Origin of the sequence: Lentilactobacillus hilgardii DSM 20176 = ATCC 8290 (genome assembly GCF_000159315.1) — a bacterium.
Lineage (GTDB): Bacteria > Bacillota > Bacilli > Lactobacillales > Lactobacillaceae > Lentilactobacillus > Lentilactobacillus hilgardii.
Window position 1 is genome coordinate 240,368 of record NZ_GG669992.1, and the last position, 43,489, is coordinate 283,856.

At 38.1% G+C, this 43,489-nt stretch carries 43 protein-coding genes, 1 tRNA gene, 1 pseudogene and 3 riboswitches; of the genes and pseudogenes, 39 read left to right on the forward strand and 6 right to left on the reverse strand.

Annotation, left to right across the window (positions count from 1 at the left end; genetic code table 11):
• The first annotated feature begins 286 nt into the window (after positions 1 to 286).
• From yaaA to dnaB, 11 genes are all read left to right on the forward strand, one after another.
• Positions 287 to 517 (forward strand): S4 domain-containing protein YaaA, encoded by a 231-nt coding sequence (gene yaaA / locus HMPREF0519_RS01130; RefSeq protein ID WP_035444180.1) that lies wholly within the window; start codon positions 287 to 289, stop codon positions 515 to 517.
• Complete coding sequence (gene recF / locus HMPREF0519_RS01135) at positions 514 to 1,635, forward strand: DNA replication/repair protein RecF (protein WP_003633913.1); 1,122 nt, start codon at positions 514 to 516, stop codon at positions 1,633 to 1,635. The genes yaaA and recF overlap by 4 nt, the downstream gene beginning before the upstream one ends.
• A 12-nt stretch (positions 1,636 to 1,647) precedes the next feature.
• Positions 1,648 to 3,591: a DNA topoisomerase (ATP-hydrolyzing) subunit B gene (gyrB, locus tag HMPREF0519_RS01140; protein WP_003550997.1), complete on the forward strand. Its 1,944-nt coding sequence runs from the start codon at positions 1,648 to 1,650 to the stop codon at positions 3,589 to 3,591.
• A 90-nt stretch (positions 3,592 to 3,681) separates the two neighbouring features.
• Positions 3,682 to 6,234, forward strand: coding sequence for a DNA gyrase subunit A (gyrA, locus tag HMPREF0519_RS01145; RefSeq protein WP_003633915.1), 2,553 nt, complete (start codon positions 3,682 to 3,684; stop codon positions 6,232 to 6,234).
• 146 nt (positions 6,235 to 6,380) lie between these two features.
• A complete protein-coding gene (locus tag HMPREF0519_RS01150) occupies positions 6,381 to 7,490 on the forward strand; it encodes a lactate oxidase (protein WP_003556662.1) in 1,110 nt (369 codons plus the stop codon).
• Between the two features lie 232 nt (positions 7,491 to 7,722).
• The gene (gene rpsF / locus HMPREF0519_RS01155; protein WP_003551004.1) at positions 7,723 to 8,019 is read left to right on the forward strand and encodes a 30S ribosomal protein S6; all 297 of its coding nucleotides are present in this window, start codon (positions 7,723 to 7,725) and stop codon (positions 8,017 to 8,019) included.
• 35 nt (positions 8,020 to 8,054) lie between these two features.
• Positions 8,055 to 8,576: a single-stranded DNA-binding protein gene (gene ssb / locus HMPREF0519_RS01160; protein WP_003551006.1), complete on the forward strand. Its 522-nt coding sequence runs from the start codon at positions 8,055 to 8,057 to the stop codon at positions 8,574 to 8,576.
• A gap of 40 nt (positions 8,577 to 8,616) precedes the next feature.
• Positions 8,617 to 8,853 carry a 30S ribosomal protein S18 gene (gene rpsR / locus HMPREF0519_RS01165; RefSeq protein WP_003551009.1) on the forward strand — a complete coding sequence of 79 codons (237 nt, stop codon included), beginning with the start codon at positions 8,617 to 8,619 and terminating at the stop codon, positions 8,851 to 8,853.
• A gap of 197 nt (positions 8,854 to 9,050) precedes the next feature.
• Entirely contained in the window at positions 9,051 to 11,063 is a 2,013-nt protein-coding gene (locus HMPREF0519_RS01170) for a DHH family phosphoesterase (protein ID WP_190870477.1), read from the forward strand.
• Between the two features lie 37 nt (positions 11,064 to 11,100).
• The gene (gene rplI / locus HMPREF0519_RS01175) at positions 11,101 to 11,553 is read left to right on the forward strand and encodes a 50S ribosomal protein L9 (RefSeq protein ID WP_003551013.1); all 453 of its coding nucleotides are present in this window, start codon (positions 11,101 to 11,103) and stop codon (positions 11,551 to 11,553) included.
• 160 nt (positions 11,554 to 11,713) lie between these two features.
• A complete protein-coding gene (gene dnaB, locus HMPREF0519_RS01180) occupies positions 11,714 to 13,093 on the forward strand; it encodes a replicative DNA helicase (protein ID WP_003556669.1) in 1,380 nt (459 codons plus the stop codon).
• A 247-nt stretch (positions 13,094 to 13,340) separates the two neighbouring features.
• Here the strand turns inward: dnaB and HMPREF0519_RS01190 are convergent, their stop codons facing one another.
• Together HMPREF0519_RS01190 and HMPREF0519_RS01195 are read right to left on the reverse strand one after the other, a co-directional pair.
• Positions 13,341 to 14,492: a site-specific integrase gene (locus tag HMPREF0519_RS01190; protein ID WP_003633923.1), complete on the reverse strand. Its 1,152-nt coding sequence runs from the start codon at positions 14,490 to 14,492 to the stop codon at positions 13,341 to 13,343.
• Between the two features lie 50 nt (positions 14,493 to 14,542).
• Positions 14,543 to 15,403: a helix-turn-helix domain-containing protein gene (locus HMPREF0519_RS01195; protein WP_040472603.1), complete on the reverse strand. Its 861-nt coding sequence runs from the start codon at positions 15,401 to 15,403 to the stop codon at positions 14,543 to 14,545.
• 152 nt (positions 15,404 to 15,555) lie between these two features.
• On the opposite strand from HMPREF0519_RS01195, the gene HMPREF0519_RS01200 reads away from it, so the two are divergent.
• From HMPREF0519_RS01200 to HMPREF0519_RS13610, 12 genes are all read left to right on the forward strand, one after another.
• The gene (locus HMPREF0519_RS01200) at positions 15,556 to 15,738 is read left to right on the forward strand and encodes a helix-turn-helix domain-containing protein (protein ID WP_003633927.1); all 183 of its coding nucleotides are present in this window, start codon (positions 15,556 to 15,558) and stop codon (positions 15,736 to 15,738) included.
• Positions 15,739 to 15,742: 4 nt separating this feature from the next.
• The gene (locus HMPREF0519_RS01205) at positions 15,743 to 16,039 is read left to right on the forward strand and encodes a hypothetical protein (RefSeq protein ID WP_003633930.1); all 297 of its coding nucleotides are present in this window, start codon (positions 15,743 to 15,745) and stop codon (positions 16,037 to 16,039) included.
• Positions 16,040 to 16,238: 199 nt separating this feature from the next.
• Entirely contained in the window at positions 16,239 to 16,937 is a 699-nt protein-coding gene (locus HMPREF0519_RS01210; RefSeq protein WP_003633932.1) for a Rha family transcriptional regulator, read from the forward strand.
• Positions 16,938 to 17,184: 247 nt separating this feature from the next.
• Positions 17,185 to 17,343, forward strand: coding sequence for a hypothetical protein (locus HMPREF0519_RS13800; protein ID WP_003633937.1), 159 nt, complete (start codon positions 17,185 to 17,187; stop codon positions 17,341 to 17,343).
• A 39-nt stretch (positions 17,344 to 17,382) separates the two neighbouring features.
• Positions 17,383 to 17,622 carry a hypothetical protein gene (locus tag HMPREF0519_RS01215; protein WP_003633939.1) on the forward strand — a complete coding sequence of 80 codons (240 nt, stop codon included), beginning with the start codon at positions 17,383 to 17,385 and terminating at the stop codon, positions 17,620 to 17,622.
• A 15-nt stretch (positions 17,623 to 17,637) separates the two neighbouring features.
• Complete coding sequence (locus HMPREF0519_RS01220; protein ID WP_003633941.1) at positions 17,638 to 18,045, forward strand: hypothetical protein; 408 nt, start codon at positions 17,638 to 17,640, stop codon at positions 18,043 to 18,045.
• 75 nt (positions 18,046 to 18,120) lie between these two features.
• A complete protein-coding gene (locus HMPREF0519_RS01225; protein WP_003633943.1) occupies positions 18,121 to 18,801 on the forward strand; it encodes a bifunctional DNA primase/polymerase in 681 nt (226 codons plus the stop codon).
• A gap of 15 nt (positions 18,802 to 18,816) precedes the next feature.
• Positions 18,817 to 20,289, forward strand: coding sequence for a DNA primase family protein (locus tag HMPREF0519_RS01230; protein ID WP_225429082.1), 1,473 nt, complete (start codon positions 18,817 to 18,819; stop codon positions 20,287 to 20,289).
• A gap of 445 nt (positions 20,290 to 20,734) precedes the next feature.
• Complete coding sequence (locus HMPREF0519_RS01235; RefSeq protein WP_003633947.1) at positions 20,735 to 21,154, forward strand: hypothetical protein; 420 nt, start codon at positions 20,735 to 20,737, stop codon at positions 21,152 to 21,154.
• A 1-nt stretch (position 21,155) separates the two neighbouring features.
• A complete protein-coding gene (locus tag HMPREF0519_RS01240) occupies positions 21,156 to 21,575 on the forward strand; it encodes an HTH domain-containing protein (protein ID WP_003633949.1) in 420 nt (139 codons plus the stop codon).
• An 11-nt stretch (positions 21,576 to 21,586) separates the two neighbouring features.
• Positions 21,587 to 21,946: a hypothetical protein gene (locus HMPREF0519_RS01245; protein ID WP_003633952.1), complete on the forward strand. Its 360-nt coding sequence runs from the start codon at positions 21,587 to 21,589 to the stop codon at positions 21,944 to 21,946.
• A gap of 1,616 nt (positions 21,947 to 23,562) precedes the next feature.
• On the forward strand, positions 23,563 to 23,733 hold the full coding sequence (locus tag HMPREF0519_RS13610; RefSeq protein ID WP_003633953.1) for a hypothetical protein: 171 nt from the start codon (positions 23,563 to 23,565) through the stop codon (positions 23,731 to 23,733).
• 830 nt (positions 23,734 to 24,563) lie between these two features.
• Here the strand turns inward: HMPREF0519_RS13610 and HMPREF0519_RS01250 are convergent.
• The gene (locus tag HMPREF0519_RS01250; RefSeq protein WP_003633956.1) at positions 24,564 to 24,845 is read right to left on the reverse strand and encodes a BRCT domain-containing protein; all 282 of its coding nucleotides are present in this window, start codon (positions 24,843 to 24,845) and stop codon (positions 24,564 to 24,566) included.
• Positions 24,846 to 25,236: 391 nt separating this feature from the next.
• Positions 25,237 to 25,309 (reverse strand) — tRNA-Lys (locus HMPREF0519_RS01255).
• Between the two features lie 225 nt (positions 25,310 to 25,534).
• Here HMPREF0519_RS01255 and yycF point away from each other — a divergent pair.
• The 11 genes from yycF (at position 25,535) to HMPREF0519_RS01310 (ending at position 38,007) form a co-directional block, all read left to right on the forward strand.
• Positions 25,535 to 26,251 carry a response regulator YycF gene (gene yycF / locus HMPREF0519_RS01260; RefSeq protein WP_003551019.1) on the forward strand — a complete coding sequence of 239 codons (717 nt, stop codon included), beginning with the start codon at positions 25,535 to 25,537 and terminating at the stop codon, positions 26,249 to 26,251.
• Positions 26,252 to 26,291: 40 nt separating this feature from the next.
• Positions 26,292 to 28,145 (forward strand): cell wall metabolism sensor histidine kinase WalK, encoded by a 1,854-nt coding sequence (gene walK, locus HMPREF0519_RS01265; protein ID WP_003633960.1) that lies wholly within the window; start codon positions 26,292 to 26,294, stop codon positions 28,143 to 28,145.
• On the forward strand, positions 28,135 to 29,436 hold the full coding sequence (locus HMPREF0519_RS01270) for a YycH family regulatory protein (protein WP_003633962.1): 1,302 nt from the start codon (positions 28,135 to 28,137) through the stop codon (positions 29,434 to 29,436). The genes walK and HMPREF0519_RS01270 overlap by 11 nt, the downstream gene beginning before the upstream one ends.
• Before the next feature lie 22 nt (positions 29,437 to 29,458).
• Positions 29,459 to 30,295, forward strand: coding sequence for a two-component system regulatory protein YycI (locus HMPREF0519_RS01275; RefSeq protein WP_035462140.1), 837 nt, complete (start codon positions 29,459 to 29,461; stop codon positions 30,293 to 30,295).
• Positions 30,296 to 30,315: 20 nt separating this feature from the next.
• Positions 30,316 to 31,119, forward strand: coding sequence for an MBL fold metallo-hydrolase (locus tag HMPREF0519_RS01280; protein ID WP_375711402.1), 804 nt, complete (start codon positions 30,316 to 30,318; stop codon positions 31,117 to 31,119).
• Positions 31,120 to 31,206: 87 nt separating this feature from the next.
• On the forward strand, positions 31,207 to 32,472 hold the full coding sequence (locus HMPREF0519_RS01285) for a S1C family serine protease (protein WP_003633964.1): 1,266 nt from the start codon (positions 31,207 to 31,209) through the stop codon (positions 32,470 to 32,472).
• 649 nt (positions 32,473 to 33,121) lie between these two features.
• Positions 33,122 to 33,601: a 23S rRNA (pseudouridine(1915)-N(3))-methyltransferase RlmH gene (gene rlmH, locus HMPREF0519_RS01290; protein WP_035444182.1), complete on the forward strand. Its 480-nt coding sequence runs from the start codon at positions 33,122 to 33,124 to the stop codon at positions 33,599 to 33,601.
• Positions 33,602 to 33,625: 24 nt separating this feature from the next.
• Positions 33,626 to 34,207 (forward strand): uracil-DNA glycosylase family protein, encoded by a 582-nt coding sequence (locus HMPREF0519_RS01295; RefSeq protein ID WP_003556682.1) that lies wholly within the window; start codon positions 33,626 to 33,628, stop codon positions 34,205 to 34,207.
• 157 nt (positions 34,208 to 34,364) lie between these two features.
• Positions 34,365 to 34,454, forward strand: a riboswitch (TPP riboswitch).
• A 106-nt stretch (positions 34,455 to 34,560) separates the two neighbouring features.
• Entirely contained in the window at positions 34,561 to 35,148 is a 588-nt protein-coding gene (locus HMPREF0519_RS01300; protein ID WP_003551035.1) for an ECF transporter S component, read from the forward strand.
• Positions 35,149 to 35,156: 8 nt separating this feature from the next.
• A riboswitch (TPP riboswitch) is annotated at positions 35,157 to 35,247 on the forward strand.
• A 55-nt stretch (positions 35,248 to 35,302) separates the two neighbouring features.
• The gene (allB, locus tag HMPREF0519_RS01305) at positions 35,303 to 36,688 is read left to right on the forward strand and encodes an allantoinase AllB (protein ID WP_003633967.1); all 1,386 of its coding nucleotides are present in this window, start codon (positions 35,303 to 35,305) and stop codon (positions 36,686 to 36,688) included.
• A complete protein-coding gene (locus tag HMPREF0519_RS01310) occupies positions 36,685 to 38,007 on the forward strand; it encodes an NCS1 family transporter (RefSeq protein WP_003633971.1) in 1,323 nt (440 codons plus the stop codon). The genes allB and HMPREF0519_RS01310 overlap by 4 nt, the downstream gene beginning before the upstream one ends.
• Before the next feature lie 82 nt (positions 38,008 to 38,089).
• On the opposite strand, the gene HMPREF0519_RS01315 is transcribed toward HMPREF0519_RS01310, so the two are convergent.
• A complete protein-coding gene (locus tag HMPREF0519_RS01315) occupies positions 38,090 to 38,743 on the reverse strand; it encodes a DUF6198 family protein (RefSeq protein WP_003633973.1) in 654 nt (217 codons plus the stop codon).
• A 136-nt stretch (positions 38,744 to 38,879) separates the two neighbouring features.
• Positions 38,880 to 38,945: riboswitch (Fluoride riboswitch) on the forward strand.
• A gap of 41 nt (positions 38,946 to 38,986) precedes the next feature.
• Between HMPREF0519_RS01315 and HMPREF0519_RS01320 the strand changes: the two genes are divergently transcribed.
• Genes HMPREF0519_RS01320 through HMPREF0519_RS01330 form a run of 3 tightly spaced genes read left to right on the forward strand, consistent with a single transcriptional unit; the run spans position 38,987 to position 40,659 of the window.
• The gene (locus HMPREF0519_RS01320; RefSeq protein WP_003633975.1) at positions 38,987 to 39,388 is read left to right on the forward strand and encodes a fluoride efflux transporter FluC; all 402 of its coding nucleotides are present in this window, start codon (positions 38,987 to 38,989) and stop codon (positions 39,386 to 39,388) included.
• Complete coding sequence (gene crcB / locus HMPREF0519_RS01325; protein WP_003633978.1) at positions 39,382 to 39,741, forward strand: fluoride efflux transporter CrcB; 360 nt, start codon at positions 39,382 to 39,384, stop codon at positions 39,739 to 39,741. Before HMPREF0519_RS01320 ends, crcB begins: the two co-directional genes overlap by 7 nt.
• Before the next feature lie 54 nt (positions 39,742 to 39,795).
• Positions 39,796 to 40,659 (forward strand): YitT family protein, encoded by an 864-nt coding sequence (locus HMPREF0519_RS01330; protein ID WP_003633980.1) that lies wholly within the window; start codon positions 39,796 to 39,798, stop codon positions 40,657 to 40,659.
• Between the two features lie 159 nt (positions 40,660 to 40,818).
• Here HMPREF0519_RS01330 and HMPREF0519_RS01335 read toward each other — a convergent pair.
• Positions 40,819 to 41,555: pseudogene (locus HMPREF0519_RS01335) on the reverse strand (glucose 1-dehydrogenase).
• Positions 41,556 to 41,768: 213 nt separating this feature from the next.
• Between HMPREF0519_RS01335 and HMPREF0519_RS01340 the strand changes: the two are divergent.
• A complete protein-coding gene (locus HMPREF0519_RS01340) occupies positions 41,769 to 42,755 on the forward strand; it encodes an aldo/keto reductase (protein ID WP_003633985.1) in 987 nt (328 codons plus the stop codon).
• Positions 42,756 to 42,864: 109 nt separating this feature from the next.
• Positions 42,865 to 43,489, forward strand: a 625-nt coding sequence (locus tag HMPREF0519_RS01345; RefSeq protein ID WP_003556704.1) for an NADPH-dependent F420 reductase, incomplete at its 3' end; no start/stop codon positions are given.

A 43,489-nucleotide genomic window follows, 5' to 3' on the forward strand; every position in this document is an offset into this window, starting at 1 on the left:
TTTTTTTTCTTCTAAAACAAGTTGAAACGTGCTTTAGAAATACATTATCAACTAATAAATTCAATCTTTATTTAATGCTCATAATCACTTTATCTCGGTCAAAATAAAAAAACACATAATTTCAACATATTTGCTCATATACGTGTTTTTTAGAAGCTTTTACGCTTTTTTGACAAAAGTGCCTAAAAATCAAAAAAACAGCTCAGAGTGCGTATAAACAGCCGCAGTCGTATACTTTTACGTAAAAATGGCGTATAATATGTATGTGTAAAAGGTGGGTGAAATTGTGAAAAAAGAAATTTTCATTGATAGACCTTATATTACTCTGGGCCAATTACTTAAAGAGGAATCGATTATCAGTAGTGGTGGTCAAGCCAAGTGGTATTTAAGGGAACATACTGTAAATATCAATGACGAGCCTGATAATCGCCGTGGTCGCAAGCTATACGCTGGAGATAACGTTGAGGTTCCAGATGTTGGCTTATTTTTTATTCGCTCAAAGCAGGATTCTGAATGAGGTTGAAAGATATTGCGCTGCATAATTTTCGGAATTACATTGATCAAACACTGCAATTTTCAGACGGAATTAATGTATTTCTTGGCGAAAATGCACAGGGGAAAACAAATTTACTTGAGGCCATTTACGTTTTAGCACTTACAAGGAGTCATAGAACGTCAAATGAGAAAGAATTAATTAATTGGCAAAGCCAAACTGCTCAATTAAAAGGTACAATTCAGAAACAATTAGGAAAAGTTCCAATAGAACTGGATTTAGGAACAAAGGGCAAACGTGCCAAGATTAATCACTTAGAACAAGCAAAATTATCAAGCTATGTTGGTCAATTGAACGTTATTTTGTTTGCTCCTGAAGATCTTTCAATAGTAAAGGGTGCACCACAAGTGCGACGTAAGTTTATGGATATGGAATTTGGCCAGATGAGTAATCGTTATCTATACAATTCCACCCAATATAAAAAAATTTTAAGACAACGAAATCGATATCTACGGGATCTTCAACATAAAATTCAGTCAGATAGGGTATATTTAGATGTTTTGTCGGATCAATTATCAGCATATGGTGCTGAAATTATTTATCAGCGGATACAGCTATTAAAAAAACTTGAAGGATTTGCAAAAAATGTTCATACAGAGATCTCTCAAGGAAAAGAAGCACTGACGTTTCTTTACCAGACTGTCGTACCTGACGAACAATTAACATCTATTGAAAATATTTATCAAAATCTACTAAAACAATTTGCAGATATCAAAGAAAAGGAAATTCAGCGCGGTACCACTCTCTTGGGGCCACATCGAGATGACCTTAAGTTTGCTATCAATAAAAAAGAAGTTCAGTCATTTGGCTCACAGGGGCAACAGAGGACAACCGCACTTTCAGTTAAACTTGCAGAAATTGATCTTATGAAAGAACAAACAAATGAATATCCAATTTTGCTATTGGATGATGTTTTGTCTGAATTAGACGATTATCGACAAACACATTTATTAACAGCAATCCAAGACAAGGTACAAACATTTTTGACAACGACAAGTTTAAGTGGTGTTCAACAGGAACTTCTTAGCAACCCAAAGATATTTAGAATTGCAAACGGCAAAGTAAATTTAGAAGAATCGTAAAGGAGACAGAACATGGCTGATCAAAAAGAAACAAAAAAAGAACTTGCAAATGAATATGATGCCAGTCAAATTCAAGTTCTTGAAGGACTGGAAGCTGTTCGTAAGCGTCCAGGTATGTATATTGGAACCACATCTTCTCAAGGTCTTCACCATCTTGTTTGGGAAATCGTCGATAACGGAATTGATGAGGCTCTAGCTGGATTTGCGACAAAGATTACTGTAACAGTTGAAAAAGATAATAGTATTACCGTGACTGATGACGGTCGTGGAATTCCTGTGGATATCCAAAAGAAAACAGGCAAACCTGCTCTGGAAACGGTGTATACGATTTTGCATGCCGGTGGGAAATTCGGCGGAGGCGGGTATAAAGTTTCAGGTGGTCTACACGGTGTTGGTGCTTCCGTTGTTAATGCCCTTTCAGAAGAATTGGACGTTGCTGTTACACGAAATGGGAAAGTCTATTATATGGACTTTTCACGTGGACATGTTACCACTCCAATGAAAGTGATCGATCATGTGTCAGATGATTTACATGGTACTAAGGTTCATTTTTTGCCGGATCCTGATATTTTTAGGGAAACAACGACTTTTGATATCAAAGTATTAACAGCCCGTCTTCGCGAACTGGCGTTTTTAAATAAAGGACTTCGGATTATTGTCCGAGACATGCGGCCTGAAAAACCAACAGAACAAGATTTCCTTTATGAGGGAGGTATTCGACACTATGTCGAGTATCTTGATAAAGATAAAGAAACATTGCTTAAAGAACCAATTTACGTTGAAGGCATGGATAATGGGATTACCGTTGAAGTGGCCATTGATTATTCTGAAGATTATCATAGTACACTTATGACCTTTACAAACAATATCCATACTTATGAGGGAGGTACTCATGAGGAAGGATTTAAGCGTGCTTTAACACGAGTTATCAATGATTATGCTCGTAAAAACAATTTGCTTAAAGACAATGAAGCCAACCTTTCTGGGGAAGATGTTCGTGAAGGAACAACTGCCGTTGTCAGCATTAAGCATCCTGATCCTCAATTTGAAGGACAAACTAAAACTAAGCTAGGAAATTCAGATGCTAGGACTGTTACAGATCGAATCTTTAGCGATCATTTTTCAAAGTTCTTAATGGAAAATCCGAAGTTGGCACGAAAGATTATTGACCGTGGGCTTTTAGCTTCTAAAGCGAGATCTGCTGCAAAGCGCGCTCGTGAAGTCACTCGTCGTAAAAGTGGCCTTGAAATTAGTAGTTTGCCCGGTAAGTTAGCTGACAATACCAGTAAGGATCCGAAAATATCCGAGTTGTTCATCGTCGAGGGTGATTCTGCCGGCGGTTCAGCTAAGCAGGGGCGTGCACGATTAACGCAGGCAATTTTACCAATTCGAGGGAAAATTTTAAATGTTGAAAAAGCAAGTATGGATCGAATTCTTGCTAACGAAGAAATCCGCTCCTTGTTTACTGCAATGGGAACTGGATTTGGTGACGATTTTGATTTATCAAAAATAAATTATCATAAGTTAATTATTATGACCGATGCGGATGTTGACGGTGCGCATATTCAGACGTTGTTATTAACCTTGATCTATCGTTATATGAGACCATTAATTGACGCAGGGTATGTATATGTTGCGCAGCCGCCATTGTATCAGGTGCGTCAAGGAAAAATGCAACGTTATATTGATTCAGATGACGATCTGAATCAATTCTTAGGAACCCTACAGCCATCACCTAAACCAGTTATTCAGCGATATAAAGGATTAGGCGAAATGGATGCTGAACAACTTTGGGATACGACAATGAATCCCGAAAATCGTCACCTTCTAAGAGTTGAGTCTTCGGACGCAGCAGAAGCCAACCACGTATTCTCAATGTTGATGGGAGATAAGGTTGAACCACGACGCGAGTTTATTGAAGATAATGCAACGTTTGTTGAAAATCTTGATATTTAATTAATCATAGAAATGTACGTTCTTAACGATGATTGCGTGACATTTACTAAGATAATGTTTCATGTGGAACATTACTGCTCTTAATTTTGAATGGAGGTAAAAAGTTTGGCTAACGAAACTAACCAAGGTGGGGATTTTCCGGGGAGAATCACGAATGTTGATTTGTCCAAAAAGATGCGAACATCATTTTTGGACTATGCAATGAGTGTTATTGTTGCCCGGGCACTTCCGGATGTCCGTGATGGATTGAAGCCTGTTCATCGAAGAATTCTTTACGATATGAATGAATTAGGCGTTACTCCTGATAAGCCATACAAAAAATCAGCCAGAATTGTTGGAGATGTTTTGGGTAAATATCATCCCCATGGTGATACGGCTGTTTATGAATCAATGGTCCGAATGGCACAAACTTTTAGTTATCGATATATGTTGGTTAATGGTCATGGAAACTTCGGTTCTGTTGACGGCGATGGTGCTGCGGCTATGCGTTATACTGAAGCCCGGTTAAGTAAAATCGCAATGGAAATGCTACGCGACATTAATAAAAATACAATCGATTTTGTTCCAAATTATGATGGTACCGAAAGAGAACCAAGTGTTTTGCCATCACGTTTTCCGAACCTCCTTGTAAATGGTGCCTCCGGAATTGCAGTGGGAATGGCAACGAATATTCCGCCACATAATCTTTCTGAAGTTATCAGTGCTATTCATGTATTAATGGATAATCCGGATGCTACAACAGCAGATTTAATGGAAGTGCTGCCAGGACCTGATTTTCCTACTGGCGGAGTTGTCATGGGTAAGTCTGGTATTCGAAAAGCTTATGAAACTGGCCGAGGTTCAATTATTTTACGTGCAAAGGTTGAAATTGAAGGTGAGGCGAGTGGCAAACAACGGATTATCGCTACTGAGTTGCCTTATATGGTTAATAAAGCCAAATTAATTGAACGAATTGCTGAATTAGCAAGAGATAAGCGAATTGAAGGTATTACAGATATCAATGATGAATCTGACCGAGAAGGAATGCGGGTTGTGATTGATGTTCGAAGGGATGCCAGTGCCGAAGTTATTTTAAATAATTTATATAAATTAACGTTGATGCAGACATCTTTTAGTTTTAATATGCTTGCAATTGTTAAAGGGACACCAAGAATCCTGAGCCTAAAAGAAATTCTTCAGTATTATCTGGAACACCAAGTTGAGGTTATTACAAGGCGAACAAAATATGAATTGCAAAAGGCCCAAGCAAGAGCTCATATTCTGGAAGGATTACGAATTGCCCTTGACCATATTGATGAAATCATCAAAATCATTCGAGGATCTCAGACTGGTGAAGTTGCTAAAAATCAATTAATTACGGGTTTTGGCTTAAGTGATAAGCAGGCCCAGGCTATTTTGGATATGCGATTGGTTCGTTTGACTGGCTTGGAACGCGAAAAAATTGATAAAGAATACAATCAGTTAATGAAAGATATCGAAGATTTTAAAGCGATTTTATCCAGTCGTGATAGAGTTAACCAAATTATTTATGAAGAATTGTTAGAAATTCAGAAGAAATTCGGTGACGAACGTCGAACCGAACTCTTAGTGGGTGAAGTTCTTAGTCTTGAAGATGAAGACTTGATCGAGGAAGAAGACGTCATTGTTTCGCTCACTCATAACGGATATATCAAACGATTACCAACGACAGAGTTTAAAGCTCAAAATCGCGGTGGTCGTGGTGTTCAAGGAATGGGTGTTCATGATGATGATTTTGTTGAACAGTTGGTTTCAACTTCGACACATGACGTACTGTTGTTCTTTACCGATGCAGGTAAAGTTTACCGTATGAAAGGGTATGAAATCCCTGAATATGGTCGTTCTGCAAAAGGAATCCCAATTGTTAATTTATTGAATATTAATTCTGGAGAAAAGATCGAAGCGGTTATTAATGTTTCTGATCGCAAAAATGATGTCCAAAAAGATCTTCTCTTTGTGACATTGTATGGAACAGTTAAGCGTACGCCTGTTTCTGATTTTGCAAATATTAGAAGTAATGGTTTAATTGCTATTCACCTTAAAGAGGGTGATCAATTAATTAATGCTTTGATTATTGATCAAAATCAAAACGTCATTATTGGAACCCATCTTGGATATGCAATGAGCTTTAATGCATCTGATGTTCGCTCAATGGGTCGTTCAGCTACTGGGGTTCGGGGTATTCGCTTGCGTGAAAATGATTACGTTGTCGGTGCCGATGTTTTGAATCCTGACAGTGAAGTCTTTATTATTTCTGAAAAAGGGTTTGGTAAACGAACGCCAGCTGCAGACTATCCGATTAAGGGTCGTGGCGGAAAGGGTGTCAAAACTGCCAATATCACAGAAAAGAACGGACCTCTTTCAGGATTAACAACTGTTAGTGGCAACGAGGATATTATGTTGATCACTGATAAAGGGGTTATGATTCGATTTGGAATAGAAGATGTTTCACAAACCGGCCGTTCTACTTTGGGGGTTCATTTAATCAGAATTGATGAAGATTCAAAAGTATCAACGATGGCCAAGGTGGAGAAACAAGAAGACGAAGCTAGCAGCGATGCTTCGAAAGGCAACCTTATGAGTAGCAATGGTGATACATCTGAAGATTCAGATTCAACTAACTAAATTAATAGACCGTTTTTAAGAAAGCAAAGTAAGTATTGGGATAATTCCATTATTTACTTTGTTTTTTTAGATAAAAATCTTTGACTTACTTTTTGTAAGTGATATTCTGAAATCAATCACTTTACGAAAAAGCTGAGGATTTTAAAATGGTCGTTGTAAATGGATACAAACAAAATGAAAATGAAAAGAAACTGAATGTTTTGAATTTAGATCAGTTGGAAAAACAGGCAAAGGAAATAATTCCAACCGGTGGTTTTGGTTATATATCCGGTGGCTCTGAAGATGAATGGACATTACGAGAAAATCGTCGTGCATTTACACATAAGCAAATTGTGCCACGAGCATTGACAAATATTGAGAAACCGGAACTGGAAACAAATGTATTTGGAATTCCACTAAAGACACCTCTTTTCATGGTACCGGCAGCTGCTCAGGGCCTTGCACATGTAAAAGGAGAAGTTGATACTGCTAAGGGTGTTGCTGCTGTGGGTGGACTAATGGCGCAGAGTACCTACTCTTCAACCTCAATTGCTGATACTGCCGCGAGTGGAACTGGTGCGCCTCAGTTTTTCCAGCTGTACATGAGTAAGGATTGGGATTTTAACGAGGCGCTTTTGGATGAGGCGAAAAGAGCAGGGGTTAAAGGCATTATTTTGACAGTAGATGCAACTGTCGATGGGTATCGAGAAGCTGACATTATCAATAACTTCCAATTTCCAATTCCTATGGCTAACCTTACTAAATACAGTGAAGATGATGGTCAAGGTAAAGGCATTGCTGAAATTTATGCTTCAGCTGCTCAGAAAATCGGTTCGGATGATGTTGCACGAATCGCAAATTATACGGATTTGCCTGTTATTGTTAAGGGAATCGAGTCACCAGAGGATGCACTTTATGCAATTGGTGCAGGTGCATCGGGCATTTACGTTTCTAATCATGGTGGCCGCCAATTAAATGGTGGTCCGGCATCGTTTGATGTATTGGAAGATGTTGCCAAAGCAGTTAATGGGAAAGTACCTGTTATTTTTGATTCCGGTATTCGTCGTGGATCCGATGTTTTTAAGGCGCTTGCTTCCGGTGCAGATTTGGTTGGAATTGGGAGACCAGTTATCTATGGATTAGCACTTGGTGGTGCTCAGGGCGTTCAGTCTGTATTTGAACATTTGGATCATGAGTTAGAGATTATTATGCAGTTGGCGGGTACCAAAACGATTTCTGATGTTAAAAATGCTAAATTGTTAAATATTCGATATTAACTCAACAAAATAAAAATGAATTCAAGTTCACATCTGACTTGAATTCATTTTTATTTATTTGAAGAAACAAATTCATTATTGCCGTATATAATTAATGTATCGTAAATCAATTTAGGCATATTGATCTTTTATCGGAAACATGTTACTATTCTTATTTGTGAGTATCTGAGTAAAAACAGAAACTCTCCTTGCTCTCGGGAAGGGAGCCATAAGTCCATAAGGAGGTGCAATCATGGAAGAAAAGAAATACGAAATCACTTACATCATCCGTCCTGATATCGAAGAAGCAGCAAAGTCTTCACTTATCGAACGATTTGACAAAATCGTTACTGACAATGGTGCTAAGATTCTTGACTCAAAAGACTGGTCAAAACGCCGTTTCGCATACGAAATCGGTGGCTACAATGAGGGAACTTATCATATTATCACATTAACAAGTGATAATGATACTGCCTTGAATGAATTTGACCGTTTATCAAAGATTAATGACGATATTTTACGTCATATGATCGTTGTTCGCGATGACTAATAAATCATTCTAACTATGAGAGGAGCAGATTCAGCATGCTTAATCGTGCAGTTTTAACGGGACGCCTAACCCGTGATGTTGATTTACGATACACACAGAGCGGAACGGCTGTTGGTACTTTCTCGTTAGCAGTAGATCGGCAATTCACTAACCAAAAAGGTGAACGTGATGCCGATTTCATTAACTGTGTAATCTGGCGTAAATCCGCTGAGAATTTTGCCAACTTTGTTCATAAAGGATCTCTTGTTGGAATTGATGGTCGTATCCAAACTCGGAATTACGAAAATCAACAAGGACAACGGGTCTATGTGACTGAAGTTGTTGTAGAGAACTTTGCTTTGCTTGAACCGCGTTCAGCACGGAACAACAATGCAAGTAATCAGCAAAACGGTAATGCTCCTCAACAAAATAACGGAAATAGTAATCCATTCGATAATAATAATTCGAACCCTAATAGTAGCAGTAACAATAATGGTGGCAATAAGAGTAATCCTAATGACCCATTTGCTAACTCAGGGGACTCGATTGATATTTCCGATGATGATTTGCCATTCTAAACTAGAAATGGTGAAGAGACTTTCATGAGGAGGAACTAACATGGCTCAACAAAGACGTGGCGGCCGTCGTCGCCGTAAGGTCGATTTTATCGCTGCTAATCACATCGAATACATCGACTATAAAGATGTTGATTTGTTGAAGCGTTTTGTTTCAGAACGAGGAAAAATTCTTCCTCGTCGTGTAACTGGAACTAGCGCTAAGAATCAACGTAAGCTTACAATTGCTATTAAACGAGCACGAATCATGGGCTTAATGTCCTTCGTTGCTGAAGACTAATAGTGTTTTATTAGGAGGTCTGGATAAAACTTCGGTTTTATTTGGACCTCTCTTTTATATTCATAAAGAAATACCATGCAACCATTATTGAAGATAAATGCAATAGATAATTGTATTTTGAAATTCTTCAGAAAAATTTAATCTTTATTTTATGGTAAAATAAAAACATTAAGCATAGTAATTCAAGAGGATAAAAAATGAAAAATTGGTTTTCTCGTAATAGTGGTGAACTACCACCATTTGTTCATAATCGCCGTTTGCGACGAATAATGTTATTTATCGCACTTATCGTAATCTATGGTGTGGTTATCTCGTTTTTATATAATATCGTGGCTTCAGTTATTCTTGTTATCATTAGTATTATGGGACTTATCTATACAATTGTGATGATGAATGAGATGAGTACGGATACAAATAGATACATTTCGGACTTGTCCTATCGGATTCATCGCGGTGAACAGGAAAGTTTGTTGGAAATGCCTATCGGTGTCATGATTTTAAATGAAAATGGATTGGTAGAGTGGACAAACCCATATTTTACTAGATATTTTAATAATGAAAATATTCTTGGAAAACGAATTGAAGATGTAGATCATGACCTACAACAGTTAATTATGAAGTATGGAGATTCTGATGAATTTCATACTGTTACTTGGCGTGACCATAAATTTACAATGCTGATTCAAAGTGAGTATCATTCCATTTATATGCTTGATATCACTCGGTATGCAAATTTGGAAGAAAGATATGAAGAAGAACAGATTTCAGTTGGGCAAATATTTTTAGATAATTATGATGAAATAACTCAGTCAATGACTGATCAGGAAATTTCTAATTTGAGTAATTATGTGACAAACGAATTAGCAACCTGGTCTAAAAAATACGGTATGTATTTGAAACAAATTGATGATGATCATTTTTTCTTATTGGCGTATGCCAAATCGTTGACCCAGATTGAAAATGATAAATTTAATATTTTGGATATCGTTCGTGAAAGTACATCTAAGCAAAATTTCCCATTAACACTTAGTATCGGAATCTCGTATGGAGAAGATGACTTAAATAGTTTAGCTGATCAAGCACAAAGCAATTTGGACTTGGCACTTGGCCGTGGTGGTGACCAAGTTGTCGTCAAATCTTTGGATGGTACGGCTAGATTTTATGGTGGTAAAACCAACCCAATGGAAAAACGGACTCGTGTCCGCGCACGAATGATTTCTCAAGCGTTAAATGAATTAATGGGGGATGCTGACCAGATATTCGTTCAAGGCCATACACGCCCCGATATGGACTCTTTAGGTGCTTGTATGGGGATTCGCCGAATTGCTCAAATGAATAATAAAAAATGCTGGATTGTTTTGGATAAAGAAAAAGTTCATTCTGATATTCAGCGACTTCTTGAGGCAGCAAAAAAATATCCGGAAATCAGTGACGCCATCATCACGCCAGCGGAAGCACTTTCCAAGGTAACAGATAGTAGTCTGTTAATTATGGTTGATCATTCCAAACCATCAATTAGTATTTCTCCGGATCTGTATCAGCGTATGACCCAGAAAGTGGTTATCATTGATCATCATAGGCGGGGAGAAGAATTCCCTGAAAACCCAATGCTGGTTTACATTGAACCTTACGCTTCTTCAACTTGTGAATTGATTACCGAAATGTTTGAATATCAACCACACGAGGAAGAACCCATTAACCGTATTGAAGCAACGGCTATGTTGACTGGGATCTTTATTGATACGCAATCATTCTCAATGAGAACTGGTACCAGAACATTTGACGCTGCTAGTTATCTTCGTTCAGCTGGAGCTGACTCAGTGGAAATGCAGCAATTAATGAAAGAAAACATTGATAACTATTTGCAGCGTAATCACCTTATTTCAATGGTTGAATTCTTCCATAAAGATATGGCCATGATTGTGGGTGAAGAAGATCGGGTTTATGATCCGGTAACGGCTGCTCAAGCTTGTGATTCATTGCTTACGATGTCAGGTGTTGATGCATCATTTATTATCACTAAGCGTTCAGACGATAAAATTGGTGTTTCAGCTCGGAGTACCGGCTCAATAAACGTTCAAATCATTATGGAACGAATGGGCGGGGGTGGCCATCTTTCAAGTGGAGCTACCCAAATTGAAGATAAGTCGATTGCGGAAGTCAAACAATTACTGCTTGAAACGATCGACTATATCGATGATAATGAATAGAGAAACCAAATTTTGAGGATAGTAGGAGTGATCTGTTGTGAAAGTTATTTTTCTAGAAGACGTCCGTGGTAAAGGTAAACGCGGTGAAGTTAAAGAAGTTCCAGACGGCTATGCTCAAAACTTTCTGATTAAAAATGGCAAAGCAAAAGCAGCTTCCCGTCAGGCAATGAGTCAGTTGAAGGGTCAGCAACGGGCTGAACAAAAGCGTGAAGAAGAAGAGCTTGAAGAGGCTAAGGCCGTTAAAACAAAGTTGGAAGATGACAAGACAGTCGTTGAATTAAAAGCCAAGTCGGGAACCGATGGCCGTTTATTTGGTTCAATTCCAAGTAAGCAGATTGCATCGGCTTTGGATAAACAGTATGGCATTAAGCTCGATAAACGAAAAATTGAGTTGGGCGAACCAATCAAGGTTGCCGGATATACTAATGTGCCGGTAAAATTACATTCTGAAGTAACTGCACGAATCAGAGTTCATGTATCAGAAAAATAATTGATAGGTTTGCAAAATGGGCTGGAAGCAAAACGATTAACATCATTTGTCTCCAGTCCCTTTTGTTTGGACAGTATTTAATTTTTATGTTAGAACAGTATGATTGATGTTTTTAAAACTACTAGAAAACCTGGGTTTAAGATTAAATTGGTGACTATTAATGAACAATGATTTAGTAAATCAGGTGCCACCTCAAAATATTGAAGCTGAAAAAGCGGTACTGGGATCAATCTTTCTGAGTACCGACGCTTTAATAGATGCGATGGAATACCTTGATCCAAATGATTTTTACAAGCATTCCCACCAGATTATCTTTCAGGCAATGGTTAAGCTAAATGATGATGACCAAGCCGTAGATGGTATTACGGTGACGGATATGCTTAAAGATCAAAACAATTTAGATGATGTTGGTGGATACCAATACATTACAGAGCTGGCAAATGCGGTGCCAACAGCGGCAAACGTCACTTATTATGCAAAGATTGTCAAGGACAAAGCCATTTTAAGACGTTTGATTCAGACGGCTACAAATATTGTGACAGATGGTTATAATACCGATGAAGACGTTACAACTGTTTTGGATAACGCTGAACGTGATATTATGAATGTCGCGGAGGATCGTAATCAGTCTGGTTTTAAAGCGATTAAGGATGTTTTGAACTCGGCGTTTAATAAGATTGATGAATTATCGCAGGAAGGTGAAACCGTAACTGGGCTTTCTACCGGATATCCTGAACTTGATAAAATTACGACCGGACTGCACAATGATGAATTAGTCATTTTAGCTGCTCGGCCGGCCGTTGGTAAAACGGCGTTTGCTTTAAATGTGGCTCAAAATGTCGGAACCAAAACAGATAAAACCGTTGCTATTTTTAGTTTGGAAATGAGTGCGGAATCCTTGGTAGACCGGATGTTATGTTCTGAAGGCAGTATTAATGCAAACCATTTGAGAACAGGTCAATTAACCGAAGATGAATGGCAAAACCTTGTTGTTGCAATGGGGAGTTTATCACGAGCCAACATTTTTATCGATGATACTGCAGGCATTAAAATGTCCGAAATTCGCGCTAAGTGTCGTCGGCTGGCTAAAGAAAATGGTAACTTAGGACTTATTGTAATTGATTATCTTCAGTTAATTGAAGGCGGTCAACAAGAAAACAGACAACAAGAAGTTTCATATATTTCTCGACAACTAAAAAAATTGGCTAAAGAATTACACGTGCCGGTTATTTCTTTGTCACAGCTCTCTCGCGGTGTCGAGCAGCGTCAGGATAAGCGACCAGTACTATCGGATATTCGTGAATCGGGTTCTATCGAACAAGATGCCGATATTGTTGCTTTTCTTTATCGTGATGATTATTATGAGCGAGATGATGACGATGATAGTGATTCTCAGGGTGCTGACGATGAAAATGATGTTGGTGAAGTTGAGGTCATTATTGAAAAAAACAGATCAGGTCCACGGGGAACGGTTAAACTATTGTTTGTAAAATCTTATAATAAATTTTCTTCCATCTCTTATGCACAAGATGGTGGATAGTTATTTTGTCGTTGTTAGTCAAAAACAAAGAAAGACCGGGGCAAGCGTCCCAGTCTTTCTTTATCATCAGTATAAAAAATAACAACCACGGCATTGAAGCGGCGTGGTTGTTATTTAGTGGTTTATGTAATATAGTGGGCAGTCAGGGTATTGAACCCAACTTTTTAGAAACCTGCTATCTTACAGTGTTCATGCGACTTTTCGCCAAAATAATTCTTAAAATGCTTACCGATTTGCTTACCATTGACTAAAAATCGAGGTAATTTGCTAACTTTTCGGCTGCTTGATTATCTTGTTTTTTGGTAACGTGGGTATAAATATTTAAAGTAGTTTGAGCATCCTCATGACCTAATCGAGTTTGAACTTCTTTAATGGTTGCCCCGGCCTCAAATAACATACTTGCAGAAGTGTGCCGGAAACCGTGAACGGTTATCTTTTTCAGGTTGTGGGCTTTAATAATCTTATTCAACCATTTAGCGGGTGTGTTTAGTGATTTAAACCCGTTATTACTGTTAGCAAAGATCAATTGACCACGTTGAATCGTATTGAATCCCAGCATTAAATATTCGCGCCTTTGTCGGGCACGCCATTGTTTTAGGTAATTAAGCGTAATTTTGTCTAAAGCAATGACCCGCTGACCTTTCTTGGTTTTCGGTGGTTGAATGATCTGCTTACCACGCATTCCTTGAGTTAATGTTTTGTTGATACTTAGTGTTGATTTGCTAAAATTAACATCATTCCAAGTTAAGGCTAAACATTCACCACGGCGGACACCCGCAAAGGCTAGAACTCGAAATAGCGTGTATTTCTCTAATTCCTCTTTAGGATCAATGTAACTAAAGAATTGGGCAAGTTGCTGTTTATCCCAGAAGTTTTCCGGCTTTTCACCCCAAGTTTCTTTACGTTTAGGGATGGTAATCATCTTAGCGGGATTATCACCGTGCATATAGCCGTGTTTTAGGGCGTAATCAAAAATAGCCATTGTATATTCATACCACCGCTTATAGTTGTAAGTTGCCTGCTTGAACCACTTATTAACTGCTCGTTGAACTTGAGCAATGGTAATAGTACGAATCCTTTTATTTCCCAGTTCTGGTAAAATGTGATTCTCAAACATCCCTGCTGTTCGACAATATGTGCTAACTCGGACAGTGTTAATATATCCTTGATACCATTGTTCATAAACTTGTCTAAACAGAATATTACTTTCTTGATGGAAGTCACCTTGACTAATTGATAATTCCAATTGATTAGCTGCTAAGGTGGCTTCTTTTTTTGTTCTAAAGCCTCTTTTCATGATTCGCTTTGGTTTACCCGTTTGAGGATCTAAACCAGCGTAGACCTGAAATAAATAACGTTTGTTGCCATTCTTTAAGGTGTAACCCTTGATACTTGCCATAATTACCGTTCCTTTCAGCGCCAGCTCGTGAACGGTATGTAAACTGAAAGCTATTTACCTTTATGCTGTTTATCTGATAACTTTGTTAAATTTGGATGCGTTATTTGTCGAAAAGTATCATCCTCAATTGTATGTTCTTGTTCATATTGCTGTTCGATTCCGTCTGACTCGTCATCCATGGAAATAACCATTCCAGAGAACGCCATGTATTCAAAGTGGTATTTTTCGGGATTTAGTGCGCTTTCTGTTCCAAGGTTCCAATTAATTATTATTTGGTATCGTGTTTTACTATCAATGTCAATATTGGAATTACTAATAAAATTCATTATTATTTGTTTTCCAATATAGGCCATTAGACTTTTTTTGAGGCTTTTAAACAGGCCAACTGTTTCACCAAAATTCATTAACATATTGTTAACTCTTATTTCGTGCAGTACCGATTGATTGATTTTGTTTTTCAACAAATCAATATCCTGTTTATTAACCCATTCGAGCGAGAAAGATAAATTCTTTTTAAGCAGGTTGTTTTTAGATGTATTTAACCCCTCTGTTAATCTTTCAGATTCGATTTTATTGAAACTCACAATAAATATGGCAACTTCTAAGTCAGTTTTATTGTTAAGGGTTCTTTCGTATTGGATACCAACAATTCTATTTTCGTCCGTATTTATTTTTTCCCCGCTTAATTCAATAAATTGAAATTTCTCTGTAGGTATTGTCCTTGATATTAATTCAGAAATCCCGATGTTAAAAAAAGTACATAAAGTCTCAAGGGTATCAAATTGAATTCCCTTGCTTTTCCCATTGTATATATTCGTTAATGTTGGTCTTGAAATCCCTGTTATCTTTGACAATCGGTTGATGCTAATTTTTGAAGCGTCAACATATCTCTTTAAATTAACAGTTATCAAACAATTACCTCCAAATTGCAAACTATATGTTCACCAAATATCATACAACTTGTTATTATTATTGACAATGGAAAATAATCAATATAGCATGTAGTTATTAATTACAATAAAACGTAATTATGTGAATATATAATTTACAATAAGGGGCGAAAATGCCAGCAAATAAAAAAATTAGAGAGGAAATTCAAAGAAACGATTTACTGAATTGGGCAGTTGCTACCCAAATAGGAATTGCAGACACAACACTTTCAAGATGGTTAAGAACTCCATTAAATCAAGAAAGACGTAAACGTGTTGAAAAGGCAATCAAGGAACTTACTAAAGCAAAGGAGTGACAGCATGCAGGAACCGTTAAAAGTAACCTTAACCAGTGAAGACAGTGAACAGCTAAGACGTGAGGTGTTTGCGGTGATGTCGGAAGCTGTTCAACAGGTCAGAAACAATGCGATTCAAGCACCAGAATGGTTGAAAGGAAAATCCGGTGTGGCCAAGTACCTTTCAGTTGGAACAGATACGGTTACCGGGATGGTTAAGTTGGGGTTGCCGGAACATCATACAAAAGCATCCCCCAATATCGCCTTCTTTAAGAAGGCGGAAGTTGATAGTTTTCTCTTGAATGACGGTTTAATCAAATAAAAACACAAGTCGCCAGCTCGTGAACAATCGTCAAGAAAGAATGTAACACATACAAAAAGCCCGCTGAAATTAATCAACGGGCGGTAGTGGGTAAGTTTTCTATGTTTAGTTTTGAAAGGAATGATGCCATTCCCCTTGTGGAACAAGTCTATTATATCGCAATATCATGCTACTAACACGTTGAAAGAAGGTTAATCAGATGAAAAAGGAAATTGTGTTTCTAAGCAGTCAGGCTGTTTATGCTGACACTTTTACAACTAGTGATGTGATTGCAAAATATGCCGGTTCATCGCACAAGACGGTGAATGAATTAATTCGTAGGTATAAGAACGACCTTGAAGAATTAGGGGTACTTCCATTCTCAATGGAGTTACCCCTCAAAGGAAGTAAAGGTGGTCATCCTCGTAAAGTGTGGCGTTTAAATGAAGAACAAGCAACGCTGTTAATTACCTATATGGGAAATACAAAACTAGTTAGACAGTTTAAAAAAGTATTGGTTCATCAATTCTTTGCAATGAAACGGGTACTTTATAAAAAACAAGTGCAATTCGAATTGGGTAAACATTTTTCCAAAGATCTACATCAAGCGATTGCTGAAAGTCCCCATTTGGATGAACATCATCACTTGTATGGAAATGTTAACAAATTAATCTACAAGCAGGCGCTCGGCGTTTCAACGAAGACGTTAAGGCAACAGCGGGACATCCCTAAAGATGAACCCATTACCCATTACCTTAATAGCAATGAAGCCGGTGCGGTTAAACGAGTTAAGCAACAAGTCCAGATCTTGTTAGGGATGCATTTAGATTATCAGCAAATTAAAGACGCTTTGCAGGTTCAGGGCATTGTTTATCAAATAACCTTACCGGCTAAGCAACTTATGAAAGAAGGTCATTAGGATGTTAATTGCCGAGATTGGCGCATGGATTTTGTTTTTGGTGAAGTTTTTAACTGCTTTTGGTTTAGGAGTCGTGGCCAAGAGTATGTACGATCATCCCCACGACTGGTTTGATTAAGAAATGAGGTTACGGAAATGACCAACGAGGGCACAAAAATAGACCGTTCAACTTTGGCGAGTAACGGTCTAACACATTCCCATATTTTTGTGCCCTTTTATTTTAACAAAGTAAAGGGAGTAATTAAAGATGAAACAACTAGATTTTAGAATGGTAGAAGCCCAAATGAATCAATTAAACACGGATACACTCGGTTACATAGCAACCGTTAAGCTTATTCAAGATGCTTTGGCGCGCTACTTAGAAACCCATAATATGGATTCAAAGCATTATGACAAAACCAGCTAAGCTTATCAATTGAAGAAGTACAGAAAGTGGGGTAATGGCATGCGTAACCGGCAACAGGAACTATTAAACGAGTCTTTACAAGAACTCACTAATTTAAAAGCAGAACTTAAATTATTAACCGCAGAAGTCAATACCTTAAACCAGACCCCGCCTTGTAAGCGGGCTGATGTCCGATATTTACTTAACAGTCTCGTGATTAATGTTGAACATGCTGAACAGGCTGTCCAAACCACCCAGCAGTTAACTGTCGGGATTCCCATTTTAGGCACTGTGGATTAGAGAGGAGTTAGCAAGATGAAAGATGATCGCATTATTTACCCGGAGTTAGTGGAGCAATCCCATGCTTATTTGTTATCACGGGGCGTGGATGTTTCTAAGGATGTCGTTTACCGCCATATGATCAAGAGTCATTTGATCGACCAGAACGGTCAGCCGACCAAAAAAGCGATTGATGAAGGACTGGTATCAGAAGCCAATGACCCGAATTCGTTAGCCCTCTTCAAAGCCCAGAATCCATTATTCTTACCCTATGATGATCGTCACTTTATTTGGGTGGCCGAATCACAGGAATGGGCAGCCGATTTATTTGTCGCCAAAGATGTTTCTAAACGGATTATAGATGGGCGGGCAATTGGAAATAAACACCATGCACAAGCCGTTTTGAAATATCTTGAGAAGCAAGAAGGTGATAACCATGAATGAGTTAACTAGTATCGCCCATAAGCTAGCCAAACAAGGCCTAAAGGCTTCCCTTTACAAGCTAACAGCAAGCGCCCAGTGACCGCCCACGGTTATTTGGACGCTACTGATAACCTAATCCAACTTGGTGAATGGTTTGATAATGACCGGCAGTATAATCTTGGCTTGCGGTTGGCTGATACAGGCATAGTTGTGGTGGATATTGACCATCACACCCAAATAGACGGCCGCAAGGTGTTAAAGCAGTGGCAAGCCAAGGGGATGACCCTCATCCCCCAATATGCTGAACAAACGCCCCACGATGGCTTACATTACTTCTTTAAGACTAATCAAAAGCTACCGGATAAAGTGATTGTTCCTAGTATTGAACTCAAAACCAAACAAATTATGATGGCGCCTAGTCAGCTTGACGGCAAGCCCTATCAAACGATTAAGGGCACTGATTTGACTCGTTTAAGCCCATTGCCGGCGTGGTTGGTTAATCTGTTAACAAGTCAGCAAACCGCTCACAAGACCTTACAGCATCGTTTATATAAGTCGTGGACAGGTAAGCTATTAGATCAGCTAGTAACCGGAACTGATCAAGGACAACGCAACATCTATTTAACATCCCTGTTAGGTAAATTATTGCATACCGGTTGTGATGGTGATACTGCGTACAGCTTGTTGGTTTTTGCTAACGAACATTTAACGCCGCCGTTACCCGATCAAGAAGTTAATACAATTTTTAAATCCCTTTTAAAACGGGCATTAAAGTAAGTGAGGTGATCAATTTTGGACAGTGAGGCGCAAATGTTAGCCCAGCAATATGATCAGACAGTCAATCATCCGCATACTCTAAAAGACAAATTAATGATGGATGTCCAGACATGGCAACTTGATCATCAAACCAAAGCCCAAGCGAAGAATGACACCTTGCCTCGTTTAACAACATTAGCCGGTTCGCAAATTATGCAACGTCATTTTATAACCTGTTTATTTTCTGATAATGAAAGTGCTCGGTTAGCCATTTACTTACCGCACGAAGGTATTTATACCCAGAATTACCGATACATTAAACGGTTGATCGGTATGATGTATGCTCCCTTTAATGAGCGAGAGGCCGAGGAAGTTATTTATCATTTGATTAATTGGGCGAAGGTTAAAGAACCAACCGTTGACCGCTATTTAATTCCGGTGGCCAATGGAATTTGGAATCTCCACAGACATGAGTTAATCCCCTTTAGCCCTGATTATGTGTTTACTACTAAGATAGCAACGAAGTATGTCAATAATCCAGTTCCACCAAACATTAACGGCTGGACAGTGGATGGCTGGTTAAATGAGATTGCTAATCATGACCCCGAAATTGTTAAATTGCTTTGGGAAATTATTAACGACAGCTTAAACGGTAATTTCACTCGCAAGAAAGCCATCTTTTTATATAGCGAAAAGGGAAATACTGGTAAAGGAACGTTTCAACAGTTGATCCAAAATTTAGTTGGCAAAAGTAATGTGGGGTCTTTGAAAGTTAACCAGTTTGATGAACGGTTTAAGCTAGCGCTATTAGTTGGTAAAACGGTTTGTATTGGGGATGATACCCCACCGGATATTTATATCAAGGATAGCAGTAGTTTTAATTCTGTGGTAACCGGGGATTTAGTCACAATTGAGTATAAGGGCCAAGATGGTTTTACAACAACCTTAAGGTGTACGGTCATTCAATCTTGCAACGGATTACCAAACTTCCATAACAAGGGTGGCACAATGCGGCGCATGATCATTGTCCCGTTTAATAACCACTTTGAAGGGAGTAATGACAATTGGGATATTCGGGACGATTACATGAGCCGTCAAGATGTCTTACAGTACGTTTTGTATCGGGCTTTACAGCTTGATTTTAAAAAGTTTGATGTCCCAACGGTTTCTAAGCAGGCATTAAGTGAGTTTGAGAAAGACAATGACCCATTAATCGGGTTCCGAGAATTCTTTTTGAGTTTAGAGGTTGATAAGATTCCAACATACTACGTGTACGAATACTACAAGAAATATTGTCAGATCAATGGACTAAAAGCTTTAGGACAGAATAAATTTATTCGCCGACTATTACCACTCATTCCGGATTATACCAAAAGGAAAGCTAAAGCTACTCACGAGGTTTTTCAACAAGCTAATCGGTTTAAAACACAAGACGAAATAACAGTGTATGTTAGGATGCCTGAAATTGGTAAAGGGTATCAATGTTTAATCAAAAAAGTAAAAAAGTAGAAGTGAGTTAGGGTCAAATGTGGAACTCTGGAACCAATCATGGCTAATCCCTTTAGTATCAACGGATTCAGCGGTTCCACATTTGAAATAAAAGTGGAACCAAAAGTGGAACTAATCACGGCTAATCCCTACGGCCTCTAAGGATGATCTACGGTTCCAGAAAGTTCCAGATATTTATGGAACTTTGAAAAAAGTACCAGAACTGACTTAAAATGTGGAACCTGACCAGCAATCGAGGAAAATGTTGTTGTATCAACGTTTAAACGCCTTAAATCATCAAAAGTTCCATAATTGGTTCCATTTTGTTTTTAAAAGTGGAACCATGAGATGCCTTGGGGCACAAGCGATACAGCCGAAAAGTTCCAGAGTTCCACATTTACCCCTACTTTACTTTTATATTTATATGTTTTTTAGTCATTTATTTGCCAAAAAGGAGTGATGATTGATGAACGAATTAGAATTTAAACAAACCAAATTGCTTAAAAGAATCCAGAATCATGAAATGATGTTATCACCGTCATGTGTTAGCGGTTATTATAATCGGACGACTGATAATAACCCGCTAGATTTTACCAAGTTATCGGATAACGAAAAAATAACTTTAGTAAATTGGATTGTTACCGTTTTTAAACCAATTAAAACGGTTAACAAATGGCACAGTTCTTACGGATTGAAACACTTGTTTGAACATGCTCCGTTGGGCTTCTATGTTAAAAATGGGGCGTTTAAAGGAGCAATGCTGATTGCTGGTTTTGAACCGGTTGACCCTAATGAACTTAATTGGCGCTTTAAAATTTCAGAGGTCAGCATTGATAATTCAGAAATAGCGAAAGCATGGGATTTTACCAGCAAAGGGGACAACTAACATGCGTAAATTAACCGAAACCGATATTCAAGTATTGCGGTTGTTGAAAAAAGGCGCTGATAATAAAGTAACCAAACGCCAATTAATGGATAAAGCCAAAATAACCGCTCGTAACTTGTATGATGCCATTGAAGCGTTACGTTCGTTAGGTATTCCCATCATGGCTAGTCGTAACGTCAAGGATCCCGGATACTACATTGCCCAGACCAAAGATGAAAAGATTAACGGGATTGCCCAGTATAAGAAACAAATTGCTACGGAACGGCACAACTTAGCTTTACTTGAAAAGGCTAGCATTGACGACTATTTGAATAATGCCATTAAAAGCCCTGATTTTTGGCGGTTGTATGGTCATGATTTAATCAAGGTAACCAATATTACAGATCATTCAGTAACGTTTAAAATTAAAAGTACACTGTGAGGGGATGAAACATGAAGAATAATGAGTTAATGCCATATTTTGCTGAACTATTGGAACAGCGAAACACCTTGATTCATCAGAATAGAATTTTGAACCGTCTCAACCGAACCATTGAGATTAACCGGCAAGCCCTTTATCAATTAGATGCTAATATCGATCAGTTATTGGCCAAAGATTGGCAAATGACCATGCGCTACCACCGGTTGTATGACCATCTAAAAAGCAATTGGGTAGAGTTGAACGATGAATTAGAGCAAGTCACCCGTGACTTATGGTGCCTCACACAAGACCAAGTTCCCCTTGATTATTCAAAGGTGACTCCCAAACAGCACCAGTTAATTAAGCAAGAGTTTGCCAAATATCATCGATAGTCGCAAGCTAAAAGCATCCGTCAGTAAACGGGTGTTTTTTTATGCTGACATTTCTGACACCTTAAAAAGAAAAAATCTTAATTTCTCGGCGCTTACAATTCCATCAGTGGTGTTTTACATCTACTTGTGATGTAACGATATCTCTTTTACTATCAAAATGAACTCATAAATGGTTTTGATCATGCAATAAAATCACAACTTCGAGAACTTTTATTTGGGGATGCGTAACAGTTATAGACCTTGATGTTATAATATTTGCCAACCTTTCGGCTTAAGCAATTAGCAGTTAAAAATTGAATGATTTAATTTGGTAAAAATGACAAGGTTTTGGCAAGGTAAAAACCTTATAAAACCCCATATTTTTTTGAGAGTCATGCACCTAAAACACTGCACCCTAAAATGCAACGTGTTGCACCCTTTTTTATTGTGTTGCATATACTTAAACCCTTGGTAATACTGGTATTAGGTTGCTTTATATGTTGCTTTTTTACATCAAGAATTGGTAAGATTTGTCGAGAGAATTGTTGAGATATGTCCACGTTATGGTGCAACGTTATTCTAAATTACTTTTCGGTACTAACAGATTAATTTTTCACCAAGCTAATGACTTTCACTAGCTGATTTTTCAGCCACGAGATTAGCTAGACTATCCAAAATTGGACACACCCTTATTTAATCAAATTCCGAAAACCTGAAATACAATTCGTTTAATAATTAATCAACAGCTATGATATAATGAAGTTGTCAAATAATTAACATCAATCTAGGCAACCGGAAGCGGTGCAAAGAGGTCACTGGAAACAGTGATTTTTTTGTTGCCTGTAATGAAGCGCTGCATCCCTTTATGGTATAAAGCACCTCACAATTAGGGATGATTCATAGATTACAATTAATTATGAACGTGTCGAATATTATTAAATACATTTATGATCAACGGGTCTCTTTTCGTAGATTGCCCATCTGCTTGAACGAGGTGAACTATATTCACCTAGTAATTTATTGAAGGTTTGGTTTTACTGGAAAATAAGTAGAACTAAGACCATTAGATTACCGACTGTAGTTAATTAACGTTGAAATGTAGCACAACAGTTGGTTAATGCCTCCGCGAAGCCAGTTTAAATGCTTTGATAGTGTACTCACTAGTGTTTAGTTCATGGTGCTGGTTATTATTAGTGAGATTGTTACCAGTTACATAAGCATAGGTGTATCGATAGCGGTAATGTACATATTTGTACGAAATGAATAAAGCAAAAACTTTCAATTTAATTATCTTGGACATTTTAGACATTTTTGACAAAAACGCCAGCCAAGCGCTTCGTGATGCGAAAAACTAGGATTATTTAGAAATTATAAATGGTGGAAAATGGTGGAACTTTTGCGTTAACAAAGTTAGGTGTCGAAGCTATGCAACGTTTTAGACTAAGAATAACTCAGATTTCCTAGGCTTTTACTCGTTTGTTGATTAGCATATACGATAGCAAAAGCTTATTTAACAAGCGATTTCACCTTGCACCTAATTATGAGGGTGCACCCATTTTGTGTGCACCCTAAAATGAAAAAGGGTGCACTACGTTGCAAGGATAAATGACGCTACAAACTAGGTATTGCAAGAGTTTATGATGACATTAACCAAAGAAACGACTTTGAGAGAATTGTTGAGGTTTATTAGGGTCTTGGTGCAACGAATGTTGGCTAATGTTGACGTTGGAATGGGATTAGTAAAAGGTGGTCAGTGCCCGTACTCGTCCATTTTAAAAATTGAATATTTTCCCCAAGCTAAACGCTAGGGATGCTAGTCATTGCTGTGTTTGCGAAGATACGTTGTCGGGAGTGACACGCTTTTTTGCTTCAATTCTTGGACACCGATAGAGGGATGATACACTGAACAACATTATCTGTTTAGAACAAGAAATATCCCGACATTTCCGACGCCCTAAAGAAAAAAGATCCAATTTCTCGGCGCTTGCAATTCGGTAATGGTTTACTTGAAGAAGTGTAATAACATCCCTTTGAGTTTAAATAATTAGAAGTTAAGAAATGTTAAGGCTTTGGCTAGGTAAAAGCTCTATATAGAAGTGCTGAACCAAGTCGAAATATTCGACCTGCTTAGCGATCGGCTTTGGCTTGCGGACTATCAGATTGGTAATTTTACTAATGGGATGATTGCCGATATTTTTGTGTGCAATGTTAAGGATTACTTTTTTTATTGGTAAATGTGTATGAAATCCATTGATACATAAAGCATAGAGACGATTAAAAACTGACAGAAAATAATGGAAAATACTGGAATTTGTTTTAATGAAGTTAGGTACCAAAAAAGGCCACCATTGCCGGTGACCAGCTTTGAACTTCAGTATAACAATCACTAAGACTATATTCTTAGTGTTATTTGAAGGACAATTCCTTCATGCTTGTATTATAGCATGTCAAAACATGACATTTAATTAGGTTAAAAAAGGCTACAAATTAACTTGTTGAAGTTGGAACACCTTATCAATTAGTCCGATTTTAAAAGTAGCTTAATCCGTTGGCACACAAATGATTTCGGCTTTCACTCGTTTAATTATCGGACGCCGGTAGAGGGGTTAGGGATGCAACAAACTGAATGCCATGTTGTTCAATTATTAAGATTGTTTTTCCAGATAGAAAGCTTCCACTGACACCAATCAATAAAATCTTTTTCAGTAATGTGCTTGATATCAGGGATGTCTAGTTTGCGGGTGGTCAATGGTTCACCAATGGTCTTATGAATGGCACCAACCACCAAGTAATTAGTTTGTTGGGTAACCTGTGCTTTAGGAAGCGCACCAAAAGCACTAGCAACAGCAAATGCTTGCTTACGTGGCATACTCGCTAATTTACCTGTAAAGACAATTTCCATGTCCGTTAAATCAATCATTAAACATCCCTCAATTAAAATAAATTTAATAGACTAACTAAGCACGCAAAAGTTTACGTTGTTTTTTTATTTAGGCATACTAACCATAATCGGATCAAAGAAATAAGTTTATGTGAAAGGGTTGAAGTCATGATAATTTGGTTTACAGTGGTTTTACTTTTTCTCTTTTGGTTCATTGGGGTATTCATCCATAATAAAAATAACATCCCTGATCAAAGGGATGTAGACCAATTCATGGCTGGCGCATTAGATATATTAAAATATGCTTCGTGCTTACCAAAATGCTTACCATTGATTTCGTCTAAATCGAATTGAATCGAAGTGTTAAAAAGTAAAAAAACAGCAACCACGGCGTTTTAAGGCTGCATGGCTACTGTTTGAATTGCGTTAGTGGGCAGTCAGGGGCTCGAACCCTGGACCCACGGATTAAGAGTCCGTTGCTCTACCAACTGAGCTAACTGCCCATCACTAACCGACTTAAATATAATAACATGGTGAAAAAACTTTTGCAATAGCAATTTTAAAAATTTACTTACAAGGTAGCGGTAATATTGATTTAAAGGCAGAGTTGTTTGGTCTTTTGAACCAATCCAGCCCACTTCATACACTGTGTTATAATAACATCATGTTGGCGTGTGCAAATTTTGAAATAATAACAATATTAAAATCCATGTTAGGAGAAATTGTTAATGGCTAAAAAAATATTGGTAGTAGACGACGAAAAACCGATCGTCGACATAGAGAAGTTCAATTTAACCAAAGAGGGTTATGAAGTTTTTGTAGCCTATGATGGTGAGGAAGCTTTAAAACAAGTAAATGAAGTTGATCCAGATCTCATCATTCTGGATTTAATGTTACCGAAGATTGATGGTCTCGAGGTTGCTCGAGAAGTTCGTAAAACAAAAGATACCCCAATTATTATGGTAACTGCAAAGGATTCTGAACTCGATAAAGTTCTTGGACTTGAATTGGGAGCTGATGATTATGTTACCAAACCGTTCTCTAACCGTGAATTAGTAGCGAGAGTAAAGGCTAATTTACGTCGTCAGGGCACTTCAAGCGGAAACTCAAGTGAAGGTGACGAAAATAAAGATATTAAGATTGGCGATTTAGTTATTCATCCAGAGGCATACTCAGTTTCTAAACGCGGTGAAAATATTGAATTAACACATCGTGAATTTGAGCTTTTGCATTATTTAGCTCAACACATCGGTCAGGTTATGACGCGGGAACATCTTTTGCAAACTGTTTGGGGTTATGACTATTTTGGCGATGTTCGAACCGTTGATGTAACGGTCCGAAGACTTCGTGAAAAAGTTGAGGATAGTCCTAGTCACCCAACTTGGTTAGTGACACGACGTGGTGTAGGGTACTACCTTAGGAATCCTGAAAGTGATCAACAGTAAGTTTGAGAGAAGATAAGAATGTAAGGGGTATTAACTGGTTGTGAATAACCGAATCAAATTTTACCAATCAATTAAATTTAAAATAGCGCTGGTTTTCGCCCTCGTTTTGTTAGTAACTCTGGAAATTGTTGGTGCCGTATTTGTGAGGCAATTGGAACACCAAAACCTCTCAACCTTTACCAACCAGGTGCAGTTACAGTCTTACGTGAAGAACTCATTGATCACTGAACTTTCCCGTTCCAATAAGACGTTGGCTAATAGGCGGATCAAAACAATTTTAAATGATTCTGACAGTAGCAACGCTGCACAAATTCAGGTTATTGATAATAAAGGAACCATTCGTGGAACCAATCAAGTTAATAATCAAGCAGTAGTTGGTCAAAAAACGACTGATAACGATGTTAAGAATGCAATTTATAACAGTCATAAAATTGAAAAGAACACTTATGATTCATCGAGTAATACGAGATATTACACGTTGATCTCACCTTTGATAAAAAGTTCGGGAAATAGCAGTACGCTTGTGGGTGTCGTTTATACTAAAGCCAATTTGGACACAGTATACCGAAACATTAATAGCATTACTGTCATCTACTTGTTTGCGGCCTCAATTGCGATTATCTTGGGCCTTTTAATTTCAATCGTGATTTCTCGAGCAATTACGCGACCGATTGAAGAAATGAAAAAGCAAACGATTCGAATTGCACGTGGTGATTATTCAGGTCAGGTTCATGTTTACGGAAATGATGAATTGGGCCAACTTGCCAGTGCCGTCAATAATTTGTCCGTTAGGGTTGAAGAATCCCATGAATCAACAGAATCCGAGCGTCGCCGTTTGGACTCTGTTTTGGCTAATATGACAGATGGCGTTCTGGCAACGGATCGTTGGGGTAACGTCATTATTATTAATGAAACGGCTGCTAGTTTCCTTGATCTTGATGAAAATCAGGCAATGGGAAAATCAATTTTAGATGTTTTGGATATTCGTAAAGATTATAGTCTGCGGGATTTGCTTGAAAAGCCGGATGAACTGATTCTTGATTTTTCAAGTGATGATCACAGTCTCATTTTGCATGCCCATTTTTCATTAATTCAAAGAGAATCAGGATTTATCAGTGGATTAGTCTGTGTTCTGCGGGATATTACCGAACAACAGCGAATTGACCAAGACCGGAAACAATTTGTTTCCAATGTTTCCCATGAGCTGAGAACGCCGTTAACAAGTGTTCGATCATACATCGAAGCATTGCACGATGGTGCTTGGAAAGATCCTAAGTTGGCACCCAAGTTTCTAAAAGTCACCCAGGATGAAACTGATCGAATGATTCGAATGATCAATGATCTATTGACATTATCACGAATGGATTCAGGCACTCAAAAAATGGAAGTTGAACTTGTTAATATTAACGAGTTGTTCAATTACGTATTAAATCGATTCGATATGATTCTTAAAAAAGATGAACATCCTGAAAAAATGTACACCATTAAACGCTATTTTACCAAAAGAGATCTATGGGTCGATCTGGATACGGATAGATTCACGCAAGTTCTTGATAATCTAATGAATAATGCGATTAAATATTCTCCAGATGGCGGTGTGATTACCTGTCGGTTGTATGAGACACGTAATAAGGTCATTTTAAGCGTCAGTGATCAAGGCCTTGGAATTCCACGTAAAGATATTCCACATATTTTTGATCGTTTCTACAGGGTTGATAAAGCCCGTTCTCGCCAACAAGGCGGAAGTGGTCTTGGCTTAGCAATTTCTAAAGAAGTTGTTGAAGCGTTGCATGGTCAATTATGGGCGGAAAGTGTCGAAGGAAAGGGATCGACTTTCTATATTGCGTTGCCATATGAACCGCTAGAAGAGGAGGACTTATGGGATGAGGTTTAGTAAATACTTGATACCAATCGCACTAACCATTGCGGTGATCATTAGTCTGACGCTTTCAGTTGTCATTTGGACAAACCCTGCCAATTATAAAAATCGACAGAATTCATCACAAAATACGCAAAATGAAGAAATTACTAAGCCGAAGCGTTATGTTTACGCACCAACTCAGGCTATCCATACTGATAGTAATGGTAATCAAACCATTTTAGTTAATCGATTGGTTAATTCGGTATCTGAAATTCAAAAAACGATGCATGGTTATAAAAATGTTCATTTAAAAACACTGAGCACTAAGTCTCAGGATAAGTATTTTCAGATTGCTAATCGGCCCAACTCGATTATGTTAAATTACGTAAGTCCGGTTTCGATTAGAGTTATTAGTGATGTTACAAACAAATATTTTGAAAAATTGCCAAATCATCAAGTTTCACGAATTGTCTTGCCGACAAATGATTCAACGAGGATCTATCTACTGAATGATAAAAATTTTGCAGTTTATCAAATTAAAGTTAAAAAACATAGTTTGAAAAACTTAAACAAGGTTTTGAATATGAATATTCGACGAGTACCTGCCTCTCTTCAACTATTTAACGGACAGCCAATGATTTACGTTAAAAGTCAAATTCAGATGCAACCCTATAAGTACCTAATTGATCGTCAGTCTGAAGATTATTATGTAAGCCGACTATTAAATAATAGAGATTCACAAAGTAACGTCACCGTTAAACGCCGGAAAAACCTAGTCACCTATAGTGATCAGAATACGCTTCAATTGGCATTTAATTCGAGAACCAGAATGGGAACCTTTTCTGATTTTAGAAATAATAGTGATCAGCAAAGTGTGACTTCAGTACTTGATGATTCATACGAGCAATTAGTGGATTTGGGATTGCCATTGGACAGTGTTCGATTTTTCAATTATGATACAAATTCGCGAACCGTTTCGTATAGAACCTTTGTTGAAGGATTTCCCATTTTTAGAGCAAATGGGTTTGGGACAATTTCCACTCAGACTTTGAATGCCAACGCTAAACGGTTGCAGTTTTCATTGGATAACCCGGAAGTACCAATTCCAAGTAAACAGGGGTATAGCACATTACCAGCAACTGAGACTGCTATTCGGCGTTTAATTGCAAAGGGATATCATGCAAAAGATATTCGTGATTTACGAATTGGATATGGTTGGCAAAAAGATAAATCATCACAATTGCTGATTAATTTGATACCGGATTGGTACGTTAATTATAAAGGCACTTGGCGCAGTTATTCATCGTTGATTAACCGATATTGATAGTGAAAGGAGGGGGAGTCGTTTGAATTTTAGGCGAATAGAGATCATTTTCTTGGTAACGTTTATTGCAATTGATATTTTTTTGTTTGGAATGTTTGAGCAGAATATGAATATGCAAGCCGAAAACGTATCTCAGGGTGATTCTGATTCAAAAATTATCAAAGAAATGAAAGATGACCAGATTAAAGTGGGCAGCCTTTCTAAAAAGAAAAATTTTGCGTATTACCTTTCCGGTACGCAAAACGATACCTTACGTAACCAGATGGGTCAGCTGTTAAATCAGACTCCCCACTATGTTGGCTATGAACTGGATAGTGAATTTAAGGATCCTGTTAAAGTTAATAAGGATAATCCACAGCAATCTATTAATAAGTTATTGATGGACCCAACTTTCGTTGCTTTTGGCGATCAATATCAATATAGTAAAGACCTATCGACACCGCGAAGTATCGTTTATATTCAAAAGGCAATGGGTGGTTTAATGTATTCGACTGAAGCGCAAATCAGGTTTACGCTGAATGGTCGTTATCAAATCGTGAGTTACACACAGTCTTACTTGCAGGATATTAAAAGTTTACGTGAAAAATCGGAGACGATTTCGGAAACTCGTGCTTTAATATGGTTATACCAATACAATGAGATTCCAAATAACACAAAGGTATCCTGGGCAAAACTAGGTTATACTAAATTGTTATCCATTGACGATGATCGCGTTTTTATTCCGACTTGGATTATCGCAATCAAGCCCCAAAACTCACCACAGGTTCAGCTTAAAAAGATTAATGCCTTTACCGGTGGTATCATAAAAGAAACGAATGAAAACTTGAAAAACAGTCAAAGTATCTCTGGAGTTAATTAATGTTGGAAAGAAGAAGCACTATGGAAAATGATGATATGCAAATCAGTGTACTTGCCAGTGGAAGCACCGGCAACGTTACATATGTTGAGACTCCGCAGCATAAAATTCTTTTAGATGCGGGATTGAGTGGTAAAAAAATTGCAAACCTGATGTGTTCAATTGGGCGTGACATTAATGATGTCGATACACTTTTGGTAACTCATGAACACTCGGATCATCGACAAAGTGTCGGTGTTTTAGCACGAAAATATGATTTGAATGTGTATGCTAATCAAGGCACATGGGATGCTATGCGATCACGAATAGGTAAAATTCCAGAAGAAGAAATTAATATTTTTCCACCAGATACGGTTATGGATTTTGGTGATATTGATATTGAGAGTTTTTCAGTGTCGCATGATGCAGCTGAACCACAGTTTTATGTTTTTCATCATCGTAACAAGTCATTTGTTGTCTTAACCGATACCGGATACGTTTCAGATCGGATGGAGGGGGTTATCAAAGATGCAGATGGTTATCTTTTGGAGTGTAATCACGACATCGAGATGCTAGAGAATGGTGAATATTCATGGCCGTTAAAACAGCGGATTTTGGGTGATCAGGGTCATCTTTCAAATGAAGATGGTGCCAATACGATGCTGGATGTGATTGGTCATCGAACAAAGAAGATCTTTCTGGGACATCGAAGTCAGCATAATAATATGAAATCACTTTGTCATTTAACTGTTGCGTCAATTCTGGCTGATCATGATTATGGTGTAGGTAAAGATTTTAAATTGTATGATACGGAACCGGAAACGGCATCTTCTTTAATGATTATTTAGATTTCCTTTAGAATTTTATAACTTTGAGAACACACTTTTTTCAAGAAAAAAGTATATACTTTAAAGAAAACGAAGGGGGAACACTCATTGGCACAAAAAAATGGTTTTGGAAAAATTATTGTAACAGCTGTTATCGCCGGTGCTCTTGGCGGTGGAATAACTTATGGTGGTATGTCATACTTCAACAATAGTGATAGTGGCACTGGCACATCTTTGGTTTCGACCAATAAAAATGGCAATACCAAGATCAGTAATGTAAAGGTGAACCTCAATACACAAGCAGAGAAAGCTTTTAATGCAACTAAAAACACGGTTGTTTCCGTTATTAATCTTCAAAGAGAAAGCTCAAGCGATAATACGCTGGCCGGTATTCTTGGTGGCCTTGAGGATGGATCAGGAAGCAGTGGAAGTAGTAGTAAGAAGAGTGGTGAACTTGAGGCTTCTAGTGAAGGATCAGGTGTCATTTACAAAAAGAGTGGCAACACAGTTTACATTGTGACTAATAACCACGTTGTTTCCGGTGCAAACGCATTGGAGATTATTCTGAGTGATGGTTCAAAAGCGTCAGCTAAAGTGGTTGGTAAGGATGCTGTTACTGATTTAGCAGTTATTAAGATTACTTCGAACAAGGTCAAAGATGTCGCTCAATTTGGAGATTCTGATAACATTAAAGTTGCTGAACCTGTTCTTGCAATTGGCTCACCACTTGGTTCTCAATATGCAACTTCTGTTACTCAGGGTATTATTTCTGCTAAGAAGCGTGAAGTACCACAAACTTCAGAATCTGGTGCTCAAGTTGGCAATGCAACGGTTATTCAAACGGATGCGGCAATTAACCCCGGAAACTCAGGTGGTCCTTTAATTAATTTTGCGGGTCAGGTTGTTGGTATTAACTCTATGAAATTAGCACAGGATCAACAAGGAACCAGCGTCGAAGGAATGGGATTTGCCATTCCAAGTAATGAAGTTGTTACAATTATTAATCAATTAATCAAGAGCGGTCAAGTTGTTCGTCCAGCTTTGGGAATTGGCTACACTGATCTTTCCAATATTTCAGAAGAGCAACAACGCTCAGTTCTAAAATTACCAAAGAGTGTTACCCAAGGTGCGGTAGTCTTGAAAGTGAATAGTGGCTCGCCTGCTCAACGTGCCGGTATTAAGAAGTATGATGTTATCACCGAATTGGATGGCACTAAGATCACACAACAGAGCCAATTACGTGATGTCTTGTACAAGCATAAGATTGGTGATAAAATTTCTGTTACGTATTATCACAAAGGAAATAAGGAAACAGGATCCATTACTTTAAGCCAAAAGGCAACGAATAAAGTGTTAAGTGAAGCAAGTAAATAGGAACAATCTCTAGCTAACAACACCGATAGTTAAAGATGTTATCTATTGTATGAAAAGAGCGAGTAATCGTAAGGTTGCTCGCTCTTTTGTTAAATACTGGTTAGAAGGATACACAGATAAACTGAACGATGACTTAAAGTAAATTAGTGGGTTTAATGGGTTTCCGAACGGTAAGCGAGTTAAATAAGAAAAATAAGGATAGTTAACGGATAAATACGAACTTCATGAAGATTATTTTTTAAAAGATTCAGTACTGATAAAAACAAACCAATTTTGTACACATTTCTCCTGTGGATAAACCTGTGGACAATCCACAAGGTGAATTGAATTCACTGGTATATTACTGTTAATAAGTTATCCCCAGATTTTAAAAGTTATCCACATTTTCTGTGGATAACTTTTTTTAGAAATAAATTCTTGTTTGTTCGGTTTCCAAAATACTGATATAATAGGGTTTGCGAAGTGGATTTGCGAACGGGTGTTGTCCACAATTATGTGGACAACTAAAAGGGTACTTGACATATTTAAAAAAAATGCTGTGGTAGAAGAAAACGGTTTAAGTTATCAACCTGTGGATAACTATGTGGACAACTTGTTTATAAGCCTCTTTTTTTACACAGGCTAAAAATGGAATTAGGAGAAGATGAGATTGAATATTAAATTAGTCGTTGTAGGAAAATTAAAGGAGAAATATTTTAAGCAAGGGATTGCTGAATATGCAAAACGTTTATCCCGTTTTTGTAAGTTTCAAATTATAGAAGTTTCCGATGAAAAGGCACCTGAGTCGTTAAGCCAAGCCGAAATGAATGAAGTTATGAATAAAGAAGGTTCGCGAATTCTAGATAAAATAAAAGATCGTGAGTACGTCTATGCGCTTGCGATTTTAGGAAAAGAGCGATCTTCCGAACAGTTTGCAAAGGAAATTGCTGATCTGACGACCTATGGTCATTCCGATATTACGTTTGTGATCGGAGGCTCTTTAGGGTTATCCAAGCATGTTTTGGATCGCGCAAACACGCAAATTTCGTTTGGAAAGTTTACGTTACCTCATCAATTGATGAGATTGGTTTTGACTGAACAAATTTATCGAGCATTTATGATTAATGAGGGAAGTCCGTACCATAAATAAGCGTTATCGAAAGAAGGCTATAGAATGCAAACGGCAATCGATATTTTCAATGCTATCCAACGTGATCCGCAAAATAAGATTTATACTGACAAGGGTGTGTTTCCGCTTTATCATATTGAGTCAAACGCCAAGATCCTTATTATTAGTCAGGCACCAAGTCGGAAAGCACAGGAATCGATGGTCTTTTGGAATGATCCAAGCGGCGATCGGTTACGTGACTGGATGGGGATTGATAAGGATCGGTTTTATCATTCAGGTAAAATTGCCGTGATGCCTTTGGATTTTTACTATCCAGGTAAGGGAATACATGGTGATTTGCCACCCAGAAAAGGGTTTGCGGATAAATGGCATCAACCCTTATTATCTTTGATGCCACACGTCCAGTTAAAATTGTTAATTGGTCAGTATGCGCAAAAGTACTATCTTCAAAAAAATCGACAAAAAAATTTAACAGAAACCGTTCGCTGTTTTGAAGATTATTTACCGGAGTATTTTCCATTGGTGCATCCCTCACCTTTAAACTATGGGTGGATGAAACAGCATCCCTGGTTTATAAAAGAAGTCGTGCCGGAATTGCAAATTCGAGTTAAGAAATTGATGAATTAACCGGTTTATTATAGTGTTAAACAGGGATGCCATAATGTATAACTTGATTCTTTTGATTATTAAATTGCGATTACGCTGTTTAGCCGGTTTAACATGAACACTTAATAATCAACTTGCTTTTCTTCACCATTTAAGTAATAATTAAGATGTCAAAATCGAATATTGTCTGGGGTGCCTTTTTGGCTGAGAAATACCCATTGAACCTGATGCAGTTCGTACTGTCGGAGGAAGACAACAAGCAATTACCTATCTCGTGCACAGTTAACTATGTAGGTAAAAACTCCTCTCTCTGTAATTTCAGGGAAAGGAGTTTTTTTGTTGTTTCACAGATAATTCCCTTTTGAATACTTTAGATGTTGATCATCATATGGAAAGGAAGAAATATTGTGAAAAAGAAATTTCATTTGCAGGATGTTATTTTGATCGCATTAATTGCGATTGCGTTTGGTGCTATTTTTGTTGGAACGGACTGGATATATAATGCTTTATATCTGGTAATCGGGCCCTTTGCCAATGAAGCTTTATTTGGGCTTTGGATCATGGCTGGACCGTTGACGATGTATTTAGTACGGGTTCCCGGTTCCGCGATTATCGGTGAAACCTTGGGAGCTGCCGCTGAGGTTTTATTTGGAGGCACGTTTGGTGCTGCAGCGCTAATTTCCGGGATTGTTCAAGGCTTTGGCAGTGAGTTGGGCTTTACCTTTTTACGCTATCGCAATTGGGGATGGGCAAGTCTTCTGACATCTTCCATTACGACAACCGTTGTGGCTTTTGGCTACGAGCTGTTTAGGTTAGGCTATGTTAAATATTCGGTTCCGATGATTATTGCATTATTTACTGTTCGTTTGATCTCTGATATTGTTTTTGGTGCGGTTTTGGTCAAAATGATTTTCTCACTTGTTGAGCGATCATCAGTCCTGCATTTTAACGTTTCAAAGTAAAAGCTTAATAAAGATGTCTGGGGTGCTTTTATAGCTGAGATGATACCCATTGAACCTGATACAGTTTGAACTGTCGAAGGGAGACTAAGCCGGTTATTCTGAATAAGAAGCCGTTTGATCTTTTCTTCGACTGTTTTGAAGGAAGGATTTTTTTATGGAATATTCGTTAGTCATTACAAATGGTCATATTGTGACACCAACTAAAGTTGTAAACGCTGATTTAGCGATCAAGGGCGGAAAAATTGCCGCCATCGGAAGTGGTTTGGCCGATCAAGCGGATAAAGTAATCGATGCCAATGGCCAAATCGTGTTACCGGGGATGATTGATTCACACGTTCACATTAATGAACCCGGAAGAAGTGACTGGGAGAACTATCATACCGGTTCACAAGCATTAGCGGCCGGTGGGACGACCACAATGTTGGTTATGCCTTTGAATGCCTTACCAGCTCGGACCACAGGGCAAGAATTTAAACGACAAAAAGAAATTGCCGAGCATAAATCCTATGTCGATTTTGGATTATATGGCGGCCTGGTTCCGGGGAATCTGACTGAAATTCAGAAAATGGCAGACGAAGGTGCAATGGGTTTTAAAGCATTTATGGCAACGACTGGATCAGATCTTCCCGGAGATTTTAAAAACGTTGATGATTATCAGTTACTAAAAGGGATGCAGGCTATTGGTAAAACGGGATTGCCTATCCTAGTACACGCTGAAAATGCATCCATTACTGATGGTTTAACTGCTGAGAAGATTGCCGAGGGGAAAACAGACATTCAGGAATACGTCGATTCAAGACCACCATTTGTTGAAGTCGAAGCAGTTCGTCGAGCCATTTATCTTGCCAAACAGACTAATGTTCATTTGCACTTTGTCCATTTGTCTACACCTAAATCCGTTGATCAAGTGACCCAGGCTCGACAGAACGGGCAGAATGTGACGTGTGAAACTTGTCCACATTACCTGATATTGGATTGTAATCAATTTGAAAAAATTGGACCGTTGGCTAAATGTTCACCGACACTGAGAGATCCTGAAATTGTTAAAGGACTTTGGAAGAAAGTGTTTGCGGGCCAAGTTGATACAATTGGTTCCGATCATTCGCTGGCACCAATGTCGATGAAAGAAAGTCCAGATCATAATATTTTTGATATTTGGGGTGGTGTGAGCGGCTGTCAAAATAATGTCGATTTGCTTTATGATGAAGCAGTTAAGAAACGGGGATTGCCTGTTACAGATCTCGTGAAACTCACTGCCGAAACGCCAGCAACATTATTTGGAATTGCCAATAAGGGAAAGTTGCAGGTTGGCTATGATGCTGATATCACGCTTTTAGATCCTAATCAAAGCTATGTTTTGAAAACAAAAGATTTGTATTATGAAAACAAAATTAGTGCTTATACTGGTTTTAAAATTAACGATCGAGTCACAATGACCATCCTTCGGGGCCAGATTATTTACACTTTGAAACAAGGCTTTGTGGGGCAACCAACCGGCAGGTTTTTAACAAAACAACGTGCTGGAGTTGAGTCATTATGAACACATCAAAGTCGCTTTCAATTTCACCCGATTTAAAGCCTCGAACCCAATCTGATAGACATATTGGTCAACTTTCGTATATGGCAATGTGGCTGGGGGACGGGTTTAATATTGGTAACGTCACTTTAGGTTCATCGATTGTTGTAGCTGGTGTTGCAACGATGAATCTACTACAAACGATTCTTGCTACAGGAATGGCGATCGCAATTATCACCATTATTTTTGTACTGAACGATCATTTTGGATACTATACCGGTTCGCCATATGTGATACAGTTACGAATGACATTTGGCATTTTAGGATCAAAATTAGCCAGTTTATTAAGAGGGATTCCCGCAATTGTATGGTATGGGTTTCAGAGTTGGACCGGTGGGTTAGCATTAAATCAAATTTTTAAAATTACTAGTGGTTATGATAATCCTGCTACATTTTTTGTGGCGTTATTAGTTGTGCAGACTTTAATTTCCATACGAGGGTTTAAGTCAATCAAGGTTGTTGCAACCTGGATCTCTTTAGTCATGGCTGTTTTATTGATCGGAATGCTAATTTATTTAGTTACTCAGAGGACAGCAGCTTTTTCCAATCGGATGATTAACGTCAAAGGCACTTGGGGCCCAACTTTTTGGGGATTCGTAGTTGCATTTTTAGGAAATTATACGGCTGTGTTTGAGTCTGCGGCTGACTATTCACGAGAATTACAAGCGGGTTTGTCAAACAAGCGCCGGGCAGCACTTTATTTTCTGCCAATTTTTATTGCTTATGGCATTACAGTTTTAACCGGAGCATTATTGGCTGTTGTAACCGGTATTTCAAGCCCGGTTCATGCAATGGCGCATCTATTTAACAATAATCTGGTTACCGTTGTGGTGTCTGCATTCATTGTTTTAGGAACAATTACGATAAATTTGGTTGCAAATATTATTCCGCCGACTTATGTATTAAATTCATGGTTTAATTTGTCGGAGCGTAAATCGTTAATTATTGTGGCACTATTAGCTAGTTTGAGTTTCCCTTGGTTATTGGTTCAAGATAGCTCCTCTACAGGATTGACTATTTTTATTAAAACGTATTCTGCGTTTCTGGGTCCAATGACGGCAATTATTTTGAACGAGTATTATGTCAAACGACGTAAAAGGGTTGATGTGGCTGATTTATATAATAATCAAAAGGTAAAGGCCTCAATCCAGCCTATTATCGCACTGTTTGTTGGAGCAGCTCTGGCATTGATGGGAGTGAATCTTAGTTGGCCGATTGGGTTCATGATGTCATGGTTACTATTATGGCTATTAGGATATGATAAGACACGAACACAGGTGTGAGACTTCGAAAAAGGTTGGACAAAAATTATTTTTGCCCAACCTTTTATAGATGATGTGATGTATTGTTTATCTGGGATATAAGTTAAGAGCCATTTTTAGATGGTGTTTGGTTCAGCGTTTTAAAATTATGCTTAAGACCCGGCCAAATATATTTATCTGCAGTTTGAATGATTAAGCCGTTAAAAAGTATTGAAAAAATTGTGCCAATATTAACTGCGTACAAATTCTTTGTGACAGCAAATGAAATAATTATTGCGGCAATAGGAGGCACAAAGTCGAGCAATTGAGCTGCAACCGCACTTTTACGTAAATAAAAGAATCTCAAGATGTTAGTGGTATCGTCATTTGGATGCATAAGAATGTTTGCTCGTTGATACAGTGAAATAGCTGTGCAGAAGAATACAATTCCCAGACATGATAAAACGGCCCGAATCACAATTGGCAGAGTCCCGATTCCAAGTGAATTAAGTAGGTTAACAAAGAGGCTTACAAAATAACTAAAAAAACAAACATAAGCGATTTCACCAATAAATCGTGGCCAATCCCAGTATTTGATTAGAATCTGGTTTGTGACTGTATTAAGAAATCCAATAATGAATAGCAGGACCCCGACATTTACGTTGAACCAATGGCTGTAGTTAACCGCAGAAGCAGTCCAGACCGCACTTCCCATGTTTGCTGAAATAGTTAGTGCGTTTCCGAAAGCGTTTAATATAAGACCTGATATGAGACCCATCCAGCGTTGCTTGAGTGAATTTTTGATAGTAATGCCCCCTTAACACCATTAGTGTATCATAGTTATTTATATTGAATCATGAAAATAATTGAAAATCAGAATTGTGCTCTTTCATCATTTTTGATATACTTTCTTTAATTAATATGGCGATGACGTTCGCCTATACTCGTTTAATAAAAGAGTTGATGACGTCTACCTTTATTTGGAAAGGTAGGCGTTTTTTCGTCGAGAGGAGGAAAGATCATGAAAGTGGATTGGTATAGAATAGGGCAATTTTCTTCGGTTTTTATTGGTGGCATGATTGGAGGGGTTGCCAGATATGAGGTTGGTAACTGGTTAAGCGCGAATACATTTGCAGGGACAACTTTTGTGAATGTTGTCGGGTGTTTCTTTTTGACAGTCACCATTTATGGGTTGGACTTAGTGATTGATCTTCCAGAATGGATAATCTTAGGATTTGGAACGGGGGTTATAGGAGCGTTTACGACCTTTTCAACTTTTGCACTGTTGTTTGCTCAAAATATTCAGCAACAACCTATTGAAACATTATGGTTTTTAGCGATTAATTTGATTGGTGGTTTTATAACAGCCATTCTCGGTTATTTGACAGCACGGCTAATGGATCGAGGTAAAAAGATATGGTAATTGTATGGGTGGCACTGGGTGCTGGAATTGGTGCAATAGTACGATACTTGATTACAATAATTGGTAAACACTATTGGCCAAAATTACCTCTTGCGACATTGATCATTAATGTAGTCGGGGCTGTGATTGCCGGCTTCTTGGGTGGTATTCAAATTTCGGGAACCGGTTCATTATTCTTGTTAACGGGGATCTGTGGTGGTTTCACAACTTTCTCGACGTTTACAACCGATACATTTGTTTTATTACGAAATAGGCGCTGGCTGACTGTGTGCGCGTATTACTTTGGGACGATTGGACTTGGCTTTTTAGCCGTTTACTTGGGATTGTGGTTGGGCCAGCTTATGGTCTCTTAGGGCTTTCACTTAAAGTGCGTTAAAATAAATAAGTTACGTTTGTAGGTCGTATATTTGAAAGGAACGATTTTAATTACATCTAAACAATTAGTGATTTTAAAAAATGGCAGCTTGATTATACTTGGCGCTTTTATATACGCAATTGCAATTAATGATTTTCTGATCCCGCATCAAATTGGTGAGGGCGGTGTGACAGGATTAACGACGATTGGTTACTATGCATTACATATACCACCATTTTTGACTAATTTGTTTTTAAACGGTTTCCTGCTTGTAATCGGGTTTCGATTTCTGGATCAAAAAACGGTCTGGTATTCACTGTGGGCTGTATTATGGATTTCGATCTTTTTGAAATTACCAAGATTATTGCAATATCATACATCACAAACAATTATTCCGGCAGTCGCTGGCGGTGTCTTAATGGGGGTTGCCATGGGGATTATTTTTCGCGGCGAAGGCACAATTGCCGGCAGTACTATTTTGGCAAAAATTATGAATCGTTATTTTGGTATGATGACCGGGACTGCAATGCTACTGTTTGATTTAATTGTCGCAATTCCCTCCGGCTTCGTTATTGGATTACAAAATATGATCTTAACGGTCATTGAACTATATGTAAGCGCAGTTGTCCTAAATAACCTTCTATCCCGATTCGGGGCTAAAAAATCGGTCACGATTATAACGAATCAAACTGACAGAGTAACAGCTATCCTGTCGGAAAGGCTCAAACAGGGTATTACCCTTGTTGATGCGAAGGGATATTATCATCAAGAAAAACGGTCAATGATTTATATCATTTGTACAAAATCCCAATTAGCTGAAATCGTACCTTTGATCTCTGAAATTGATCCAAAAGCTTTTGTTGTAGTTGAGGATGTTCATAGTGTGAACGGCAAATTATTGGATAAAATCTTGTAGATTGGGCATTATAAATGTTTCACGTGTAACATTTAAGCTAATGACGATAAAATTAATGTAGACCATTGTAAAATAAAACGCGTGATAGGAAGTATATCCATGACTTCTTACCACACGTTTTTTATTAATTTTTAAAGCTTGCTTTTGTTTCCCCTAATTTTATTGAGCTGTATAACCGCCATCTACAACGAACTCGCTTCCGGTTGAAAATGATGATTCATCGGATGCTAAATAGAGTGCCATATTAGTGATTTCTTCCGGTTATCCTAGTCTGCCAACCGGATGAAGTGCTTCCAGAGAATGTCTCATTTCTGGGTACTTATCAACCATTGGTGTGTGGACATAACCTGGGTGAATTGAATTGATACGAATCTTATAGCCTTTTTCCGCACAATACAAAGCGGCAGATTTAGTCAGCATCCGAACGCCACCCTTTGCGGCATTATAGGCATAAAGATTTGGAATCCCAATTAAACCTGCGATTGAAGAAATATTGACGATTGAACCACCATTTTTTTCATTGCTGGAATTGCTTGCTTAACGCCCCACATAACGCCGTCTAAATCGACCGATAGGATTTTATGCCACATATCCCCGTCTATTTTTTCGGCATTATTAAATTCAAGAATCCCCGCATTATTCACAAGGATGTCGACTTTACCAAAACGTTTTTCAGCTTCCGCAAATACTTTTTTCCATTCTTCTTCTTTTGAAACATCGTGACGAATAAAGATAGCATTATCCCCGAGTTTGGAAATGTTTTCTCTCCCCGTTTCTTCATCAACGTCGGTTCCAATCACTCTGGCACCTTCATTAACAAATCGTTGGGCACAGGATAAACCGATTCCTTTTGCAGCTCCAGTAATAATAGCAACTTTGTTGTCCAGACGACCCATAAGTCATTTCCCCTTTCATAAGTTCAAAGTGAAGAAGCAATTATCTATACTTTAAGTATAACGCTATGTGAAAAAAATAACAGCATAAATCAGTTATTTTTGTTTGCGCTTACAAGTGTTGAAAAACATTGGTTTAATTCGTGAATGAAAGGTCTTTATTTGATATAATGTTAGTAGTATTTGTTCTGAAATTCACAATCAGTATGGAGGTAAATGATGACTCAAAAACTGACTAAAATTGGTAAAACTGATATTTTATCTACGCCGCTTGGATTGGGAACTAATGCCGTGGGTGGCTACAACCTTTTTCCGGATTTAAAGGATGAAACCGGGGTGGAAATTGTCAGAGCAGGATTGGAAAACGGTATTACGTTACTGGACACAGCTTATGTATATGGATTAGGACATTCCGAAGAATTGGTTGGACAGGCGATGAAAGATTTTGATCGTAGTCATATTATTTTGGCAACCAAGGGTGCCCATGATTTTTCGACAGGTGAAGAAGTCATTAAGAATGATCCGAAGTTTTTGACTGAACAGGTTGAAGCCAGTCTTAAACGGTTGAAAACGGATTATCTTGATATTTATTATATTCATTTTCCGGATAAGACAACACCTAAAGCTGAAGCAGTGGGTGCGCTTCAAAGGCTTCGTGAGCAAGGGAAAATCAAAGCAATCGGGTTATCAAATTTCAGTTTGGATCAAATTAAGGAAGCTAATGCGGATGGGTACGTTGATGTTGTTGAAGATGAATTTAGTTTACTCCATCAGGATAATGCTCAAACAATGATGCCTTATCTAAAGGCAAACCAAATCAGCTTTGTGCCATATTTTCCACTTGCATCGGGACTACTCACCGGCAAATATGACCAAGCAGTTTCGTTTGCAGGTGATGATATTAGAAGCCAAATTGCAGATTTTAAGAAACCGCGTTTTGATGAGGCGTTAAAAGCGATTGATAGAATTCGACCAGTTGCACAAGCATATGACGCAACGGTCACACAAATTGTGTTGGCATGGTATATGCAGAATCCACTTATTAGTGTTGTTATTCCGGGAGCCAAACGCCCCACACAAGTTATCAACAATGCAAAGGCAATGGCGATTGATCTTACAAAAGATGATTATCAAAAAATCGATGATGCTTTTTCTTGGTTCAAAGATGAAGACAGCGGTAAATCCTTGGCAGATCCTGACTAACTGTTTAATAACCTCTTTTGACTGATCCTTCATGTTACTTGAAATAACCTGGACAATCAAGTTATGCTGTTGGTAACTTAAGATTAGTCGAGAGGAAGGGTTGGACGAAATGAAAATTGGATTTATTGGATCGGGGAATATTGGCCGTAATCTTGCTAGGTTAGCCGTTAAAAATGGTTATGATGTTATCATGAGCAATTCTCGGGATCCAGAGACACTTAATGATTTGGTTTCAGAGCTTGGTCCCCACGCAAAGGCTGCTTGGGCAAAAGATGCTGCAGAGCAGGGAGACCTTGTTGTCGTCACAATTCCGTTGAAAAATTATCGTCAGGTACCCGTTGGGCCACTAAAAGGCAAAACGGTTATTGATACAATGAACTATTATCCTTCCAGAGACGGGCATATTTCAGAGCTCGATAGTGGCAGTACAACCACAAGTGAACTTTTACAGGCTCATTTGCCCGAATCAAAAGTTGTCAAAGCGTTTAATTCGATCATTGCCGGTGAATTGATTTCAACGTCGTTGCCGAAGAGTAACCCAAATAGGCGGGCGTTACCAATTGCTGGCAATGATTCAAAGGCAAAAGAAACGGTAGCATCATTAATCAATCAGTTTGGATTTGATGTTTACGATGCCGGGTCATTGCACGAAGGCTTTCGTTTTCAAAACGGGACACCTGCTTATGTTATCAGGGCAAATAAGAATCAGCTGATTGCAGCTTTAGAGAAAGCAT

Coding starts and splice junctions, on each gene's coding strand:
- yycF (WP_003551019.1), top strand. CDS start 25,535: ATGGCTAAAAAAATATTGGTAGTAGACGACGAAAAACCGATCGTCGAC.
- HMPREF0519_RS01340 (WP_003633985.1), top strand. CDS start 41,769: ATGATGACTCAAAAACTGACTAAAATTGGTAAAACTGATATTTTATCT.
- allB (WP_003633967.1), top strand. CDS start 35,303: ATGGAATATTCGTTAGTCATTACAAATGGTCATATTGTGACACCAACT.
- HMPREF0519_RS13800 (WP_003633937.1), top strand. CDS start 17,185: ATGAAACAACTAGATTTTAGAATGGTAGAAGCCCAAATGAATCAATTA.
- HMPREF0519_RS01270 (WP_003633962.1), top strand. CDS start 28,135: ATGAGGTTTAGTAAATACTTGATACCAATCGCACTAACCATTGCGGTG.
- gyrA (WP_003633915.1), top strand. CDS start 3,682: ATGGAGGTAAAAAGTTTGGCTAACGAAACTAACCAAGGTGGGGATTTT.
- HMPREF0519_RS01245 (WP_003633952.1), top strand. CDS start 21,587: ATGAAGAATAATGAGTTAATGCCATATTTTGCTGAACTATTGGAACAG.
- HMPREF0519_RS01190 (WP_003633923.1), bottom strand. CDS start 14,492: ATGGCAAGTATCAAGGGTTACACCTTAAAGAATGGCAACAAACGTTAT.
- ssb (WP_003551006.1), top strand. CDS start 8,055: ATGCTTAATCGTGCAGTTTTAACGGGACGCCTAACCCGTGATGTTGAT.
- HMPREF0519_RS01220 (WP_003633941.1), top strand. CDS start 17,638: ATGAAAGATGATCGCATTATTTACCCGGAGTTAGTGGAGCAATCCCAT.
- HMPREF0519_RS01280 (WP_375711402.1), top strand. CDS start 30,316: ATGGAAAATGATGATATGCAAATCAGTGTACTTGCCAGTGGAAGCACC.
- HMPREF0519_RS01240 (WP_003633949.1), top strand. CDS start 21,156: ATGCGTAAATTAACCGAAACCGATATTCAAGTATTGCGGTTGTTGAAA.
- HMPREF0519_RS01205 (WP_003633930.1), top strand. CDS start 15,743: ATGCAGGAACCGTTAAAAGTAACCTTAACCAGTGAAGACAGTGAACAG.
- recF (WP_003633913.1), top strand. CDS start 514: ATGAGGTTGAAAGATATTGCGCTGCATAATTTTCGGAATTACATTGAT.
- rpsR (WP_003551009.1), top strand. CDS start 8,617: ATGGCTCAACAAAGACGTGGCGGCCGTCGTCGCCGTAAGGTCGATTTT.
- HMPREF0519_RS01210 (WP_003633932.1), top strand. CDS start 16,239: ATGAAAAAGGAAATTGTGTTTCTAAGCAGTCAGGCTGTTTATGCTGAC.
- crcB (WP_003633978.1), top strand. CDS start 39,382: ATGGTAATTGTATGGGTGGCACTGGGTGCTGGAATTGGTGCAATAGTA.
- HMPREF0519_RS01320 (WP_003633975.1), top strand. CDS start 38,987: ATGAAAGTGGATTGGTATAGAATAGGGCAATTTTCTTCGGTTTTTATT.
- HMPREF0519_RS01250 (WP_003633956.1), bottom strand. CDS start 24,845: ATGATTGATTTAACGGACATGGAAATTGTCTTTACAGGTAAATTAGCG.
- HMPREF0519_RS01295 (WP_003556682.1), top strand. CDS start 33,626: ATGCAAACGGCAATCGATATTTTCAATGCTATCCAACGTGATCCGCAA.
- HMPREF0519_RS01310 (WP_003633971.1), top strand. CDS start 36,685: ATGAACACATCAAAGTCGCTTTCAATTTCACCCGATTTAAAGCCTCGA.
- HMPREF0519_RS01315 (WP_003633973.1), bottom strand. CDS start 38,743: ATGGGTCTCATATCAGGTCTTATATTAAACGCTTTCGGAAACGCACTA.
- HMPREF0519_RS01150 (WP_003556662.1), top strand. CDS start 6,381: ATGGTCGTTGTAAATGGATACAAACAAAATGAAAATGAAAAGAAACTG.
- gyrB (WP_003550997.1), top strand. CDS start 1,648: ATGGCTGATCAAAAAGAAACAAAAAAAGAACTTGCAAATGAATATGAT.
- HMPREF0519_RS01200 (WP_003633927.1), top strand. CDS start 15,556: ATGCCAGCAAATAAAAAAATTAGAGAGGAAATTCAAAGAAACGATTTA.
- HMPREF0519_RS13610 (WP_003633953.1), top strand. CDS start 23,563: ATGATGACATTAACCAAAGAAACGACTTTGAGAGAATTGTTGAGGTTT.
- HMPREF0519_RS01235 (WP_003633947.1), top strand. CDS start 20,735: ATGAACGAATTAGAATTTAAACAAACCAAATTGCTTAAAAGAATCCAG.
- HMPREF0519_RS01170 (WP_190870477.1), top strand. CDS start 9,051: ATGAAAAATTGGTTTTCTCGTAATAGTGGTGAACTACCACCATTTGTT.
- rpsF (WP_003551004.1), top strand. CDS start 7,723: ATGGAAGAAAAGAAATACGAAATCACTTACATCATCCGTCCTGATATC.
- dnaB (WP_003556669.1), top strand. CDS start 11,714: ATGAACAATGATTTAGTAAATCAGGTGCCACCTCAAAATATTGAAGCT.
- HMPREF0519_RS01300 (WP_003551035.1), top strand. CDS start 34,561: ATGTTGATCATCATATGGAAAGGAAGAAATATTGTGAAAAAGAAATTT.
- HMPREF0519_RS01215 (WP_003633939.1), top strand. CDS start 17,383: ATGCGTAACCGGCAACAGGAACTATTAAACGAGTCTTTACAAGAACTC.